Origin of the sequence: Pseudomonas sp. PNPG3 (assembly GCF_023093815.1) — a bacterium.
GTDB classification, from domain to species: Bacteria; Pseudomonadota; Gammaproteobacteria; order Pseudomonadales; family Pseudomonadaceae; genus Aquipseudomonas; species Aquipseudomonas asiatica.
Genome location: NZ_JALLKV010000007.1, coordinates 57,198 through 112,970 on the forward strand (window position 1 = coordinate 57,198; position 55,773 = coordinate 112,970).

Sequence of the window (55,773 nt, forward strand, 5' to 3'; positions counted from 1 at the left end):
GCGCAAAGCTGAAGGTCACCGCAATACCTGTGGGAGCGGGTTCACCCGCGAAGAAGACCACACGGTGCCTGGCACCGGCTTCGCCGGTGTTCGCGGCTAAAGCCGCTCCCACAGGGATTGCGCAAAGCTGAAGGTCACCGCAATACCTGTGGGAGCGGGTTCACCCGCGAAGAAGACCACACGGTGCCTGGCACCGGCTTCGCCGGTGTTCGCGGCTAAAGCCGCTCCCACAGGGATTGCGCAAAGCTGAAGGTCACCGCAATACCTGTGGGAGCGGGTTCACCCGCGAAGAAGACCACACGGTGCCTGGCACCGGCTTCGCCGGTGTTCGCGGCTAAAGCCGCTCCCACAGGGATTGCGCAAAGCTGAAGGTCACCGCAATACCTGTGGGAGCGGGTTCACCCGCGAAGAAAGCCACACGGTACATGGCACCGGCTTCGCCGGTGTTCGCGGGCACGCCCGCTCCCACAGGTTCCGTGCCAGCTTTTCAATGCAGTGCAGGCTCGAAAGCTGCGCCAGCACATGCGTTCGCTGTTTCAGGATCCCATTCTGCGTCATACTCGGCAGACCTATTGCCCGGTTCTCGCCATGCGTTCACTGCTCCCCGTCACCCTGGTCCTGCTGCTCGCCGCCTGCGGCGATGGCGAATCGCTGCTCCCGCCGGACGCACGCCTGCCTGACGGTGGGCGGTACCGGGGGCAGGTGGTCGATGGCCTGTTGCAAGGCGAGGGCCGGATCGACTACCCCAACGGCAGCTGGTACGCCGGTACCTTCAAGGACGGCCAATGGCACGGCCAGGGCGAATGGCACGGCCGCAACGGCGAGGTGTATCGCGGCCAGTTCGCCGCAGGGCTGTTCCAGGGGCTGGGCGAGCTGACCACCCCGGGCAGCCACTATGCCGGCACCTTCAGCCACGGCCGCCGCGACGGCGAAGGCACCCTCAAGCAAGCCGACCAGACCTACCGCGGCCAGTTCAAGGACGACCTGTACGAAGGTGCCGGCGAGCTGGAACTGGCCGACGGCAGCCGCTACCAGGGCCTGTTCGCCAAGGGCAAGCCCAACGGCGCCGGGGTGCGCAGCGATGCCAGCGGCAACCAGTTCAGCGGCCACTTCATCAATGGCCAGCTGGAGGGCAGCGGCACCTACGACAGCGTTGACGGCGAGCAGTACATCGGCGAGTTCAAGGACAACCGCCTGGAAGGCCGTGGCCGCTACGAAAATGCCGATGGTGATGTGTGGATCGGCGAATTCAAGGACGGCTCGCTGGTTGGCGAAGGCGAACTGCTGGGCAGCGATGGCAGCCACTACAAAGGCACCTTCGCCGACTGGCGCCTGTCGGGCCAGGGCAGCCTGCAGCTGGCCGACGGCAGCAAGTATATCGGTGGCTTTCTCAACGATGCCTACCACGGCCAGGGCCGGCTGATCCTGGCCAACGGCAAGGTCGAAAGTGGCACCTGGAGCAACGGCGTGCGCGTACGGGACCAGAACGGCAAGCTGCTGCCCGACCCTCTGGACCTGGCGCTGCTCAACCAGGGCCGTTTGCTGGATGAAGCGCTGGCCCGGGTACCGCGCTCGGCGCCACCAGTTCAGCTATACAGCCTGGTGGTGGCCGGCGATGGCCAGCAGAGCGTGTTCATGCGCGAAGCCGACTATGTCAGCAACATGCTCAAGGTGCGTTTTGGCGCCAGTGGCCAGGTGACCCTGATCAACCACCGCGACCACATGACCACCCGAGCCATGGCCACACGCGAAAACCTGACCCGCGCCGCCCGCACCCTGGCCGAGCGCAGCGGCCCCGAAGACCTGGTGTTCATCTATCTCACCAGTCATGGCAGCCAGGACCATCAGCTGGTACTCGACCAACCGCGCCTGCAGCTGGCCGATCTGTCTGCCGACGAGCTGGCGAGCGCGCTGGCACCGCTGAAGAACCGCGACAAGGTGATTGTCATATCCGCCTGCTATTCAGGGGGCTACATCACGCCGCTCAAAGATGAGCGCACGCTGATCATGACCGCCGCCCGTGCCGACCGCGTGTCTTTCGGTTGCTCGGAAGAAGCCGATTTCACCTATTTCGGCGATGCCCTGTTCGCTGAAGCGCTGAACCAGACCGACGACCTGAAACAGGCGTTTGAACTGGCGCGCGCCAGCGTTGCCGAAAGAGAACAAAGGGAAGGTTTCGAGGCCTCCGAACCGCAGCTGTGGGCGCCGCCGAAGGTGCTTGAGCACTGGCAGCACCTGCGCCGGCAACAGGCCGAAGAAGCATTGCGTAACGCCGCACAGGCCAACGCGGGGGAACAGGCGCAAACGCCCGGCAGCCACTAAGCTTGTGTGTAACAAGGGAGAGACATCATGTATTTGACGCCTCAGCATGTCCTGCTTGCCGGTGCCACGGGTCTGACAGGTGAACACCTGCTTGACCGTCTGCTCAACGAGCCCACCATCACTCGCGTACTGGCGCCTACCCGCCGGCCATTGGCCGAGCACCCGCACCTGGAAAACCCGGTAGGCGACCCGGCTGTGTTCCTTCCACAACTGGGTGGGCGGGTCGATATCGCCTATTGCTGCCTGGGCACCACGCTGAAGCAGGCCGGTTCCGAATCGGCCTTCCGCGCGGTGGACCTGGACATGGTGGTGGCTTTCAGCAAGCGTGCCCGGGAGTTGGGCGCGCGGCATCTGCTGGTGGTCAGTGCATTGGGCGCCGACCCGAAATCGTCGATTTTCTACAACCGGGTCAAGGGTGAGATGGAGGAGGCACTCAAGGCTCAGGATTGGCCGCAGCTGACCATCGTGCGGCCGTCGTTGCTGCTGGGTGAGCGGGTCGAGCCGCGGCTCGGCGAACAGTTGGCTTCGCCGTTTGCCAGGCTGATACCCGGGAAGTATCGGGGGATCGAGGCTTGTACCTTGGCCCGGGCGCTGTGGCGGCTGGCGCTGGAGGAAGAGGACGGGGTGCGGATTGTGGAGTCGGATGAGTTGCGCAGGTTGGGCAAGAAGTAGGCTTTACCTGGCAGGGCCTCTTCGCGGGTAAACCCGCTCCCACAGGATTTGCACCGATTTCAGACCTGGTGCAGTACCTGTGGGAGCGGGTTTACCCGCGAAAGGGCCCTTACAGGCCACCAGTGGCCTGGAAGCCTACACCGGCCGCTGTCAGCAACGACAACGGCAGCAACAAGGTATCCAGCAACATGCTCCCCGGCAGGTCCAGCCCCGGATACGCTGGCGCCTCAGCCCCGTAACGATCCCGCGGGCAGCACCCGCCATTGATCACATACAAGTCCAGCCGGGTACCGGCATACACCACCGGTGCTCCGGGCTTGTTGGCATCCAGCGTGCGCACCGTGGCGCAGCCACCAAGCAGCACCAGCGCCATCAAACCCGCTAGCGCTCGCTTCAATCATCCACCCCGAAGTGGTGCTCGCCCCAGCGCGGCAACATGTCCTGAGGAATGTTCAGCAGGTTGAGAATGCGCGCCACCACGAAGTCGACCAGGTCGTCGATGGTCTGCGGCTGGTGATAAAAGCCCGGCGCCGCCGGCAGGATCACCGCGCCCATCTGCGACAGCTTGAGCATGTTCTCCAGGTGGATGGTGGAGAACGGCGCCTCGCGCGGCACCAGGATCAGCTGGCGACGCTCCTTGAGGGTAACGTCGGCAGCACGTTCGATCAGGTTGTTGCAGGCACCGGTGGCAATCGCCGACAGCGTGCCAGTGGAACAGGGCACCACTACCATTGCCGCCGGGGCGCCGGAGCCCGAGGCCACCGGCGACATCCAGTCTTCCTTGCCATACACGCGGATCTGCCCGTCGGCAGCGCCGGTATATTCGGTGAGGAAAGCCTGCATCGCCTGTGGCTTGGCCGGCAGCACCACGTCCGTCTCGGTGGCCATCACCAGTTGCGCGGCCTTGGAGATCAGGAAGTGCACCTCGCGGTCCTCACGCACCAGGCAGTCGAGCAGGCGCAGGCCATACTGGGCACCAGAGGCGCCCGTCATGGCCAGGGTGATGCGTTCCGGCCCGCTCACTTCAGTGCCTCGGCCAGCTTGCCGTGCAGGCCGCCGAAGCCGCCGTTGCTCATGATCACTACATGGGTACCCGCGCGGGCCTGCCCCTTGACCCGCTCGATGATCGCTTCGAGGCTGTCGGCCACCACGCTGGGCACTTTGCATTGCGCGGCGGTGGCAGCCAGGTCCCAGCCAAGGTTGGCCGGGGCGTACCAGATCACCTGGTCGGCGTCGTTGACGCTTTCCGGCAGGCCGTCACGGTGGGCACCGAGCTTCATCGAGTTGGAGCGCGGCTCGATCACGGCGATCACCGGGGCTTCGCCAACGCGCTTGCGCAGGCCGTCCAGGGTGGTGGCGATGGCGGTCGGGTGGTGGGCGAAGTCATCGTAGATGGTCACGCCCTGCACTTCGGCAACCTTCTCCATACGCCGCTTGACGCTCTTGAAGGCGCTCAGGCCTTCGATGCCCATGGCGGGCACCACGCCTACATGGCGCGCCGCTGCCAGGGTAGCCAGGGCGTTGGCGACGTTGTGCTGGCCAGTCAGCGCCCAGTCCACCACGCCCTGCGCTTCGCCGTCGAACAGCACTTCGAAGCGCGAGCCGTCGGGGCTGAGCAGACGGGCTTGCCACTGGCCACCTTCGCCGGTGGTCTGCACCGGGGTCCAGCAACCCATGCCGATCACTCGCTCCAGCGCCTGCTCGGTGGTGGGGTGGATGACCAGGCCTTCGCTGGGAATGGTGCGCACCAGGTGGTGGAACTGCCGCTCGATCGAGGCCAGGTCGGGGAAGATGTCCGCATGGTCGAACTCGAGGTTGTTGAGGATCGCCGTGCGCGGGTGGTAGTGGACGAACTTCGAGCGCTTGTCGAAGAAGGCACTGTCGTACTCGTCGGCTTCGACCACGAAGAACGGCGTATCGCCCAGGCGCGCCGACACCGAGAAGTTCTGCGGCACACCGCCAATCAGGAAGCCCGGGCTCATGCCAGCGTGTTCCAGCACCCAGGCCAGCATGCTGCTGGTAGTGGTCTTGCCGTGGGTACCGGCAACGGCCAGCACCCAGCGGCCCTGCAACACGTGGTCGGCCAGCCACTGCGGGCCGGAAACATAGGGCAGGCCCTTGTTCAGCACGTACTCCACCGCCGGGTTGCCACGCGACATGGCGTTGCCGATGACCACCAAGTCTGGCGCCGGGTCCAGCTGGGCCGGGTCATAGCCTTGGGTCAGCTCGATGCCCTGGGCTTCAAGCTGGGTGCTCATCGGGGGATAGACGTTGGCGTCCGAGCCGGTGACGCGGTGGCCAAGTTCCTTGGCCAGCACCGCCAGCGAGCCCATGAAAGTGCCGCAAATACCGAGAATGTGAATATGCATGGTCGACCTCGCAAAACATCGAGGCAGGGTAGCCCAGGGCGCGACAAATCGCACCAGATGTTTCGCTCAGTCGGCTCTGGTGATGCCGTGTTTGCGCAGTTTTCGATACAAGGTATTGCGGCTGATGCCCAAGTGCTCGGCGACACGGGTGAGGTGCCAGTGTTTTGCATCTAGCGTCTCCAACAATGCTTGCCGCTCCGCATCCTGTAGGAGCGGCCTTGTGTCGCGATCGGGCTGCGACGCAGCCCCTGCAGATTGGTCGGCGCTGCTGAGACCCTGGGGCCGCTCTGCGGCCCTTTCGCGACACAAGGCCGCTCCTACAGGGACGGTGCTGTTGCGGAGAATGGTGGGCAGATCCGGGAACGCGATGCGGGAGTCTTCGCAAAGTGCCACCAGGGTACGCAGCACGTTGCGCATCTGCCGCACGTTGCCCGGCCAGGCGAAGTCGAGCAGTGCCTGCCGCGCCCTGGGCTCGATATCGATCGGTTCTCCCTGCGCCTCCTGACGCAGCAGAAAGTCCAGCAACTGCGCCTTGTCACTGCGCTCGCGCACCGCAGGCAATGCCACTTCCAGACCATTCAGCCGGTAATACAGGTCCTCGCGGAAACTGCCCTGCTCCACCCGTTCCAGCAAGTCACGGTGAGTAGCGCTGACAATGCGCACGTCGACCGCCTGCGGCTCACCACCGATCGGCACCACCTGGCGCTCCTCCAGCACGCGCAGCAGGCGGGTTTGCAGGGCCAGTGGCATGTCGCCAATCTCGTCCAGCAGCAAGGTGCCGCCATCGGCCTGCAGCAGCTTGCCGCGCATGCCTTCCTTGCGTGCACCAGTAAAGCTGCCGCCGCGATAGCCGAACAGTTCGCTCTCGATCAGGCTTTCCGGGATCGAGGCGCAGTTGATGGCGACGAACGGCTTGCCGCGCCGCTCGCTGGCCTGGTGCACGGCCTGGGCGAAGGCCTCCTTGCCGCAGCCGGTCTCGCCGCGCAGCAACAGCGGCACATCGCGCTCGAACACCCGCACGCTGCGGCGGAAGTCGTTTTGCAAGGCGGGGTCGAGCAGGCAGATAAGCGGCTCCACTTCCCGCGTGGGCCGCGGCTGGGCGGCTGGTACCGACCACACCGGTGCGCGCGCCTGGCCACGCAGGCTGGCGAACACTTGGCGCCCGTCCAGGGTATGCAGCGGCCACGCCGTGCTGCTGCCAGGCGTGGCGCGGCTGAACAGTTCGTCGTGGCTGCAAGCGAAGAAGCGTTCCAGCGGTTTGCCCAGCACGCCACCACGCACCGTGCCCAGCAGGTTCAGCGCGCTCTGGTTGGCGGCGCAGATGCGCCCGTCACCGTCGAACGCCAGCAGGCCTTCGCTGAACAGGCCGACCGACTCGGCCTGCAGGTGAAAACGCAGCAGCCATTGCTGTTCGAAATGGCGCAGGAAGTAGCAGCTTTCGATCATCTTCGCCGACAGGTTGACCAAAGCCATGGTGTGGAACTGGCTCTGCCGGGAAACGTCGGGCCGCGCCGAAGACACATCCAGCACTGCCAGCAACTCGCCATGCGGGTCGAACACCGGGCTGGCCGAGCAGGTCAGGCCGGTGTGGCGACCGCGGAAGTGCTCGTTCTGGTGAATGGTCAGCGCCTGGCGCTCGACCAGGCAGGTGCCGATGCCGTTGGTGCCCTCGCGCGCCTCGCTCCAGTCAGCGCCCAGCCACAGCCCGGCACGCTCGAAGCTGCGCCGCTCGGTCGGCGCGCTGACGCAATTGAGGATCACCCCACGGGCATCGGTCAGCAGCACCGCATGGCCGGCCCCGGAAAGCTGCTGGTGCAGGCTGTTCATTTCATGGTCGGCAATCTGCAGCACCTGGCGCAGGCGCTCGCGGCTTTCCAGCAAGCGCCCATGCTCGAGCACCACCGGGGCCTCGATCACCGACGGGTCGAGGTGGTAGTCCTCCAGGCAGCGTAGCCAGGAGCGGGCGATGGACGGGTCACTGCCACCCTCCCCGGCCCCACCATGGGCGACGGTATGGACTTGCTGGGCATGGCGACTGAAATGATTGCTCTGCATTGTTGTAGTTCTCCGCAGATAGAGAGTCCCGCCAGCATCCTCCACCCGGGAAGGCTTTGCAATGCACCCTCCGGTTACGTGTCGCAAATGGCACAAAGTGTCACCCCCGCGCGTACCGGCGCTGGCACAGAGATCGTGGGCCCGGCCCAAAGGACCGAGCCAAGTCATTGATTTACCTGGCGCTCGAAACGCTGGCCCAACCTTTGCTCTACGCTTTCCAACTCCCTAACAAACACAATAGCCAGGAGACACACCATGCGTTACGCACATCCCGGTACCGAAGGCGCGAAGGTTTCCTTCAAGAGCCGCTACGGCAACTACATCGGTGGTGAGTTCGTTCCTCCGGTAAAGGGGCAGTACTTCGAAAATACCTCCCCGGTGAATGGCAAGCTGATCGCTGAATTCCCTCGCTCCACTGCCGAAGACATCGACAAAGCCCTGGATGCCGCCCACGCTGCAGCCGACGCCTGGGGCCGCACTTCAGTGCAGGACCGCTCCAACGTTCTGCTGAAGATCGCCGACCGTATCGAGCAGAACCTCGAACTGCTGGCCATTACCGAAACCTGGGACAACGGCAAGCCGATCCGCGAAACCCTCAATGCCGACATTCCGCTGGCGGTCGACCACTTCCGCTACTTCGCTGGCTGCATCCGCGCCCAGGAAGGCGGCGCCGCGGAAATCAACGAAGGTACCGTGGCCTACCACATCCATGAGCCACTGGGCGTGGTCGGGCAGATCATCCCGTGGAACTTCCCGATCCTGATGGCCGCCTGGAAGCTCGCCCCGGCCCTGGCCGCCGGCAACTGCGTGGTGCTCAAGCCGGCCGAACAGACCCCGCTGGGCATCACCGTGCTGCTGGAAGTGATCGGTGACCTGCTGCCAAAAGGCGTGCTCAACGTGGTGCAAGGCTATGGCCGCGAAGCCGGTGAAGCACTGGCCACCAGCAAGCGCATCGCCAAGATCGCCTTCACCGGCTCGACCCCGGTTGGCTCGCACATCATGAAATGCGCCGCCGAGAACATCATCCCGTCCACCGTCGAACTGGGCGGCAAGTCGCCGAACGTGTATTTCGAAGACATCATGCAAGCCGAGCCAAGCTTCATCGAGAAGGCGGCCGAAGGCATGGTGCTGGCGTTCTTCAACCAGGGCGAGGTATGCACCTGCCCGTCACGGGCACTGGTACAGGAGTCGATCTACCCGCAGTTCATGGAAGTGGTGATGAAGAAGGTGCTGCAGATCAAGCGCGGCGACCCGCTGGACACCGACACCATGGTCGGAGCGCAGGCCTCGCAACAGCAGTTCGAGAAGATCCTGTCGTATCTGGACATCGCCCAGAAGGAAGGCGCCGAGTTGCTGACCGGCGGCAAGGTCGAAAAACTGGAAGGCTCGCTGGCCACCGGTTACTACATCCAGCCGACCCTGCTCAAGGGCAACAACAAGATGCGCGTGTTCCAGGAAGAAATCTTCGGCCCGGTGGTCAGCGTCACCACCTTCAAGGACGAAGCCGAAGCCCTGGCGATCGCCAACGACACCGAGTTCGGCCTGGGTGCCGGCGTGTGGACCCGCGACATCAACCGTGCCTACCGCATGGGCCGTGGGATCAAGGCTGGCCGCGTGTGGACCAACTGCTACCACCTGTACCCGGCGCATGCCGCGTTCGGTGGCTACAAGAAGTCGGGGGTCGGGCGTGAGACGCACAAGATGATGCTCGACCACTATCAGCAGACCAAGAACCTGCTGGTGAGCTACGACATCAATCCGTTGGGCTTCTTCTAAACCGCGTCGCCTTCTTCGCGGGTAAACCCGCTCCCACAGGTACTGCGCTTGCTTAAGGCGCTGTACACCCCCTGTAGGAGCGGGTTCACCCGCGAAGAGGCCAGGCCTGCATATACAAAACCCAGAGCGGTAACCGTGCACCAACGCTCTGGCTCGCTTCCTGCAGTACCCATCACCATCGGCCCGGAACCCGTCCGGCCACCAAGAAAAACAACAGGTGAATCTATGCCAAGCGATCATTCCGCCGGCTCGCCGGCAGGCTCTTCCGTCGACTTCGAAAAAGTCGGCTCGGACTATTTCCAGCAACGTGAACTGAAAAAAGGTGCCGCCGGCTGGGTCCTGCTGGTCGGCCTGGGCGTGGCCTACGTCATCTCCGGCGACTATGCCGGCTGGAACTTCGGCCTGGCCCAGGGCGGCTGGGGCGGCATGTTCCTCGCCACCCTGCTGATGGCCACCATGTACCTGTGCATGTGCTTCTCGCTGGCCGAACTGTCGTCGATGATCCCCACCGCAGGCGGCGGCTACGGCTTTGCCCGCAGCGCATTCGGCCCCTGGGGCGGCTTCCTCACCGGCACGGCGATCCTCATCGAGTACGCTATCGCCCCCGCCGCCATCGCGGTGTTCATCGGCGCCTACTGCCAGTCACTGTTCGGCATCGGCGGCTGGATGATCTACCTGGCGTTCTACATCGTGTTCATCGGCATCCACATCTTTGGCGTGGGTGAGGCGTTGAAGCTGATGTTCATCATCACCGCCATCGCAGCCATCGCTCTGGCCGTGTTCCTAGTGAGCATGGTGCCCCATTTTGATGCAGCCAACCTGTTCGACATCGCCAAAACGGACGCTGTGGGCGCCAGCAGCTTCCTGCCGTTCGGCTATGTCGGCGTGTGGGCGGCCATCCCCTATGCCATCTGGTTCTTCCTTGCCGTAGAGGGCGTGCCGCTGGCTGCCGAAGAAACCAAGAACCCCAAGCGTGACCTGCCACGCGGCCTGATCGGCGCCATGCTGGTGTTGCTGGCCTTCGCCCTGCTGATCCTGGTGGTCGGCCCCGGCGGCGCAGGCTCCGAAGCACTGAAAGCGTCCGGCAACCCGCTGGTAGAAGCCTTGTCCAAGGCCTACGGCGGTAGCACCTGGATGGGCGGTTTCGTCAACCTGGTCGGCCTGGCCGGGCTGATCGCCAGCTTCTTCTCGATCATCTACGCCTACTCCCGGCAGATCTTCGCCCTGTCCCGCGCCGGTTATCTGCCGCGCAAGCTGTCGGAAACCAACAAGAGCAAGGCCCCGGTACTGGCCTTGATCATCCCCGGGATCATCGGCTTTGCCCTGTCGCTGACCGGCCAGGGTGACCTGCTGATCCTGGTGGCGGTGTTCGGCGCTACCCTGTCGTACGTGCTGATGATGGCCGCGCACATCACCCTGCGCATCCGTCGACCGAAGATGGAGCGCCCATACCGCACCCCTGGTGGCATCTTCACCTCGGGCCTGGCACTGGTACTGGCGTGCATCGCTGTGGTCGCCGGTTTCCTGGTAGACCCACGGGTGGTGATTGGCGCCGCAGTGATCTATGCGGTATTAATTGCCTACTTTGCTTTCTACAGCCGCCACCACCTGGTCGCGGGTACACCGGAAGAGGAATTCGCCGCGATCCAGAAAGCCGAAGAGGCCCTGCACTGATCGCCGCCACCCGCCGCGGGGCAACCCGCGGCTCTGGAGACTCTGTATGGCAAGTTTCGTACACACGGTCGGCCACCTGGTCTACCGCTTCGACAGCCTCAAGGAAGTGATGGCCAAGGCCAGCCCCGCCCGCTCGGGGGACTACCTGGCGGGCGTGGCGGCCAGCAATGATGGCGAACGGGTCGCCGCGCAGATGGCCCTGGCCAATATCCCGCTGACGCATTTCCTCAACGAAGCGCTGATCCCTTACGAAGATGATGAAGTCACGCGCCTGATCATCGACACTCACGACGCCCAGGCCTTCGCCCCGGTCAGCCACCTGACCGTGGGTGGCCTGCGCGACTGGCTGCTGAGCGAAGAGGCCAACGAGGACAGCCTGCGCAGCCTGGCACCCGGGCTGACGCCGGAAATGGCCGCAGCGGTGTCGAAGATCATGCGCGTGCAGGACCTGGTGCTGGTGGCACAGAAGATCCGCGTGGTCACCCGGTTCCGTGGCACCATGGGCCTGCGCGGGCGCCTGTCGACCCGGCTGCAGCCCAACCACCCGACCGACGAGCCAGCCGGCATCGCCGCCAGCATTCTCGACGGCCTGCTGTACGGCAACGGCGACGCCATGATCGGCATCAACCCGGCCACCGACAGCATCGCCTCGATCTGCGCCCTGCTGGAGATGCTCGACGCCATCATCCAGCGCTACGACATCCCCACCCAGGCCTGCGTGCTGACCCACGTCACCACCTCGATCGAGGCGATCAACCGTGGCGTGCCACTGGACCTGGTGTTCCAATCCATCGCCGGCACCGAGGCGGCCAACGCCGGGTTCGGCATCAACCTGAACGTGCTGCAGGAAGGCTACGAAGCGGGCCTTTCGCTGAAACGCGGCACCCTCGGGCAGAACCTGATGTACTTCGAAACCGGACAGGGCAGCGCGCTGTCGGCCAACGCCCACCACGGCGTCGACCAGCAGACCTGTGAGACCCGCGCCTATGCCGTGGCCCGCCACTTCAAACCGTTCCTGGTCAACACCGTGGTCGGTTTCATCGGCCCCGAATACCTGTACAACGGCAAGCAGATCATCCGCGCCGGCCTCGAAGACCACTTCTGCGGCAAGCTGCTGGGAGTGCCGATGGGTTGCGACATCTGCTACACCAACCACGCCGAAGCCGACCAGGACGACATGGACACCCTGCTGACCCTGCTGGGCGTGGCCGGGATCAACTTCATCATGGGTATCCCAGGCTCCGACGACATCATGCTCAACTACCAGACCACCTCGTTCCACGACGCGCTGTACGCGCGCCAGACCCTGGGCCTTAAGCCTGGGCCGGAATTCGAGGCATGGCTGGCCCGCACCGGCATCTTCACCCAGGCCGATGGCCGGGTGCGCTTCGGTGACAACCTGCCGCCGGCCTTCCGCCAGGCCTTGGCACAGCTTGCATAGGGATGACCATGGACCACCGCACGCCTACCCCCGAAAACCCCTGGCTGGCCCTGCGCAACCTGACCCCGGCGCGCATTGCCCTGGGCCGGACCGGCACCAGCCTGCCGACCGGTGCGCAGCTGGACTTCCAGTTTGCCCACGCCCAGGCCCGCGACGCCGTGCACCTGGCCTTCGACCATGCCGGCCTGGCTACCCAGCTGAGTGACCGCGGGCGCGAAAGCCTGGTGCTGCACAGCGCCGCCAGCGACCGCAACCAGTACCTGCAACGCCCGGACCTGGGCCGACGGCTGAACGAAGATTCGGTTGCCGCGCTGCGCCAGCATGCCCAGGCCAACCCCGGCGGGGTCGACCTGGCCATCGTCGTCGCTGACGGCCTCTCGGCACTGGCCGTGCACCGCCACACCCTGCCGTTCCTGGCGCGCTTCGAGGAACAGGCCGCCGCCGACGGCTGGACCAGCGCCCCGGTGGTGCTGGTGCAGCAGGGCCGCGTGGCAGTGGCCGACGAGGTCGGTGAACTGCTGGGCGCACGGATGACCGTGATGCTGATCGGCGAACGCCCGGGGCTCAGCTCGCCCGACAGCCTTGGCCTGTACTTCACCTATGCGCCAAAGGTCGGCCTGACCGATGCCTACCGCAACTGCATTTCCAACATCCGCCTGGAAGGCCTGAGTTATGGCATGGCGGCGCACCGCTTGCTGTACTTGATGCGCGAAGCCTGCCGGCGCCAGCTTTCCGGGGTGAATCTGAAGGACGAGGCCGAGGTCCATAGCCTGGAGAGCGAAAACAGCACCGGCCAGAAAGGTAACTTCCTGCTCGGCAAAGGATAAAAAACATGTCACGGAAGGCGGATTGCACTTGCGCCAAGCATTGGGCAGCATGCCTTTGAAAGCTGCTGGCAATCCGCTGTTTCCCCTAATGGACTCTGAGGGCCGCACATGCGCATCATCAAGGCAACCCTGGAACACCTCGATCTGCTTACGCCGATGTTCGTCAAATACCGCGAGTTCTATGGGCAGCTACCCTACCCCGACAGTTCGCGCAGCTTCCTGGAAAAGCGCCTGAAGCGGGATGAGTCGGTGATCTACCTGGCGCTACCCGATGATGATGACGGCAAGCTGCTGGGCTTCTGCCAGCTGTACCCGAGCTACTCGTCGCTGTCGCTGAAGCGGGTATGGATTCTCAACGATATCTACGTGGCCGAGGACTCGCGGCGCATGCTGGTGGCCGACCACCTGATGCGCGAGGCGAAGAAAATGGCCAAGGAAACCAACGCCGTGCGCATGCGGGTGTCGACCAGTGCGGACAATGAGGTAGCGCACAAGACTTACGAATCCATCGGGTTTCGTGAGGATAACGAGTTCAAGAGCTATATCCTGCCGATCAGCCAGGATTGACCTGCACCGGCCTTTTCGCGGGTAAACCCGCTCCCACAGGCATAGCGGCACATCTGAAGTCGGTGCTGTACCTGTGGGAGCGGGTTTACCCGCGAAGAGGCCGGTACAGGAGTACCCCTGCCGTAACCCCCCGCTACAAACTCCCCGGGCATGATCCTGACTTAGCCGTATAATGGCCCACCTGTCGTGTGTGAAAATTTACCCATCCGCAGGTAACCGAGCCTACGCCCAAGAACACAGGTGCTGTACATGGATTTCAACCCGCTGGACCTTATCCTGCATCTCGATGCCTACCTCGATCTGCTGGTCACCAACTACGGTCCCTGGATCTACGCCATCCTCTTCACCGTGATCTTCTGTGAAACCGGGCTGGTGGTCATGCCCTTCCTGCCTGGCGATTCGCTGCTGTTCATTGCCGGCGCCGTGGCCGCCGGTGGCGGCATGGACCCGTTGCTGCTGGCCGGCCTGCTGATGGCCGCCGCGATCCTCGGCGACAGCACCAACTATGTGATCGGCCGCACGACGGGCGAGCGGTTGTTCAACAACCCCAACTCGAAGATCTTCCGTCGCGACTACCTGCAGCGTACCCACGACTTCTATGAACGCCACGGCGGCAAGACCGTGACCATGGCGCGCTTCCTGCCCATCCTGCGCACCTTTGCGCCGTTCGTCGCCGGCATCGCCCACATGCACTACCCGCGCTTCCTCGGTTTCAGCGTCGCCGGTTCGCTACTGTGGGTCGGCGGCCTGGTGACACTGGGCTACTTCTTCGGCAACGTGCCATTCATCAAACAGCACCTGTCGCTGATGGTGGTGGGCATCATCATCCTGTCGCTGGTACCGATGATCCTCGGCCTGCTGCGTGGCCGTCTGGGCCGCACGGCCAAAGCGCACTGAAACTTGCCGATGTGGTCGTTCAGCGCCTGGCGGCGCAAGCGCACCCTGGCGCGCTATCCCATCACCCCCCAGCAATGGCAGGCCGTGCGCGAGCGCCTGCCAATGCTGGACGGCATCACTGACGAAGAGGATCGCTGGCTGCGTGAAGCCTGCATCCTGTTCCTGCTCGACAAGCACCTCACCTGCCTGCCCGGCGTCGAGCCGGATGACGAGCAGCGCCTGTTGCTGGCGGCCCAGGCGCAATTGCCGCTGCTGCACCTGGGCGAGCTGAACTGGTACCAGGGTTTCCACGAAATCATCCTCTACCCAGACGATTTCAAGAGCCCCCAGCGCCACCGCGATGCCAGTGGCGTGGAGCACGTGTGGGACGGTGAGCACAGCGGCGAAGCCTGGCAGCAGGGCCCGATCATCCTCGCCTGGAGCGGCGTGCTGGCCAGTGGTGGCTGGGAGGCCTACAACCTGGTCATCCATGAACTGGCGCACAAGCTCGACATGCTCAATGGTGATGCCAACGGCCTGCCGCCGCTGCACAGCGGCATGCCCGTGGATGAATGGGCAACCGCCATGCAACAGGCCTATGACGACCTCAACCGCCAGCTGGACGCCAACCCCGACGCCGAAACCGCCATCGATCCATATGCCGCAGAGAACCCCGCAGAGTTCTTTGCCGTAACCAGCGAGTACTTCTTTAGTGCTCCCGACCTGCTGCAACAGGCTTATCCACAGGTCTACCGCCAGTTGTCGCTGTTCTACCGCCAAGACCCGCTGGCGCGCCTGTGCCGGCTGCAGGCCGAACACCCGGAATACCGCGAAAGCCACGCCTGACGGGGCCGCACATCAGGCCAGGCGTGGCATGCCCATGCAGAATGTGCCTATAATCGCCGCCACTTTTTTGGTCAAACACGGGGGCACTGCCCAATGAGCTACAGCAAGATTCCGGCGGGCAAAGACCTGCCGAACGACATCTACGTCGCCATCGAGATCCCGGCCAACCACGCGCCGATCAAATACGAGATCGACAAGGACAGCGATACCCTGTTCGTCGACCGTTTCATGGCTACCCCGATGTTCTACCCAGCCAACTACGGCTTCATCCCGAACACCCTGGCCGATGACGGTGATCCGTTGGACGTGCTGGTCGTTACCCCTTACCCGGTAGCCCCAGGTTCGGTTATCCGCGCCCGTCCGGTCGGCGTGCTGAACATGACCGACGACGGCGGCGGCGACGCCAAGGTCATCGCTGTTCCTCACGACAAGCTGTCGCAGCTGTATGTCGACGTGAAGGAATACACCGACCTGCCAGCCCTGCTGATCCAGCAGATCGAGCACTTCTTTGCCAACTACAAAGATCTCGAGAAGGGCAAGTGGGTCAAGATCGAAGGCTGGGAAGGCGCTGACGCCGCCCGCGCCGCGATCACCAAATCGGTTGCTGCCTACAAGGGCTGATGCCGGTTGCATGAAGAACCCCGCCTCGGCGGGGTTTTTTTATGCCTGATGGATGGCTGGTCGCCCTGGCACTGGATGACCTGCCTGCGCAGCACTTTTGTGGGAACAACTGTCTTGCTCAAATTCTAGATGCCGGCGCGATCCCTGTGGGAGCGGGCGTGCCCGCGAACACCGGCGCAGCCGGTGCCAGCCACCGCGTTGGCCTCTTCGCGGGCACGCCCGCTCCCACAGGAACCGCGCACTTGCCTGGGAGAGTAAAAAATCCTACGCAGTCCTACTCCAACGCCCTACAAACAGGCGCTTTTCACACAAGCCCCATCAACATCCGGTTCATATCCTTGCTGGCATCCCGCCGCTACACTCGCCGCCATGAACACATCCGGTGACAGACTCAAAGCCCTCCTCCACGAATGTGGCCTGACCTCTTCCGATTTCGCCGCCCAGCGCAGCGTCACGCCCCAGCACGTCAACAACTGGCTCAAGCGCGGCGTGCCCCTGGCCCGGCTGGACGAAATGGCGGACCTGTTCTGCGTGCATCGTCGCTGGTTGCGCACGGGCGAAGGCCCCAAACACCACAACCCGATCCTGCGCACCTGCCCACCGGGGCCGGCGCCCGCCAACCCGCCCACGCCGCTATCGGCGCAAGGCGGCCGTATATTGAAGGTGCCCTTTTACGAGTTGCACAACGGCCTGCTGTCGCCCGTGGCCGGCAAACACCTGTGCCTGCCCGCAAAAGCCCTGAAGGGGTTGGGAGTGCATGCCGACGACGCCATCTGCCTGGCCATGCCCGCCAGCAACATGACCCCGCTGATTCCGCTGCAAGCTACCCTGGCCATCGACCTGGGCATGACCCAGGTGGTCGAGGGCGAAACCTATGCCCTGCTGCACAACGGCGTGCTCAGGGTTAACAACCTCAGCCTCGGCCAGCACGGCACGCTGTACCTGCACAGCCATGATCGGCGCAACTATGCGGTCGAACGCTACACCGCCGCCCAGCGCCAGACACAAGGCCTGAAGATCCTGGGCTGGGTGTTCCACTGGTCGCATTTCCGCCAGCAACGGCCCGACTGAAACAAACCTGTGCCATTTTTTGCTGGGCATCCTGCGCGCGCCCTTGTATGCTACGCCCCACATTCAGCCCCGACCGGCGCAAGCCGCGGTCCAGAGGGCTCGGCGATATCCCACACGGGCATCTGCCATCTCTTTCAGGCCCTTGATGGCCACACAGTTAAGGCGATTGCGGCTTACCATAAATTAGTCGGAAGCGTCCCCGAGAAGCCGGCCACAAGCCGGCTTTTTAATGCCCGAGTAAAAGCCACTCCCACCCTTTGCAGACTGTTGCAGGCTTCCCGGACACTGGCGTTGCAGCCAGACCATAGGGTTCGCCAGTACATCCAGTCAGAAGCTGACAAAAAAGTAATCTGAAGCTCAGCCAGATGACAGCGCAGGTCCGCTAGCGTGAATGATGATTGTGGGCCTCTCGTCCCACGGGCTGGGCATTCAACCGCTGAATGCCAGCGACTTCACGACTGACTGGACGCAACGGCATGCAAAGCAAAACCACCAGACGCTCCTTCGTCAAAGGCCTTGCCGCTACCGGACTGCTTGGCGGGCTTGGCATGTGGCGCGCGCCGGTCTGGGCCGTGACCAGCCCGGGCCAACCGAGTGTGCTGAGCGGCACCGACTTCGATCTCTACATCGGTGAGCTGCCGGTCAACATTACCGGCGCTGCGCGCACAGCGATGGCCATCAACGGCTCCATTCCCGGGCCCATCCTGCGCTGGCGCGAAGGCGATACCGTCACGCTGCGTGTGCGCAACCGCTTGCAGCAGGACACCTCCATCCATTGGCACGGCATCATCCTGCCGGCGAACATGGACGGCGTGCCGGGCCTGAGCTTCCATGGCATCGCCCCCGACGGCATGTATGAGTACAAGTTCAAGGTCCAGCAGAACGGCACCTACTGGTACCACAGCCACTCCGGTTTCCAGGAGCAGGTCGGGGTGTATGGCGCCCTGGTCATCGACGCGAAAGAGCCTGAGCCGTTCACCTATGACCGGGACTACGTGGTCATGCTCAGCGACTGGACGGATGAAGACCCTGCACGGGTGCTGTCCAAGCTCAAGAAGCAGTCCGACTACTACAACTACCACAAGCGCACGGTGGGCGATTTCGTCAACGATGTGAGCGAAATGGGCTGGTCCGCCGCGGTAGCCGACCGCAAGATGTGGGCCGAGATGAAAATGAGCCCCACCGATCTCGCTGACGTGAGCGGCTACACCTACACCTACCTGATGAACGGCCAGGCCCCCGACGGTAACTGGACGGGCGTGTTCAAGCCGGGCGAGAAAATCCGCCTGCGCTTCATCAACGGCTCGGCCATGACGTATTTCGATGTGCGAATTCCCGGCCTGAAGATGACGGTTGTCGCGGCGGATGGGCAGCATGTCAAACCCGTTGCGGTCGACGAGTTCCGCATTGCCGTTGCCGAAACCTACGATGTCATCGTCGAACCCGAAAGCGAGCAGGCTTACACCATTTTCGCCCAATCCATGGACCGTACCGGGTATTCCAGGGGCACCCTGGCGGTTCGCGAGGGCTTGCAGGCCCCTGTTCCCGCTGTCGATCCACGGCCGACCATTTCCATGAGCGATATGGGCATGGACCATGGCGGTATGGGCGGCATGGATCACGGCAGCATGGCCGGCATGGACGACGGTGACATGGCTGGCATGGACCACGGCAGCATGGACCATGGCAGCATGGCCGGCATGGACCATGGCGAAATGGCTGGTACCAGCGCGCCCATGCAGAGCCACCCAGAGTCCGAGACCAACAACCCCCTGGTCGACATGCAAACGATGACCCCGACGCCAAAACTGGGCGATCCGGGCATCGGCCTGCGTGACAACGGCCGCCGTGTGCTGACCTATGCCGACCTGCGCAGCACCTTCCCGGACCCGGACGGCCGCGCGCCTGGTCGCACAATCGAGTTGCACCTAACCGGCCACATGGAAAAGTTCGCCTGGTCCTTCGACGGCATCAAGTTTTCCGATGCCGAGCCACTGCGCCTCAAGTATGGCGAGCGCCTGCGCATCACCCTGGTCAACGACACCATGATGACTCACCCCATCCACCTGCATGGCATGTGGAGCGACCTGGAGGATGAGAACGGCAACTTCATGGTGCGCAAACACACGATCGACATGCCGCCTGGCTCAAAACGAAGCTATCGCGTCACGGCAGATGCCTTGGGGCGCTGGGCCTATCACTGTCACCTGCTGTTCCACATGGAAATGGGCATGTTCCGCGAAGTCCGCGTGGACGAATGAACTGGAGATCCGAGATGAGCAAACCAATGAAACGAAGCGCGTTTTTCCTCTCTGCTGCGATAGCCGGCCTGTTTGCAGTTTATGCCCCGGCATCCTGGTCCGACGGCAACGATCAGCAGTCTGCCGATGCCAAGGAAGCCAGGAGTGCCCAAGGCATGGACCATGGTGCGATGAAGGGCATGGACCATGGCGCCATGAAAGGGATGGATCACAGCTCGATGAAAGGTATGAACCATGACGCCATGAAGGGTATGGACCATGGTTCGATGCAGGGCATGGACCACGGCAAGATGATGGAATCCCATGGCAGTAACAAAGCCAAGGCAGGGAAAGATGCTCAATAGCCTGGCACGACCATCGCTGCTGGCACTGACCGTTACGCTGGGGGCGCTGGGCGCTGCGCCCAGCTTCGCCGCTGAAGAAATGGACCATTCGATGATGGACCACGGCGAGATGGATCATGGCAGCATGCAGGGCATGGACCATGGCGCGATGAATCATGGAGCTATGAATCATGAGGCTATGGACCATTCGACAATGAACCAAGGCTCGGCGGATACACCGACAACAAGCCGTACCCCGATCCCGGTCCTGACCGACGCCGACCGCCAGGCAGCCTTCCCCCCATTGGGTGGGCATCAGATGCACGACAGTGCTATCAACAGCTTCTTCCTGCTGGATCAGCTCGAGTACCAAGATGCGAATGAAGGCAGCACGCTGGCCTGGGATGCTTCTGGCTGGGTAGGCGGCGATATCAACCGGCTGTGGATCCGCTCCGAAGGTGAACGCACCAACGGTGTCACCGAGGATGCCGAATTGCAGCTGCTGTACGGCCGCGCGATCAACCCATGGTGGGATTTGGTTGCCGGGGTGCGCCAGGACTTCAAGCCTGAATCTCCCCAGACCTGGGCGGCGTTCGGTATCCAGGGCATGGCGCTCTACGACTTCGAAGCCGAAGCCACCGCGTTCATTGGCGAGAACGGCCAGACTGCCGCTCGCCTGGAAGGCGACTACGACATTCTGCTGACCAACCGCCTGATCCTGCAGCCGACCGCTGAAGCCAATTTCTATGGCAAGAACGACCCTGGGCGCGGTGTGGGTTCCGGCCTGGCAAATACCGAAGTCGGGCTGCGCCTGCGCTATGAAATTGTCCGCCAGTTCGCCCCCTACATCGGCATCACCTGGAGCCGCTCCTACGGCAAAACCGCCGATTTCGTCCGCGACGACGGTGGTGATGTGGATGAAGCGCGTTTCGTGGCCGGTATCCGCATGTGGTTTTGAGAACCAGACATGAAAAGAACAATAACAACGCTTGTTGCAGCAGGCGCAGTGGCCAGCGTGGCCGTGCTGGGTGCTGCGTACTCCGGCCTGGTCAATGTGGGAGCCGATGATCCCCATTTCCCCGCCGTGCATGCCTTTCTGGCCATGGCACGCGACCGCTCGATCGCAGTACGGGCCAGGGACATCGAGGTGCCAGACCTGAAAGATGAAGCGCTGATTCGTACCGGCGCCGGTAACTACAATGCCATGTGCATCGGTTGCCACCTTGCCCCTGGCGTCGAGAAGACCGAGCTCAGCCAGGCTCTGTATCCATCACCCCCCAACCTGACCATAAGCGGGATCGGTAGCGACCCCGCTGCGGCGTTCTGGATCATCAAGCACGGCATCAAGGCCTCCGGCATGCCGGCCTGGGGCAAGAGCATGGGCGATGAATACATCTGGGGCATCGTCGCCTTCCTGGATCAGCTACCCCAGTTGAACGCCCAGCAGTACAAAACGATGGTCGCGGCCAGTGGCGGCCACCAGCATGGTGGTGGCGAAAGTGAAATGCACAACCATGAAGGCCAGCACCGCGGCAACGTGCCTGGCCACCATGGTGAGCAGGCCTCGGGCGCAAGCCAGCATGATGAGGGGCATTCAAAGGCCCATACTCATCGCGATGGCAAGCAGCACATGCATAAAGACTGAAGGCAGCTCGGCACTGCCTTCAGTTGCCACGCAGGGTACGCAGCACGCGATCCGCCAATGCCAGGCAACTGGTCAAACCCGGTGACTCGATGCCAAACAGGTTCACCAACCCCGGCACACCATGCTCGGCGGGCGTACTGATGACGAAGTCTGCCGCCGGGTCCTGCGGGCCGCTGATCTTCGGGCGGATGCCGCTGTAGGCCGGTTGCAGGCTGGCGTCTGGCAGGTTGGGCCAATAGCGCCGTACTGCAGCGTAGAAGCTGTCGCCGCGTCGGGGGTCTACCGGGTAGTCGATATTTTCCACCCACTCCACATCCGGGCCGAAGCGCGCCTGGCCGCCCAGGTCGAGGGTCATGTGCACGCCCAGGCCGGCGTGCTCCGGTGCGGGGTACACCAGGTGCCGAAATGGCGCGCGACCGCTCAGGCTGAAATAGCTGCCTTTGCATAGATAGGCCTTGGGCACATGGGCCGGATCGAGGCCGGTGATGTGCCCAGCGACTTCAACTGCCGATAACCCGGCGCAGTTGACCAGCCGCTGGCAGGTCAGGCTCATCGGCTCGGCACCGCCCATGTCCAGGCTGAAACCGGCCTCGATCACCCGCGCGGCAAGCAGTGGGGTATGCAGTACCAAGGTGGCGCCTGCGGCCTCGGCGTCACCCAGCAGGGCGAGCATCAAACCGTGGGAGTCGATGATGCCGGTGGACGGCGACCACAGCGCGGCGACACATGACAGCGCCGGCTCCAACTCACGCGCCTGGTCGGCGTCGAGCCATTGCAGGTCATCGACACCATTGCGCCGGCCCTGCTCCAGCAGGCGCTGCAAGCCTTCGACCTGGGCCGCATCGGTGGCGACGATCAGTTTGCCGAGGCGTTGGTATTCAACGCCCCGACTGTCGCAATAGGCATACAGGCGTTGCTTGCCCTCGACACACAACTGCGCCTTCAGGCTGCCGTCGGGGTAATACAGGCCGGCGTGGATCACCTCGGAGTTGCGCGAGCTGACCCCGACGCCAATGCCCTCGCCCGCCTCCACCACCAGCACTTCATGGCCAGCCTGGGCCAAGGCGCGCGCCACCGCCAGGCCGACCACGCCGGCCCCGACCACCACACACTCGATATCAACGCTCACCTGCACCTCGCTTGTCGAAAGGCTTGACTGGCCTGTATCACCTCAGGCGCCACTCTAATCAAGCAGGCCAACAGGTGTATACCGACAGGCGTTGAAACTGCCACGGCGAACGCTCATCACTGTCCCATGCCCAGCTCGGCATCATCCATCAGGCCGGTGATGGTCAGTTCTCGGACATAGCCCATCAACTCTCAGGACTGCTCGCGGGCGTCTCTGCACAGAATGCCGGGCTCGATGCGAAACAGTGGGTGGGTGCCATGTTCGCCTTGGTAGAACGTGGTCTTGCCGACAGTGAATTGGGTGTCTTCTGTGGTCATTTTTGAATCCCCTGAGAATTCTCGACTGCCTGGACGGGCCCTTTCGCGGGTAAACCCGCTCCTACATGGACCACCGATCGTTGTAGGAGCGGGTTTACCCGCGAAAAGGCCGACCCAGACAACACATCACTCAAGCCTCAGTGCAAAGTCCGAGGCTGAGCGGGCAGCAGCATGGCCTGATGCACAACGGTCGCCGCGCACAGCGCGTAGTCCGTGGCCCGGATCAGGGTGTCTTCAAGGGAATGAATATCGTGGGGTGGATCGGGGACAATCTTAAGCATGGTGAGGTTCTCAGTTGATTGGCTAGAACCGCCACTCATTACTTGCAGTGTGATGGGTGGCGGCCACGTACAGGTCTGCAAGACCGGCAGAGAACGAAACCGGCAGGTTCGAAAACCTCCCGTACGCAGCCACCCTCAAGCGCGCGCAATGGCATGCCATTGGGGCGCCAGGAAGCTATTTCAGAAATGGCCTACGCGCAACGGAAAAAATCTGATTATCAGAAGTCATACCGCGGCTCGAATGAAGGGATATCTCGGTAAACCCGTCAGCCCTTCACACACACCACCTGCCGCAAGGTGTGCACCACCTCCACCAAGTCCTGCTGCGCGCGCATCACCGCATCGATGTCCTTGTAGGCCATGGGGATCTCGTCGATCACCTCCTTGTCCTTGCGGCATTCCACATGCGCCGTGGCCCGCCGCTGGTCTTCCACGGTGAAGCGGCTCTTGGCCTTGGTCCGGCTCATCACCCGGCCGGCACCATGGCTGCAGGAACAGAACGATTCCTCGTTGCCCAGCCCTCGCACGATGAAGCTCTTGGCCCCCATCGAGCCGGGAATGATGCCCAACTGCCCTTTCTGCGCCGACACCGCCCCCTTGCGCGTCACCAGCACCTCTCGGCCAAAATGCTGCTCGCGCTGCACATAGTTATGGTGGCAGTTCACCGCTTCCAGGCTGGCCTCGAACGGTTTGCCGAGCGCCTTGCGAGCCGCACCGACCACCGCCAGCATCATCAGCTCGCGGTTCTGCCTGGCGTAGTCCTGCGCCCACTCCACCGCTTCAACGTAGTCGGCGAAATGGCGGCTGCCTTCCTCGAAATACGCCAGGTCCTTGTCCGGCAAATTGGCCAGGTGCTGGCGCATGTCGGCCTGGGCCAGTTCGATGAACAGGTTGCCGATGGCATTGCCCACGCCCCGGGAGCCGCTGTGCAGCATGAACCAGACGCGGTCGGCCTCGTCCAGGCACACCTCGATGAAGTGGTTGCCGCCGCCCAGCGTCCCCAGGTGATGGCGGTTATTGGTCTTCTCCAGGCGCGGGTACTTGTCGGTGATGGCCTTGAAGCGCCCGGCCAACGGCCCCCAGGCCTTGTCCGCCTTGGCCGGCACATCGGCCCAGGCGCCCTGGTCACGTTTGCCGAAGGTCTTGCCATGCGGCACGGCGTGCTCGATGGCATTGCGCAGGCCATGCAGGTTGTCCGGCAAGTCACGGGCGTGCAGCGACGTGCGCGCGGCGATCATTCCGCAGCCGATATCCACACCCACCGCGGCGGGAATGATCGCGCCAACCGTGGGGATCACACTGCCGATGGTCGAGCCTTTGCCCAGATGCACGTCCGGCATCACAGCCAGGTGCTTGAAGATGAACGGCATCCTGGCCGTGTTGAGCAGTTGCTTGCGGGCGTCGTCTTCCACCGGTACGCCGTCGGTCCACAACTTGACCGGCTTGCCGCCGGCGACCTGGAGAATGTCCATGGGGTTGTTCCTCGAATGCATAGCCGAATGATACCGCCAAAGGTCGTAGAGCCGTGGGTTGCCAGCGAGATGGCAATGTGCTGTATGCTTGGCGGGTCTTCAGGGCGGGGTGAAAGTCCCCACCGGCGGTAAATCGAAAGATGAGCCCGCGAGCGCCCCGGCCATGTCGGGGGTCAGCAGATCTGGTGAGACTCCAGAGCCGACGGTCATAGTCCGGATGAAAGAAGGCGTCAGGCAGGGGCCATCCGGGCGTCCCTGCGCGCGCATTTTGTTCGCCCCGAGACGTTCATCGATCATTCACGAGGAGCGTTTCATGTCCACCAAGCACCACCCGCAATTCCCCAATGTCAGCGCCGCCATCGCCGCCTTCCGGGCCGGGCGCCCTGTGCTGCTGCTCGACGACGACGACCGCGAGGACGAAGCGGACATCATCGCCGCCGCCGAGAACATCTCGCTGCAGACCATGGCCATGATGATTCGCGATTGCAGCGGCATCGTCTGCCTGTGCCTGGACGAGGCCACCGTCGACGAACTGCAACTGGCACCCATGGTGCAGAACAACCAGGCACGCCATGGCACCGGCTTCACCGTCACCATCGAGGCGGCGGAAGGCATCACCACCGGGGTGTCCGCCCAGGACCGCATCACCACCATTGGCGCGGCATTGCGCTCTACTGCGGACCAGCGCCATATCGTCAGCCCGGGGCATGTATTCCCGCTGCGCGCCCGCAATGGTGGGGTGCTGACCCGCCGTGGCCACACCGAAGGCTCGGTGGACCTGGCACGCCTGGCCGGGTTGCGCCCGGCGGCAGTGCTGTGCGAACTGATGAACCCCGATGGCACGATGGCCCGTGGCGAGCAGGTGGCGGTGTATGCGCGGCAATACAATCTGCCGGTGCTGACCATCGAGGAACTGGCGCGGTACCGTGAGGCCATGCTGGAGCTGGAAGCAGAGCCAGCCTGATCCACCGCACGGGGCCGCTTTGCGGCCCATTCGCGGGTAAACCCGCTCCCACAGGGACCGCGCAGACTCGGAACCGGTGCAGTACCTGTGGGAGCGGGTTTACCCGCGAAGAGGCCGGCAAGTGCAACCTCAGGCTGCCGGAAGTTTGCTCCCCCCGCCCCGCTCTGCTAGTGTCGCGCCGTTCTGAATGCCACCGAGACAGTCGCCATGGCCCGCAAAAAAGCCTCCCTCGATTTCGAGCAATCCCTCGCAGACCTGCAAGCACTGGTCGAGCGCCTGGAGAACGGCGAGTTGTCGCTGGAAGAGTCGCTGGCCGCCTTCGAGCAAGGCATCGCCCTGACCCGCGATTGCCAGGGTGCCCTGGCCCAGGCCGAACAGAAGGTGCAGATCCTGCTGGAACGCGATGGCGAACTGGCGGCCCAGCCCTTCGACGCGGAGCCGGAAGCATGATCGGCACCTACCAGGCCAGCTGCCAGGCGCGAGTCGATGCCGCCCTCGAACCGTTGTTCGTCGCCCCGACCAAGGAACTCGAACGCCTTTACGCCGCCATGCGCTACAGCGTGATGAACGGTGGCAAACGCGTTCGTCCGCTGCTGGCTTACGCGGCCTGCGAAGCATTGGGCGCCCCGGCCGAACAGGCCAACGGCGCAGCCTGTGCGGTGGAACTGATCCACGCGTACTCGCTGGTGCATGACGACCTGCCGGCCATGGATGACGACGACCTGCGCCGCGGCCAGCCGACCACCCACAAAGCCTTCGATGAAGCCTGCGCGATCCTCGCCGGCGACGGTTTGCAGAGTCTGGCCTTCAGCGCCTTGCTCGACCCGCGTCTGAGCCCGCAGGATGACAACATTCGCCTGGCCATGGTCCAGGCCCTGGCCAAGGCTGCCGGCCCGGCAGGCATGGTCGGTGGCCAGGCCATCGACCTGGGCTCGGTTGGCCTGAAGCTGGACCAGCAGGCGCTGGAGTTCATGCACCGGCACAAGACCGGCGCGCTGATCGAAGCCAGCGTGCGCCTCGGCGCCCTGGCCAGCGCCCGCGCCGAACAGGCGCAACTGGATGCCTTGCAGACCTATGCACAGGCGATCGGCCTGGCGTTCCAGGTGCAGGACGACATCCTTGACGTGGAAAGCGACACTGCGACCCTGGGCAAACGCCAGGGGGCCGATATCGCCCGTGACAAGCCGACCTACCCGGCGCTGCTGGGCCTGGAAGCGGCCAAGGCCTATGCGATCGAACTGCGCGACCAGGCGCTGGTCGCACTGCAAGGGTTTGGCGAAAAGGCCGAACCGCTGCGGGCGTTGGCGCGTTACATCGTCGAACGCCGCAACTGATTTGACTGGGGCCGCTGTGCGGCCCTTCGCGGGCAAGCCCGCTCCTACAGGACAGCGCTGCACCTGTGGGAGCGGGCTTGCCCGCGAAGGGCTGCACAGCAGCCCCATGCGACACCCGTCTGAATGGGCAGTATTTCCTACAATGGGGTAAACTGCCGCGTCTTCACACACCTATAACGACTCGCCTGATGCCCACGACGTTTCAAGAGATCCCCCGCGAACGCCCGGTCACGCCGTTGCTCGACCGCGCTGACACGCCTGCCGGCCTGCGCCGGCTGGCCGAAGCCGACCTGGAGACCCTGGCCGACGAACTGCGCCAGGAACTGCTCTACACCGTGGGTCAGACCGGTGGGCATTTTGGTGCCGGCCTGGGCGTCATCGAGCTGACCATCGCCCTGCACTATGTCTTCGACACCCCCGACGACCGGCTGGTGTGGGACGTGGGGCACCAGGCCTACCCGCACAAGATCCTCACCGGGCGCCGTAACCGCATGCTCAGCCTGCGCCAGAAGGGCGGCATCGCCGCCTTCCCGCGCCGCAGCGAGAGCGAGTACGACACCTTCGGCGTCGGCCACTCCAGCACCTCGATCAGCGCCGCACTGGGCATGGCCATTGCCGCCCGCCTGCAGAACAGCGACCGCAAGTCGATCGCGGTGATCGGTGACGGCGCGCTGACCGCCGGCATGGCCTTCGAGGCGTTGAACCACGCCCAGGAAGTCAACGCCGACATGCTGGTGATCCTCAACGACAACGACATGTCGATTTCGCGCAATGTCGGCGGCCTGTCCAACTACCTGGCCAAGATCCTCTCCAGCCGCACCTACGCGAGCATGCGCGAAGGCAGCAAGAAAGTGCTGTCGCGCCTGCCAGGCGCCTGGGAAATCGCCCGCCGCACCGAGGAGTACGCCAAGGGCATGCTGGTGCCGGGCACGCTGTTCGAAGAACTGGGCTGGAACTACATCGGCCCGATCGACGGCCACGACCTGCCGACCATGATCGCCACCCTGCGGAATATGCGTGACCTCAAGGGCCCGCAGTTCCTGCACGTGGTGACCAAGAAGGGCAAGGGCTTCGCCCCGGCCGAGATCGACCCTATCGGCTACCACGCCATCACCAAGCTGGAGCCGGCCGACAAACCCGCCGCACCGAAGAAAGCCAGCGGCCCAAAATACTCCGCGGTGTTCGGCCAGTGGCTGTGCGACATGGCTGCCGCCGACAACCGCCTGGTGGGCATCACCCCGGCGATGAAGGAAGGCTCCGACCTGGTCGAGTTCAGCGAACGCTACCCGGAGCGTTACTTCGACGTGGCGATTGCCGAGCAACATGCCGTGACCCTGGCGGCCGGCATGGCCTGCGAGGGCAGCAAGCCGGTGGTGGCGATCTACTCCACCTTCCTGCAGCGCGCCTACGACCAGCTGATTCACGACGTGGCGGTACAGAATCTTGACGTGCTGTTCGCCATCGACCGCGCCGGCCTGGTCGGCGAAGACGGCCCGACCCACGCGGGCAGCTACGACCTGTCGTACCTGCGCTGCATCCCGGGCATGCTGGTGATGACCCCAAGCGACGAAAACGAACTGCGCAAGATGCTCAGCACCGGCCACCTGTACAACGGCCCGGCGGCTGTGCGCTACCCGCGTGGCACCGGCCCGAACGCGCCGATCAGCGGTGACCTGGAGCCGCTGGAAATCGGCAAGGGCGTGGTCCGTCGCCAGGGCGAGAAAGTCGCTTTGCTGGTGTTCGGCGTGCAACTGGCCGAGGCCATGCAGGTGGCCGAGCAGATCAACGCTACCGTTGTGGACATGCGTTTCGTCAAACCGCTGGACGAGGCGCTGGTGCTGGAGCTGGCTGCAAGCCATGAGCTGCTGGTAACCATCGAAGAAAACGCCATCATGGGCGGTGCCGGTGCGGCTGTGGGTGAGTTCCTGGCCAGCCAGGCGATCGTGAAACCGCTGCTGCACCTTGGGTTGCCGGACATCTATGTCGAGCATGCCAAGCCGGCGCAGATGCTGGCTGAGTGCGGGCTGGATGCGGCTGGGATCGAGGCTTCGGTGACGGCTCGGATGGCCAGGCTCGGGTTGTAATCCCTTGGGGGCCGCTTTGCGGCCCTTTCGCGACACAAGGCCGCTCCCACAAAGGTCGTGCAAGCCACCAAGCCTTGCGCAGTCCCTGTGGGAGCGGCCTTGCGTCGCGATCGAGGGCGCAGCCCTCGCAAAAGCTTACTTGGACGCCGGCGCGTTAGCCTCGAGCAACGCACACAAACGCGCCGTAGCTTCGATCATCTGCCCACTAGGCCGCTCCAGGCCCTTGTCTGGCACCACCAGTAAACGATCATCGGCAACTGCACGCAGTTGTGGCCAGGCCTTCCAACCCGCCAGCTGCGCCTGATCACCCGCCAGAATGACCTGCGGGTTGCGCAGCAGCACAGACTCCACATTTACCTGCGGCGCCGCCTGGGTGAGATCGGCGAAGACATTACGCGCGCCGCAAACGGCCAGGGCATCGCTGACCACCTGCCGGCCACCGAGCGTATACAGCGGTCGGTCCCAGACCTGGTAGAACACCTGCAAGGGCTCGTCCCGTCGATACTGCTGGCGCAGCTGCCGCAGTCGGTCACGCAGGGCCTGGGCATACCGATGGCCCTGTTCGGCACGGCCGATTCGTTCGGCGATGGCTTCGATCTGCTCGATCAGCTGGTCGATATCATGGGGTTCTGCGCTGTACGTTGCGATACCCAGGCGCTTGAGCTGGTCGCGTTGGGCCGGCGGCACGCTGCCCGGCCACAGCAGCAACAGGTCGGGGCGCAGGCTGAGCAGGCGTTCGAGGTCCAGTTGCCCCTGGCGCCCCACCGAGGGCAACTCGCGCAGCGCCGCCGGCCGTTCGCCACCGTCGAGCACACCGACCAGCAGGTCATCGGCCTGCAGTTCGAGCATGATCTCGCTCATCGACGGGGCCAGGCTGACCACTCGCAGGGGTTCGGCGGCCAGTGTGGAGCAGACGAGCAGCGCCAACAGGCCGGGCAGCAGGCGCATCAGCCGAGCTGGCGTGGAATGCGATAGAGGTACAGAACCACTGCGGTGGACAACGCCAGCAGGATCTGCGGCACCGCCTCGAGGCCGACCAGCACCGACAAGGCGGCGACCCAGGCCGGCAAGCAGGCATACAGCATGGCCAGGCGCCGCACCCGCGCCAGTTCGATCCAGGCGGCGGGCTCTTCTCCAGTGCCGAGCACCTTGGAAGTGGCGATAAGGGCGCGCTTGTAGGCACCGAAGCGCGGCAGGCTGAGGAACATGGTCGCCGCGCCGGCAATGAACAGTGGCATGGCCAGCACCGAGGCAAGCGCATCACCGCCACCGAAGGCCCAGGCCATCACTGGCAGCGGCACCAGGCCCACCGCCAGGTATTGCCACCAGGCCAGCGCCAGGCGCCGCTTGACCTCGGCGCGGGTCACGCCTGAGGCACCTCGCCCTGGTGCTCGTTACCCAGCATGTGGCCCAGCTTGCCGGCCTTGGTTGCCAGGTAGTAGCGGTTGTGCGGGTTGTGCCCGGTGTGCAGCGGTACGCGCTCGGCGACGACGATGTTCATGTCGGTCAGGGCTTTGACCTTGCGCGGGTTGTTGGTCATCAGGCGCAGCGACTTCACGCCCAGGTGCTCCAGCATCGGCAGGCACATGGCGTAGTCGCGCTGGTCGGCGGCGAAGCCCAGGCGCTCGTTGGCCTCGACGGTATCGGCGCCACCGTCCTGCAGCTCGTAGGCGCGAATCTTGTTCAGCAGGCCGATGCCACGGCCTTCCTGGCGCAGGTACAGCAGCACGCCACGGCCTTCACGGGCGATGGCCTGCAGCGCGGCTTCCAGCTGCGAGCCGCAGTCGCAGCGCTGGCTGAACAGGGCATCGCCGGTCAGGCACTCGGAGTGCAGGCGCCCCAGCACCGGCTGGCCGTCCGCGATGTCACCCAGGCTGAGCACCACGTGCTCACGGCCAGTGGCTTCGTCGAGGAAGCCATGCATGGTGAAGGTCGCGAAGGGAGTCGGGAGTTTAGAGGCGGCAACAAAGACGACGGGCACGTTGTGCTCCTGGAATAAGTTTAAATTTCTCGTGGGCCGATTGTATCAGCAGGTTGGGGGATGTGGGCTGGCTGAATACCGTGGGGTAAGATCGAAAAGTTCGATGCTTATTAGGCCATCGATCAACCCTGCCCCCTACGCGGGCTTCTGTGGGAGCGGGTTTACCCGCGAAGAAGGTAACGCGGTGCCTGGCACCGGCTTCGCCGGTGTTCGCGGGTAAACCCGCTCCCACAGGGACCGCACAGGCCTTGGTGCTCTGCGTCTCAATGCGGTTTGCTATCCGGGCTGAACGGATACGGCTGCTGCCAGTGCTCGAAGATCGGCTTCAGCTCGCCACTGCGCACCAGCTCGGCCATGCGCTTGTCGAACAGGTCGCGCAGGGCCTTGGCCTGGTCGTTGCGGGCAAAGGCCAGGTACAGCGGCAGCTCGGCCACATGGGTGCGGCGGAAGCGCTCGGGTTGGGAGGTCTGGCCGAGCACGTAGTCGACCTCGGTCAGCGCATCGATGTAGTAGTCCACGCGGTCATGCTCGAGCATCGGCAAAATGCCTTCGCGGCGCTGGACTTCGCGAAAGTCATGCACATTGGGCAGGTAGCTGCCGAAATCGTAGCCACGCACCCAGGCCAGGCGGTACTGGCCTATGGTCTCCTGGGTAGGCACAGGCTTGCTGACCAGCCCCAGGGCGTAGATGTGGTCCATGTCGAAGTGCCAGCGCGGGTACAGGTTGTCGTCGTTCTCGTCCTTGTACGAGCCTACCCAGGCGTCAGCCTCGCCACGCTTGACCAGCCCGATCGCACGGCTGTAAGGCGCGCTCTGGGTCACCACCCTGACCCCGGCCGGCTCGAACACCTTGCGCAGCACGTCCCAGGCTACCCCGGTACCGTCGGCGTTGGTGTAGTCGAGCCACTCTTCGCTGACCAGGTGGATCTGTTTCGGCACACCCTCGGCAGCCGCCGCCCACGGGGCAAGGCTCAGCAGCATTGCCAGCAGCACGGTCCTCATGGCCATTCACACGCTCCCTGTATCAGGCAACCGCCCAAACCAGAACCTGCATCCCCAGCCAGGCAAACACGCCAGCCAGGATATCGTCGAGCATGATGCCAACACCCCCATGCACATGGCGGTCGACCCAGCGGATCGGCCACGGCTTGAGAATGTCGAAGAAGCGGAACATCAGGAACCCCGCCAGCAGCCACTGCCAGCCTTCCGGCACCAGCCAGAGGGTTATCCACATGCCGACGATCTCGTCCCAGACAATGCCTTCATGGTCGTGCACGCGCAAGTCATTGGCGACCTTACCGCATAGCCAGAAGCCGAACAGCATGCTCACGCCCAGCAACAGCCAGTAGCCCCAGTCGGGCAGCATCTGCCACAGCGGGATGAACGGTATGGCCACCAGCGAGCCCCAGGTGCCCGGCGCCTTTGGCAAGGTGCCAGAACCAAAACCGAAGGCGATGAAGTGCCACGGGTTGCGCCAGACCGAAGGCGGAACAAACTCCGCAGGCACCTGGTTGGGGTGATCGGTCACGGTGTCTCCCTAAAATGTTGATAGCCGCGTTGCCGCGGGGTGATGTCCTGGCCCTGCCGGTCGCGCAGGCTCACACCCTGCCCTTCGAGCACCCGCCCGATGACGTGGAATGCCGCCAGGCCTTGTGCCTGCAGGGATGAAAGCTCGGCTGGCGGCAAGGTGAACGCCAGCACATAGTCGTCGCCACCGGTCAGCGCCGCCTGCACGGCCGCCTCGGCACCGAGGAACCCCTGCAGAGCGGCTGACACCGGTACCTGCTCCAGGTTCACCTCGAGCGCCACACGGGAGGCCTTGGCGATATGCCCGCAGTCGGCCAGCAAGCCGTCGGAAATATCCAGCGCCGAGGTGGCACGCCCGCGCAGCAGTTGGCCCAGGGCGAACTGTGGCGATGGCGACCAGTAATGGTCGAGCAACGGTTGCGCCAGCGCGGCATCCGCCTGGCGCTGGCCCAGCACCAGCGGCAAGGCACCCGCCGCATTGCCCAGCTCACCGCCCACGCACAGCAAGTCGCCCGGACGAGCCCCGCCACGGCGCAACGCCTGCCCCGCCGGAACCCGGCCGAACACGGTCATGGTGATACTCAGGGGGCCGCGAGTGGTGTCGCCACCGATAAGGCTTAGCTGGCAATGGCCGGCCATGCGGTTGAGGCCGCTGGCGTAGGCTTGCAGCCAGTCGGCGCTGACCTCGGGCAAGGTCAGGGCAAGGGTGAAGCCGATGGGGGTGGCGCCCATGGCAGCCAGGTCGCTGGCCGCCACGGCCAGCGAGCGCTGGCCGAGCAACCAAGGGTCGCACAGAGCCGGAAAATGCACCCCGGCAACCAGGGTGTCGGTGGACACCGCCAGTTGCTCGCCGGCAGGAAGGCCCAGCAAGGCGCAGTCGTCACCGATGCCAAGGGCCACGCCTTCACCGCCTTGCGCACAGGGCGCGGCGGCGAAGTAATGGCTGATCAGCTCGAACTCACCCATGGTCTGCAAGCGCCAGGATCAGCGCTTGTTCGCCTTGACTTCTGCTTCGCGCAGGTTCGGGGCCAGCTTGTCCAGCACACCGTTGACGAACTTGTGGCCGTCGGTGGCACCGAAGACCTTGGCCAGCTCGACACCTTCGTTGATCACCACGCGGTACGGTACGTCGACGCGCTTGATGAACTCCCAGGTAGACAGACGCAGCACGGCCAGCTCGACCGGGTCGAGCTCTTCCAGTGCCAGGTCCAGGCATGGCTTCAGGGCGCTGTCGATTTCGCTCTTGATCGCCGGGACCCCATGCAGGATCTCGCGGAAATAAGCGCCGTCGACATCGGAGAAATCGTTATCGACCCGGAACTGCGCTTCGATCTCGTTCAGCGAATGCTGCGCCATGTGCCACTGGTACAGTGCCTGGGTCGCGAGCTTGCGGGCTTCGCGGCGCTTGGCACTCTTCGATGGCTTGCCGGCATCCGCAGGTTTTGGATCGCGCGGGTTGAAACGATCGCTTTCGTCGCTAATCACTTGGCCTCCAACTGCGCCAGCAGGCTGACCATTTCCAGAGCGGACAGGGCAGCTTCAGCACCTTTGTTGCCGGCCTTGGTGCCGGAACGCTCGATGGCCTGCTCGATGGAGTCGACGGTCAGTACGCCGAAGGCCACCGGAACACCGAACTCCATGGACACCTGGGCCAGGCCCTTGGTGCATTCGCCCGCCACGTATTCGAAGTGCGGGGTACCACCACGGATCACGGCGCCCAGGGCGATGATCGCGTCGTAGGCGCCTTGCTGGGCGACCTTCTGTGCCACCAGCGGGATTTCGAATGCACCCGGGGCACGGATGATGGTGATGTCGCTTTCGCTGACACCGTGGCGTACCAGGGCATCAACGGCACCGCTTACCAGGCTTTCGACGACGAAGCTGTTGAAGCGGCCAACCACCAAAGCATAGCGACCTTTGGGGGCGATGAAGGTACCTTCGATGGTCTTCAGGGTCATTCCGATATTCTCATCTTCAAGAGCGAGGCCGCATGCTGGCGGCCTCGACAGGGGTATGGACTCGAGCTGGAGGGCGTCACTGCCGCCTCAAGTCACTCGGAGGGCACGTATTCTACAACTTCCAGATCGAATCCGGATATCGCGTTGAACTTCATCGGCGAACTCATAAGGCGCATCTTGCGCACACCGAGGTCGCGCAGGATCTGCGAACCTGCACCCACGGTGCTGTAGGTGGTCGGTGCCTTGACTGGTGCATCGCCAGCGCTTTCGCGGATGTGCGCCAGCAACACGTCGCCGTCCAGCGGGTGCCCCAGCAGCAATACCACGCCGCTGCCGGCCTCGGCCACGGCAGCCATGGCGGCGCGCAGGCTCCAGCGGCCCGGTTGCTTGACCAGCAGCAGGTCGCGCAGCGGGTCCATGTTGTGTACGCGGACCAGGGTCGGCTCTTCGGCGCAGATCTTGCCCAGGGTCAAGGCCATGTGCACGTCGCCTTCCACCGCGTCGCGGTAGGTGACCAGGTTGAACTCACCCAGCTCGCTCTCGACCGGTTGCTCGGAGACGCGCTGCACGGTGCGCTCGTGGATCATGCGGTAGTGGATCAGGTCGGCGATGGTGCCGATCTTCAGGCCGTGCTCGGCGGCAAACACTTCCAGCTCGGCGCGGCGCGACATGGTGCCGTCGTCGTTCATCACTTCGCAGATCACGCCGCTCGGCTCGAAACCGGCCATGCGCGCCAGGTCGCACGCGGCCTCGGTGTGGCCGGCACGGGCCAGAGTACCGCCAGGCTGGGCCATCAGCGGGAAGATGTGGCCAGGGCTGACGATATCTTCGGCCTTGGCGTCCTTGGCGGCCGCCGCCTGCACGGTGCGTGCGCGGTCAGCGGCGGAGATGCCGGTGGTGACACCTTCGGCGGCTTCGATCGACACGGTGAACTTGGTGCCGAAGCCCGAGCCGTTGCGCGGCGCCATCAGCGGCAGCTTCAGCGTTTCGCAACGCTCGCGGGTCATCGGCATACAGATCAGGCCACGGGCGTGCTTGGCCATGAAATTGATATGCTCGGGCAGGCAGCACTCGGCTGCCATGATGATGTCGCCTTCGTTTTCGCGATCTTCGTCATCCATGAGGATGACCATTTTGCCCTGGCGGATGTCTTCGACCAGTTCTTCGATGCTGTTGAGCGCCACGCGGCACCCCCTTCTCAATCAGGATTTCAAGAAGCCGTTGGCGGCCAGGAAGCTTTCGGTAATGCCACTGCCCTTGCTCGGTTCGGCGGCCTTGTCACCCAGCAGCAGACGCTCCAGGTAACGGGCCAGCAGGTCGACCTCAAGGTTTACCCGACGCCCTGCACGGTAGTCGGCCATGATGGTTTCGGACAGGGTGTGCGGGACAATGGTCAGCTCGAACTCGGCGCCATTGACCTCGTTGACCGTCAGGCTGGTGCCGTCGACGGTGATCGAACCCTTGTGGGCGATGTACTTGGCCAGCTCCTTCGGTGCACGCACGCGGAACTGGATGGCGCGGGCGTTATCGCTGCGCGAGATGATTTCGCCGACCCCGTCGACGTGGCCGCTGACCAGGTGCCCGCCCAGCCGGGTAGTGGGAGTCAGGGCTTTTTCCAGGTTGACCTTGCTGCCGCTCTTGAGGTCGATGAAGGCGGTGCGCTTGAGGGTTTCGACGCTGACGTCGGCCCAGAAGCCGTCGCCCGGCAGTTCGACGGCGGTCAGGCACACGCCGTTGACGGCGATGCTGTCGCCGAGCTTGACGTCACCCAGGTCGAGCTTGCCGGTTTCGACGTATACGCGCACGTCGCCACCCTTGGGGGTCAGGCTGCGGATGGTGCCGATGGATTCGATGATGCCGGTGAACATGGGGTCTTCCTCAAAAACGTTTTGCGCAGGGCAAGCCAGGCATTATACGCGGGGTGCCGGCAGGGGGATGGCCGTGACCCGCCAGTCATCGCCCACTGCGCGCATTTCAGTAATTTTCAGCCGCGGCGCTTCGCTCATCTTGTCCAGTGGCCAGTCCAACAGCGGACGAGCCTGGGAACCAAGGAAAGTGCCGGCGACGAACAGTTGGTACTCGTCGATCAGGCCTTGCCGGGCGAAGGCGCCGACCAGGCCGGCACCGGCTTCCAGCAGGACTTCGTTGATGCTGCGGGCCGCCAGGGCCTGCAGCAACGCCGACAGGTCTACCTGGCCATTGTCACCCGGCAAGCTGAGCAGTTCGTGGCCGGCAGCGGCATAGCGCGGGTCATCTGCGACAGCGGTCACCACCAGCGCCGGGCCAGCCTGGAAGAACGGCGCATCCAGCGGCAGGCGCAGGTGGCCATCGATCAGCACGCGCAGCGGTGTGCGGCTGAGAGCCAGGGCAGTGGTTTCGGCATCCAGGCCCAGCTCGGCGCCGCGCACGGTCATCCGCGCGTTGTCGGCCAACACGCTGGTGGCGCTGGTCAGTACCACGCTGGAGCGGGCGCGCAGGCGCTGCACCGCCGAACGGGCGGCCGGGCCGGTGATCCACTGGCTTTCGCCACTGGCCATGGCGGTGCGGCCATCCAGGCTCATGGCCAGCTTGGCGCGAACGAACGGCAGGCCATGTTCCATGCGTTTGAGGAAACCGGGGTTGAGTGCGCGGGCCTCGGCCTCGAGCACGCCGCTGGCCACTTCGATACCGGCCTCGGCCAGGCGCCGCAGGCCCTGCCCCGCCACTTGCGGGTTGGGGTCCTGCATGGCGGCTACCACCCGTGCCACGCCTGCCTTGACCAGCGCTTCGGCGCACGGCGGCGTGCGGCCGTGATGGCTGCACGGCTCGAGGGTGACATAGGCACAGGCGCCACGGGCACGCTCACCGGCCTGGCGCAGCGCATGCACTTCGGCATGCGGCTCGCCGGCGCGTACATGCCAGCCTTCGCCGACCACCTCGCCATCGCGCACGATCACGCAGCCTACGCGCGGGTTCGGGTGGGTGGTGTACAGGCCCTTGCGCGCCAGCTCCAGCGCGCGGGCCATGTAGTGGGCGTCGAGGATGGCAGCTTGGCTGGGCATGATCACTCTTTAGCCGGCTCGCGAGCCAGGCGGTCGATTTCTTCGCGGAACTCGTCGAGGTCCTGGAAGCGCCGGTAAACCGAGGCAAAACGGATATAGGCCACTTCGTCGAGCTTGCGCAGCTCGGCCATGACCATTTCACCCACCACCAGCGATTTGACTTCACGCTCGCCGGTGGCACGCAGGCGGCTCTTGATATGCGCCAGCGCAGCTTCCAGACGCTCGACGCTGACCGGGCGCTTTTCCAGTGCCCGCTGCATGCCGGCGCGCAGTTTTTCTTCGTCGAAGGGTTGGCGCGTGCCGTCCTGCTTGATCAGCCGGGGCAGCACCAGCTCGGCGGTTTCGAAAGTGGTGAAACGCTCGCCGCAGGCGACGCATTCGCGGCGGCGGCGCACCTGCTCGCCCTCGGCGACGAGGCGAGAGTCGATGACCTTGGTGTCGTTGGCACCGCAAAAGGGACAGTGCATGGTGGCAGGCAACAAAAAAAGGGAGGGCCATGGTAGCGCATCCCACTGGCAAGACAAGCCAAAGGGGTTAACATCCATGGGAAATCTGCCCGTGAAGGACTACCCCATGCACTACCGAGCGCTCGTCGTGCTGTGCTGCGCCGCCCTGCTCGCCGCCTGCGGCAGCGACAGGCCGAAGCCCGACACCCCTCCGGCACCCACGCCAGCCCGCACGGCCAAGCCGGCCGCAGTACTGGGCCCGCTGCCGGCCTACCAGCGCGAGCTAAGCGGCACCTTGCTGGAAATCCCCGCCGGTGCCGACGTGGAGCTGGCCTTGCTGGTCATCGACGAACGCGACCGCCCACAACGCTTGCTGGCCAGCAGCAACCTGACTGGCACCGGCCAGGCCCTGCCCTACCAACTGCGCTTCAACCCCGAGGCCTTCCCCGCCGGTGCCCGGGTCGAGCTGCGCGGCCGCGCCAGCAGCTCTGGCCAGCTGATCATGCACCTGCCGCCGGTGCGCATTACCCAGGCCCAGACCCAGGCCATCGGCCCGCTGCGTTTCGAGAAGGCGCCGTAAGTGGCGCCAGTCTCCCTACAACAGCCCCTGCAACAGGCCCTGCAACAGGCCCTCAGCAGCCTGATCGGCGAAGCGCGTCTTGTCGTCAGCGAGCTGCCCGGCTGCGACCTCAAGCTGTGGCTGATCGACGACCAGAACATGGACCGCGCCTTCAGCAGCGAAGAGACCCGGCGCATTCTTGAAGAACCGCCCTACTGGAGCTTCTGCTGGGCCAGCGGCCTGGCCATGGCCCGTTACCTGGCCGAGCACCCGGAATGGGTAGCCGGCAAGCGCGTGCTGGACTTTGGCGCCGGCTCCGGTATCGCCGGTATTGCCGCCGCCCGCGCCGGTGCGCTGGAAGTGGTGGCCTGCGACCTCGACCCGCTGGCACTCGATGCCTGCCGCGCAAATGCCGCGCTGAACGGGGTGGAACTGGGTTACAGCAGCAATTTCTTCGCCGAGGACGATCGCTTCGATCTGATCCTGGTTGCCGACGTGCTGTACGACCGCGCCAACCTGCCGCTGCTGGATGCCTTCCTCGGCCGCGGGCGCCAGGCGCTGGTGGCCGACTCGCGTGTACGCGACTTCAGCCACCCGTTGTATCAACAACTGGGCGTGCTGGAAGCGCTCACCCTGCCAGACCTGGCCGAGCCGCACGAATTCCGCCGGGTCAGCCTGTACCACGCCAGCCGCGACACCTTATAGTGGTGTTATCCACGAGTTTGCGAGAGTCGCGATGACCCAAGACACGCCATACATTTTCGACGCTACCGATGCCACCTTCCAGCAACTGGTTATCGAGAACTCCTTCCACAAACCGGTGCTGGTGGATTTCTGGGCCGAGTGGTGCGCGCCGTGCAAGGCACTGATGCCACTGCTGGCGAAGATCACCGAGGGTTACCAGGGCGAGTTGCTGCTGGCCAAGATCAACTGTGACGTGGAGCAACAGGTAGTTGCCCAGTTCGGCATCCGCAGCCTGCCGACCGTGGTGCTGTTCAAGGACGGCCAGCCGGTGGACGGTTTTGCCGGTGCGCAGCCGGAATCGGCGATCCGCGCGATGCTCGAGCCGCACGTGCAACTGCCTGCCGCGCCTACCGCCTCGCCGCTGGAGCAGGCCAAGGGACTTTTTGCCGAAAGCCGTTTTGCCGAGGCCGAAGCACTGTTGCAGGCACTGCTGGGTGAGGACAACAGCAATGCCGAGGCACTGATTCTGTATGCCCGTTGCCTGGCCGAGCGCGGGGAGCTGGGTGAAGCCCAGGTGGTGCTGGATGCGGTCAAGACTGACGAGCACAAAGCTGCACTGGCCGGCGCCAAGGCACAACTGACCTTCCTGCGCCAGGCCGCCAGTCTGCCGGAAGTGGCTGACCTGAAAAGCCGCCTGGCGCAGAACCCGCAGGATGATGAAGCGGCTTATCAGCTGAGCGTGCAGCAGCTGGCGCGCCAGCAATATGAAGCGGCGCTGGAAGGGTTGCTGAAGCTGTTCCAGCGTAACCGTGGTTATGAGAACGGGCTGCCGCAGAAGGCGTTGCTGCAGGTGTTCGAGCTGCTGGGCGGTGATCACCCGCTGGTCGGCGTGTATCGTCGCAAGTTATCGGCGGCGATGTTCTGACCCTAGGCCTATTGCGAGGGCTTTGCCCTCGTTCGCGGGCATGCCCGCGAACGAGGCCAGCACAGGCAATACAGATTTATCCCACCCAGTGATACACCGGCGCGTCCACGCCACTTTCCACCTTGACTTCACGGCTATGCCGCAAGCGCACCAGCAGCCGTTTACCCGCCGCCGTACTCCCAGCCAGCCCTTCCAGCCGATCCAGCAATTCCGGCCCGCTCATCTGCCCTGCCAGGCGCAACACCTCACGTGCCGCAGTCCATTGCCCGTCATCCTGACGAGTTGTCGCCACGGTTTCCGCTGTTGCGGTCTGTGCCACCGCAGGCAATTCGATCCGCCGCCCCAGTTGCGCCCACTCTTCAGGCGCCAGCTCGATGGTCAGATCCACAGGCCAGTCACCAATCTGTCCACGAATTCTCATGCTGCATTCCCTGAACCCAAGTCAATGCCACCATCCTACCCCAACATGAAACCTGCGCCACGCAGGCTGGCAGCACACGGAAAAGTTGTTATAACATAACCCGATCTTCCCGCCCGCTCCGGAGTCGTCCATGCGTCGCCTGTTGCTCGCCTTGCCCTTCGCCCTGCTGCCCCTGGCCGTGGCCCAAGCCCACGATGATGACCATGATCACGACCACGGCACCCTCGGCGCCCACGAGCATGGCGTGGCCAAGCTCAATGCCGTGCTCGATGGCAACACCCTGGAGCTGGAGCTGGACAGCCCGGCAATGAACCTGGTCGGCTTCGAACACGCCGCCAACAGCGACGCCGACAAGGCCAAGGTCGCGGCGGTGCGCCAGCAGCTGGAGCAGCCACTGAAGCTGTTCGGCCTGCCCGCCGCTGCCGGTTGCAAGGAAGACCAGCAGGAACTGGAAAGCCCGCTGTTCGGTGATGCCCCGAAAGCCGACGACGATGGTGATGACCACGAGCACAGCCACCAGCACAGCGACATCGGCGCCCATTACCAGCTGACTTGCGCCGACCCCGACAAACTGGCGCAGGTGGACCTCGCTCCGCTGTTCAAGGCGTTCCCGGCTACCCAGAAAATCACCGTTCAACTGATCGGCCCCAATGGCCAGAAAGGCGCGGAAGCCACGCCAGCCAAGGCTGCGGTCGCGTTCTGAATGCGCCAGCCGTTGATCGAACTGCATGACCTGGTGTTTGCCTGGCCCGGCCAGCCGGCGCTGCTGGATATTCCGGCATTCCGCCTGGAGGCTGGCGAAGCCCTGTTTCTCAAGGGCCCCAGTGGCAGTGGCAAGACCACATTGCTGGGCCTGCTGGGCGGGGTGAACGTACCAGGCCAGGGCCGCATCCAGTTGCTCGGCCAGGACCTCGGGCGCCTGGGCCAAGGCGCCCGTGACCGCTTCCGGGTCGACCACACCGGTTATATCTTCCAGCAGTTCAACCTGCTGCCGTTCCTCTCGGTACGCGAAAATGTCGAGCTGCCCTGCCGCTTCTCGCGCAGCCGCAAGGCCCGCGCCGAGCAACGCCATGGCAGTGTCGACCAGGCAGCCAGCACCTTGCTGGCCCACCTGGGCCTGGACGACCCCGCCCTGCTCGCCCGCCGCGCCGACAGCCTGTCGATCGGCCAGCAGCAACGGGTCGCTGCCGCCCGCGCACTGATCGGCCAACCCGAACTGGTGATCGCCGACGAACCGACCTCGGCGCTGGATGCCGACACCCGCGAAGCGTTCATCCGCCTGCTGTTCGATGAATGCCGCGCCGCCGGTGCCAGCCTGCTGTTCGTCAGCCACGACCAGAGCCTGGCGCCGCTGTTCGACCGCCACCTGTCGCTGGCCGAACTCAACCGCGCCGCCAAGTCCCGGGAGGCCTGATGTACCTGCTCCGCCTTGCCTTGGCCAGCCTGGCCAACCGCCGCTTCACCGCATTCCTCACCGCCTTCGCCATCGCCCTGTCGGTGTGCCTGCTGCTGGCCGTGGAGCGGGTCCGTACCGAGGCCCGGGCCAGCTTCGCCAGCACCATAAGCGGTACCGACCTGATCGTCGGCGCCCGCTCCGGCTCGGTGAACCTGCTGTTGTACTCGGTGTTCCGCATCGGCAACGCCACCAACAACATCCGTTGGGACAGCTATGAGCACTACGCCAAGGACCCGCGGGTGGAATGGGCCATCCCTATCTCGCTGGGCGACTCGCACCGTGGTTATCGAGTGATGGGCACTACCGGTGATTACTTCAGCCATTACCAGTACGGCCGCCGCCAGCACCTGGAATTGAGCCATGGCCGCGCGTTTGCCGATGATCCGTTCGAGGTGGTGCTGGGTGCCGAAGTGGCCGAGGCATTGCACTACAAGCTGGGCGACAAGCTGGTGCTTGCCCACGGCGTGGCCGCGATCAGCCTGGTCAAGCACGACGACAAGCCGTTCACCGTAGTCGGAGTGCTCAAGCGCACCGGCACACCGGTCGACCGCACGCTGCATATCAGCCTGGGCGGCATGGAAGCCATCCACATCGACTGGCACAACGGTGTGCCGGCCCGTGGCGCCGGGCGTATCAGCGCCGAGCAGGCACGGACCATGGACCTGCAGCCTGCCGCCATCACTGCGTTCATGCTCGGCCTGAACAGCAAGATCGCGACATTCAGCCTGCAGCGGGAGATCAATGAATACCGCAGCGAGCCGTTGCTGGCGATCCTGCCCGGGGTAGCCCTGCAGGAGCTGTGGAGCCTGATGGGCACCGCGGAGCAGGCGTTGTTCGTGGTGTCGCTGTTCGTGGTGCTGACCGGCCTGATCGGCATGCTTACGGCGATTCTCACCAGCCTCAATGAACGCCGCAGGGAGATGGCGATATTGCGCTCGGTTGGTGCCAGGCCGTGGCATATCGCAGGGCTGCTGGTGCTGGAGGCACTGTCGCTGGCGGCGGTAGGGATCGCTGCAGGGCTTGGCTTGCTGTATGCGGGAATCGCCCTGGCACAAGGGTATGTGCAGGCCAACTATGGTTTGTACTTGCCGCTGGCCATGCCGAGTGCTCATGAATGGACGTTGCTGGCTATCATCCTGGGAGCTGCGCTGTTGATGGGCAGCGTACCGGCGTGGCGGGCCTATCGGCAGTCGCTGGCCGACGGCTTGTCCATTCACCTCTGAGGGCGTGCAATGATCCAATACCTCACTGCCTTCTTCGCGGGTGAACCCGCTCCCACAAGGTCCACCACAAGCTTCAAAGCCTATGCAGGACCTGTGGGAGCGGGTTCACCCGCGAAGAGGCCAGTACAGGCAGTACAACTACTACTGGTCATGCTGCTTTCGCTGGCATCGCCCACCTGGGCCTCGGAACCCCGCGAACTTGACTGGCCCGCCCTCATCCCCGAAGGCGCCCCGGTCATCCCGCCCCAACTCGCGCCGTTGCACGACATGTCGCAGCTCAGCAACGCCCTGTCCGCCGAATCCGCCCCGCCGGCGCGCCAGCAGGCCCCCGATGCACCAGTGGTAAAAAGCCTCGACGGCCAGCAGATCAAACTGCCCGGCTACATCGTACCGCTGGAGGTGAGCGAAGAAGGCCGCACCACCGAATTCCTGCTGGTCCCCTACTACGGCGCGTGCATCCACGTGCCACCGCCACCGTCGAACCAGATTGTGCACATCTTCAGTGAAATGGGCGTTCGCATTGAAGACCTCTACCAGCCCTACTGGATCGAGGGAAAGCTTCAGGTTAGAGCCTCCAGCAGCGAACTGGCCGATGCCGGCTACCAGATGGAAGCCGAGAAAATATACGCTTATGAGCTGAGATGAGAACTATTTCGAATTTGTGGCGATGCTTCGTTGAGCTGGGTCAAACTTTCCGTTCAGACGCATCCGTACCATTGGACTACTCGATTACTCACGTCCTCTGGGAGCTTCCATGAACAAGTCCTTGCTCAGCGCCGCCCTCGCGGTCCTGGCGCTCGCTACCCCTGTTGCCAACGCCCACCAGGCAGGCGATGTCATCGTCCGTGCCGGCGCGATCACCACCGCGCCCAACGAGAGCAGCGGCGACCTGAAATTCGACGGCAACAAAGTCTCGGGCACCAAGGCAACCCTGGACAGCGACACCCAGCTGGGCCTGACCTTCGCCTATATGCTCACCGACCATGTCGGCCTGGAGCTGCTGGCGGCCACCCCGTTCAAGCATACCGTTGGCGTCAAGGGCCTGGGCGGCGGCCTGGACGGCAAGCTGGCCGACATCAAGCAGCTGCCACCGACCCTGTCGCTGCAGTACTACCCGATGGAACCGACCTCCAAGTTCCAGCCGTACGCCGGTGTCGGCATCAACTACACCCTGTTCTTCGATGAAGACCTCAGCAGCGCCCGCAAGCAGCAAGGCTTCAGCAACCTGAAGCTGCAGGACTCGGTCGGTTTCGCCGGCCAGCTGGGCATGGACTACATGATCACCGACAACCTGCTGGTCAACGCCGCGGTCTGGTACGTCGACATCGACACCAAGGCCAGCGTCGACGGCCCGTCCGCACTGGGCTATAGCAAGACCAAAGTCGACGTCGATGTCGACCCATGGGTGTACATGGTCGGCCTTGGCTACAAGTTCTGACCTGAACACTGCAGGGCGGCTTCGGCCGCCCTCGCGCGTTGCAGCCATAACCAGTACCCCAGCGCGACCGCGCTGATGCCCATCCCGAGCCCACACACCGCTGCCCAACCCCAATGGGCATACACCCAGCTCGCCAGCACTGCCCCCACTCCACTGCCAAGCGAATAGCAGCACATGTAGGCGCCGATCAAACGGCTGGCCATTGCGCCACGCCCAGCCAGCAGCAGGCTCTGGTTGGTGACATGCACCGCCTGCACGGCAAAGTCCAGCATCAGCACACCCAACCCGAAGGCCATCAGTGAATGCCCGACGAAGGCCGTGGGCAGCCATGACAGCACCAGCAGAATCAGCGCTACCCCAGTGGTGCGCTCCCCCAGCCCCTGATCGGCCAGGCGACCGGCGCGCGCTGCCGCCAATGTGCCGGCAACACCCGCCAGGCCAAATAGACCGATCGCGGTATGGCTCAGCTCCAGTGGCTCGGCACTCAGGGGCATGACCATGGCACTCCAGAGCACGCTGAACGCAGCGAAGATCAACACGCCGAACAACCCGCGCTGGCGCAGCAGCCGGTCGTGCCGGTACAGCCTGAACTGGGCGACGATCAGCGCCCGGTAGCCAGACCGCAGCGACACCGGTTGCCCCACGGGCAGGCTGCGCCACAGCACCAGGGCCAGCAGCATCAACAACCCTGCGGTAAACAGGTACACGCTGCGCCAGCCAGCCAGGTCGGCAAGCCCGCCCGAGACCAGCCGCGCCAGCAGAATGCCCAGCACTATGCCGCTGGTGACGGTGCCCACGGCCTGCCCTTGCTGGCCGGGGGCGGCAAGGCTCGCAGCATGCGCCACCATTACTTGCACCATGACCGCCATCAGCCCGGTGATAACCAGGGCCAGCAGAAATAGCGCCCAGTTGGGCGCCATGCCTACCCCAACCAGCGCCAGGGCCGAGAACAGCAACTGCCCGAGCAGCAGGCGCTTGCGGTCGATCAGGTCACCCAGCGGCACGATCAGCAACAACCCTAGGGCGTAGCCCGCCTGGGTCGCGCCAACTACCCAACCGATCTGCTGCTGCGCCACGCCAAGGTCAGCGGCCATCGACTCGAGCAGAGGCTGGGCGAAATACACTGTCGCCACAGCCATGGCGCTGGTAATGGCCAGCAGCAGGGTTATCCAGCGCGTCAGTGCAGGGTTCATCGGGCTGGTCTCGTCAATCTGGTTTCGAATTGAAACCATATGCTGGCTATTTAGCAAATGTGGTTTTAATCTGCAACCAGATGATCACGAAAGGCCCCGTCCATGCTCGATGAAAACAATGCGCAATGCCCCGTAGCCCGGGCGCTTGAGGTACTGGGAGACCGCTGGGCGCTGATGATCCTGCGCGACGCATTCGATGGGCTGCGGCGCTTCAGTGAATTCCAGAAGAACCTGGGGCTGGCGAAGAACATCCTCGCCTCACGGCTGAAGTGGCTGGTGGAGAGTGGGCTGCTGACGCTGCAGCCGGCGTCGGATGGCAGTGCCTACAAGGAGTATGTGCTGACCGAGAAAGGGCGATCGGTGTTCCCGGTGGTGGTTGGCTTGAGGCAGTGGGGGGAGCGGTTTCTGTTCGAGGCGGGCGAGGTGCGTTCGGAGTTGGTGGATAGTGATACGGGGCAGGCGCTGGAAACACTGCAGGTGCGGGCCCGGGATGGGCGGGTGCTGGCGGCAGGGGATTGCCTGCGAAAAGTGGTGCGGCATGAGTGATTCTGGGGCTGCTGCGCAGCCCATCGCGACACAAGGCCGCTCCTACAGCGATCGCGCCAGGCCGAGGTTGCGCGGTAGCTGTAGGAGCGGCCTTGTGTCGCGATAGGGGCGCAAAGCGCCACCAAGAATTTCAGCCCTTACCCAGAAGCCGCGACAAGCCCTCGACCATCGGCGTCGCCTGCGGAAACTCGAACCGCGCCAACAAGCGCTGGTTATCCGCCCGCGAATGGCGAATGTCACCCGAACGTGCCGCCACATAGCTGACCGCCGGCAAGCTACCCACCACCTTCTCAAGCGCTGCCAGCAACTGGTTGAGCGAAGTGGCCTGGTTGAGGCCGATATTCACCGCGCCCTCCTCGACCTGCGGCTGCTCCAGCGCCTGCACCATCACCTGCACCAGGTCGCCCACGTAAAGGAAGTCCCGGGTCTGCTCACCATCACCGAACACGGTAATCGGCAAACCCTGCACAGCACGTTGGGAGAAGATGCTGATCACCCCGGAATACGGCGATGACGGGTCCTGGCGCGGCCCGAAGATATTGAAGAAGCGGAACACCACCGGCTCCAGGCCATGCTGACGACGGTAGAAGTCCAGGTACTGCTCACTGGCCAGCTTGTCCACGGCATACGGGGTCAGCGGCGCCTTGGGGGTGTCTTCGGCAATCGACTCGCCTTCACCATTGTTGCCATACACCGCCGCACTGGAGGCGAACAGCACCCGGCGCAGCCCATGCACGCGCATGGCTTCGCACACGTTGAGGGTACCGATGAAATTGCTCTGGTGGGTCCGCACCGGGTCCTCGACCGAGGCCTGCACCGAGGCCACCGCTGCCAGGTGCACCACGGCACTGCAGCCAGCCGTAACCTGCGTAACCAGCTCGGCATCGGCGACATCGCCTTCAACCAGTTCCAGCCGAGGGTGGTCAACCTGCAGGTTGCCCCGCTGGCCAGTGGAGAAATCGTCGAGAATGCGTACGGCGTAGCCTTTCTCCAACAACGCATCGCACAGGTGGGAGCCAATAAAGCCGGCACCGCCGGTGATCAGGATGGGGGCGTCAGCCATGGCGGTAGAACCGGTCCAGTAGAGGCGGCAAGCCGGCGCGCCAGGCGCGCGGCTTGATGCCGAAGGTATGAAGGATTTTCTTGCAGGCCAGTACCGCGTGCTGCGGCTCTTCGCTGGCATCCGGCCGTGCGGCATGTGCCTGCGGCGTCGGCGCCTGCACGGCCAGCTGCCGGTACTGGCCTGCCTCGGCGAGGATCGCCTGGCCCAGCGCCAGCGGCGTGGTCGCCTCGTTGCCGGCGTAATGGTAGGTGCCCCACAGCGGCGCACTGCAATCGAGTTGTTTGAGCACCGACAGGATCACCCGGGCGGCGTCGTCGACTGGCGTAGGGTTGCCACGCCGGTCATCGGCCAGCAGCAGCTCCTGGGGTTGCTCGGCGCGGGTCAGGAAGCGGCCCAACGCCCCGTCGATGCTTTCGTCGAGCAGCCAACCAAAGCGCAACAGCACGTGTTGCGGGCAAGCCGCGCGAACGCTCTGCTCGATGCGCCACAGGGCCTGGCCACGCAGGCCCAGCGGTACCGGCTCGTCCTTTTCGCTGTAGGCCGTGGCCCGAGAACCATCGAACACCCGGTAGCTGGATGGCTGAACCAGGGTGATCTGGTGGTGCTGGCACAGCTCTGCCAACCGCTCCACAGCCCGCTCCTGCTGGGCCAGGCGCTGCTCACTGACCGACTCGGCCTGGAACCAGTCGAAGTAATAGGCCAGGTTGACCAGTGCATCGGGACGATGATCGTCGAGCAGCTGGGTGAGGCTGGCCGGCGTCCAGCCGTTCTCGGGCGGGCGCGGAGCCAGGAATGCGATGTCCTCCTCGGCCCCAAGACGAATCAGCGCTTGCCCGAGGGCATTGCCACCACCCAACAGCATTAGGCGCATACGCATAGAGTCAGCAGATCCGGAGAGGTTGATTGAAGGAAAGGGGTCATTTTGCGGTTTCCGGGCGGGGAAGTCCAACACCGGACCCGTTCGATGCCACAGGCGGTACTGAATTCAAAGTTCCACCGTTCAATACCGCAACACGCAGAAATCTCCTACGACATACCAGGAACGAGCTGACTTCCGCGCAACAGCACAACCGCATTGAATAGTTGACTCCCCCACTTGCCAGCCGGGGAGCTTCACAAAAACAAGTACAAGGAACGTTCAATGCCTCACTCGGAAGCTGCATACCTGGATTTCAGCCCGGAGCAAAGCAAAGCCATAGCCTTTGCAAGCCAGACAATTGCTGACCTGGGTGGCCCAGAGGCCAAAGGAGTAGCACTTCAGGCTCGTATATTCGCCGATCAATTCGAGCAAGCCTTGAGCGTGGAACAGCGTGGGTTGCTACAACGCTTCAGTGAAGGCCAGCTATCTGCCTTGATGTACAGGCATATGCCTTGTGCCGACGAGCCAATACCAGAATATCTGCCCCACATTTCCGCCCTGGCGCAAAACCCACGCTGCCAATACCTTGCCTCACGCAATCAACTACTGCTGGAGCTCGTGCGCCACCGCAGTTTCGCCTTCGATATAGATAACGAGGGTAAGCAGGTTCGCCTGGTAGGCAACTTCAAGGGCGGTGGCCGCATTCCGCGACTCGACGAAGATCCCTGCCTGAAAGTTGAAACCAGCTCGCATGCGGGCTTGCGCTTGGGGCCGCACACTGAAGCGCCCTACAACTGCTCGACAATTTCCAGCAACGCTCACTCCCCTGCTCCCTCTGCACTGATTCTGACTGCGCGCTGGAACCCCGCCAATGAACCTACGCATGTCTTCCCGCTCCGGGGAATCATTGAACGCTTGGGTAGCATGGGCACACTTGCACTGACTTCAGCGTCTTTCGACTTCACCCGCAGTGACTGCTTCGGTCACGGACAAGGCAATGCAGGCAAAGCAGTTTCAATACTGCAATTCGAGCCAAATGGTGGTTTCTCTGTTCGTTACAATTGCTATCGCTTCAGTCTGAATGAACGCGCCTGCAGCGCTGCTGCGCGCGCTTTCGACTCCTTTCAAAAAATACTGGATACCACACAACCGTTGGCGTTTGTCCTGCAGCCTGACACCGCACTGCTGATCAACAACAGCCGAGCCTTGCACGGCCGCGACATGGTTCAGGACAACCGGCGCCTGCTTATCCGTCAATTCGGATATTCCCCCTTCGCCGAACCGCTGGTGCTCGCTGAAGACCCGCTGCTGGTGCGTGGCTGATCATAGGAAAACACGCAATGATCGAATTAGATTTAACGCTTGTTCTGACCCTAGCACTGGTGGCACTGATGGCCGGCTTTTTCGATGCTATCGCCGGTGGCGGGGGCCTGATCACGCTCCCGGTGTTGTTCATTGCCGGTATCGAACCCTTGGCGGCAATTGCCACCAACAAGTTCCAGGCGGCTTCGGCTACGGTTTCGGCTACGTGCGCCTTCGCCCGCAAAGGCATGATCGACTGGAGACAAGGCAGTCCAATGGCTGTCATGTCGTTTATCGGAGGGGCGTTGGGTGCCTTGTCGATAACTTACGTGCCCAAAAGCGTTCTGCAGGCGTGCGTTCCACCTCTGCTGATCCTGATAGCCGCCTACTTTGCCTTCAGTCCAAAGCCGAATGAACAAGCGCGCAAGGCAAAGATATCGACCAGCCTGTTCTGCATTACGGTTGCACCAATCATTGGCTTTTATGACGGGATCTTCGGCCCTGGCGTCGGCTCGTTCTTCATGCTGGCCTGCGTGATCCTCTTGGGCCAGCACTTGATACAAGCCGTGTGCACAAGCAAGCTTTTGAACGCAGCCTGTAACCTGGGCGCGTTGTCAGTCTTTTCACTGAGCGGGGCGATCATCTGGCCGCTGGCACTGGCAATGGCATTCGCTGCTTTTGTGGGGGCTCAACTGGGCGCACGCTGCGCAGTACACTTTGGCCCCCGTCTGATCAAGCCGTTGCTGGTATGTGTTTGCTGCATCATGGCAATCAAGTTGCTGCTCGACCCAGGCAACCCTGTTGGCGAGTGGTTACATCAACTTGTTCTCTGAAAAAAGCATCACTCGATTTCGAACAGACTGTTACGCAACGGCCCCACGCTAAGGCGCTCACGCACATCGTCATCTATGCGTGGATCATCCGGCTGGTACAGTTTTACCTGCCGGTAGACATTAATGCGATTGATCTCCTCTCCCAGGTAGTCCCACACAACCCGAGTGCAGGCCGGGTTGCGCCGGTCTCCGCTGGATACGCCGGCCTTCAGGCCGTTGAGGCGGGTAATGCGGCTTTTGAAACTGGGGATGAGGATAGTCTGGCTCATCTCGTTGAACGTCAGCGACTCGTAATCGACCAGGAACATCCGGTCCTGCAGCTGGAACGCCGCTCCCAGATAGCGACAACGCACCCCGGCATGGGGGTTGGTGGCGCTGGAACGCTCCTGGCGTTCCTGGCGTTCGAAAAGGAACTGCCCGCGCTCCTCCCACAGGTGCACCAATGACACCAGGACCGTACCCGGAACCGACATGCAGTTGGAATATTCCAGGTAGTAACCGCAATAGCGCGACAGGTTCCCCGCATGGGCGTGCAACGGGCGGAACAGATCACTGATCGGGTCGCCAGGCTGCTCGGCCGGGGTCGACACGCGGGCACCGATCAGGCGGCTGAACTGCTCGGGTGGCAAATGCAATTCGTAATCTTCTACCCCGAAGAAATCGCCGATGCGCTTGAGGTTGTAGGCCGTCGGGCGGCTTTGCCCACTCAGGTACTTGTTGAACTGCGCGCGGTTGATCGACAGCTGGCGGCAAACTTCGGAGATAGAGCGGTAGTGGCTGCAGGCCAGTTTGAGGTTGGTAGCGAAATGATCGCTCATGACTCGGGACTCAGGTGACGCGAATGGCGCAATTGTAGCATCAAGTTGCACCAAATCAGAGCAACCCGCGAAATTGTAACCGCTCTTGTCATAGCCAACCATGCGCCCCACGAATAGCGGTGCGCCTGCCGTCCGCTGATCTTCCACACGAACAATAAGAATCGAGGTCATTTTCCAATGCTCGAAGTACTCAACGATTTCCTCTCGGGGAAACTTCTCATTGTGCTGATCGTAGGGCTGGGTAGCTACTTCACTATCCGCTCCCGGTTCGTCCAGTTCCGCCACTTCGGCCACATGTTCGGTGTGTTCAAGGAATCGCTGCGTGGCCAGGCAGGCCAGCTGAGCTCCTTCCAGGCCCTGATGCTGAGCCTGGCTGGCCGCGTTGGTGCCGGTAACATCGCCGGTGTCGGCATTGCCGTGACCCTGGGTGGCCCAGGTGCCGTGTTCTGGATGTGGGTCACCGCACTGGTGGGTATGTCCAGCAGCTTCTTCGAATGCACCCTGGCCCAGGTCTACAAGCGCGCCGATGGCGACGGCCTGTACCGTGGTGGCCCGGCGTACTACATCCAGCACGGCCTGAAGCTGAAAAGCATGGCCATCGTGTTCTCGGTCCTGCTGCTGGTCACTTACGGCTTCGCCTTCATCGGCCTGCAGTCGTACACCGTGACTCACTCGCTGCAGAACGCCTTCGCCTTCGACCCCAAGCACACCGGCATCGTCCTCGCCGTGCTGCTGGCCATCACCTTCATCGGCGGCATCAAGCGCATCGCCGCGGTGTCGGACCTGCTGGTACCGGTCAAGACCCTGGCGTACATCGGCGTGACCCTGTACGTGATCGGCACCCAGATCGAGCACGTGCCAGCCATGCTGGAAACCATCTTCAAGAGTGCCTTCGGCCTCGACCCGGCGTTCGGCGGCCTGCTCGGCAGCGCCATCGTCATGGGCGTGAAGCGTGGTGTGTTCGCCAACGAAGCGGGCCTGGGCAGTGCGCCAAACGTCGCAGCCGTGGCCGCCGTGAAACACCCGGGTGCGCAGGGCGTTGTCCAGGCATTCAGCGTGTTCCTCGACACCTTCGTGATCTGCACCTGCACCGCGCTGCTGATCCTGTTGTCGGGCTTCTACACCCCGGGCTTCGAAGGTGACGGCATCGTCCTGACCCAGAACTCGCTGGCCGCCGTGGTTGGTGACTGGGGCCGCGTGTTCGTCAGCGTGGCACTGTCGCTGTTCGTGTTCACCTGCATCCTCTACAACTACTACCTGGGCGAGAACAGCCTGCAATTCCTCAGCCGCAATCGTGTGGTACTGATGGTATTCCGTGGCCTGGTACTGGCGCTGGTTGTATGGGGCTCGTTGCAGGACCTGTCGACTGTGTTCGCCTTTGCCGATATCACCATGACCTGCCTGGCCTTCGTCAACCTGGTAGCCCTGGCCCTGCTGTTCAAGGTCGGCCTGCGGGTGATGCGCGACTACGATGACCAGCGCAAGGCGGGCGTCGACCAACCGGTGTTCGACTCGGCCAAGTTTGCCGACCTGGACCTGGATCGCAATGCCTGGCCTGCCAATCCGCAGGCGGAAACAGCCACTGACAAAGCAGTCGGCGAAGTCCAGACTCAACGCTGATATTCTCCCCTGCCAGCCGCCCCGTCCGTGGGCGGCTTACCTTCTTCCGCTCACCGCTACGGATACTTCCCATGCGAGCAGTAAAGAATCTCCTCGTGCTCTATACCGGGGGCACCATCGGCATGCTCGAAACCCCCGAAGGCCTGGCGCCGGCCGGTGGCTTCGAAGCACGCATGCGCGAACACTTTGCCCAGTTGGCCGACGCCCCCCAGGTGCAATGGACCTTGCAGGAACTGAACCCGCTGCTCGACAGCGCCAACATGCAACAGCACAACTGGCTGGCGATGCGCGATGCAATCGTCGCAGCGGTAGAGGTGGCTGGCCATGATGGCGTGCTCGTGCTGCATGGCACCGACAGCCTGGCCTACAGCGCCGCGGCGTTGTCGTTCCTGCTGCTGGGCCTGCCGGTGCCAGTGCTGCTGACCGGCTCGATGCTGCCTGCGGGTAGCGCGGACAGCGACGCCTGGGGCAACTTGTGCGGCGCACTGCGCCAGTTCGAACAAGGGCTGGAAGATGGCGTGCAGCTGTACTTCCATGGGCAGCTGCTGCATGGCTGCCGGGCGTCGAAGCTGCGCAGCGAGGCGTTCGATGCCTTTGCCGCGCTGCCGCGTCATCGTGACAGTGAGCGCGCAACGGCGATCCCTGCCGAGCTTGGCTACAAGCACCCGCGCCAGCCAGTCAACCTGGCGGTAGTGCCGGTGTTCCCGGGCCTGCAGGCCGGGCATTTGCAGGCACTGCTGGGCAGCGGCGTGCAGGGTTTGCTGCTGGAATGCTACGGCAGCGGAACCGGGCCGTCGGATGACCAGGCGTTGCTGGATGTGCTGAGCACGGCACGCCAGCGGGGTGTGATGCTGGCAGCTATCAGCCAGTGCCCTGAGGGGTCGGTGGTGTTCGATACCTATGCGGCGGGTAACCGCTTGCGCGGGGCCGGGCTGGTCAGTGGCGGGGGCATGACCCGGGAGGCGGCGCTGGCCAAGATGGTTGCGTTGCTGGGGGCCGGGCTGGATGTCGAAACGGCAGAGCGGTGGTTTGCCCTGGATCTGTGTGGCGAGCGGGCCTGACTGTTACCTGCTCTGGCCTCTTCGCGGGTAAACCCGCTCCTACAGGGGCGTCACAGTTCCAGAGACTTGTACGGTACCTGTGGGAGCGGGTTCACCCGCGAATAGGCCCTGACAGGCAAAAGAAAATGGCGGAAGGCAGCGGGAGTCGAACCTGCCCGGGAACGGCTGCCGTCCCCAACCGGGTTTGAAGCCCGGCCGCGCCACCGGGCGCGATTGCCTTCCTTGAACTCAGTGCCTGGCCTGCTGCTGGGCCAGGGCGCTGTCGGCGCGAATGTGACGCTGATCGGCCACCCTCCGGGTCAGGCCGATGCGGTCGAAGTACTCCAGAATCTGCACACTGCGCTTGCGACCGATGCCCAACATATCGCGAAACGCGGCAACCTGCACTATCGGCGTTTCACTGGCCTGCCCCAGCAGCAGCTCTGCCATGCGCTGTAGCGTCGCCTCGGGGTAGAACAGGTCGCGCACCACCTGGTGCACCAGGCCCAACCGGGCCAGCTTGCGCAGCAACAGGCGCACATCGGCTTCGGCACAATTTTCCTCGCTCGCCAGCGTCCGGACCCAGGGCGGATCGTATTGCCCCGCCAGCAACTTCGGTTGCAGACTCGCCCATAATGCACTGTCGGCTTCGCTCAACTGCACCTTGTGATCGGGCAGGTGCAGCCAAGGCCCGCTGCTGGCAATGGCGCCGTCTTCGAGCAACTCATCCAGCAGGCTGACAAAAGCGGGCCGCTCCAGCGGCAAGGCAGCAAAGCGGCGCAGGCGGTCGCGGTCCGGGCCGAGCTGGTCGGGCTCCTGTTCATGGAACCGCGCCAGCTGCTCCAGCACCTGGCGCTTGAGCGACTGCCACCGGGCACTGGCAAACAGCAGTTGGCCCTGCCGCGTGGCCACCACCAGCACATCTTCCGGCAACTGCCAGGTTTCGCGCAGGCGATTGAACTGCCGTTCCAGACGTTGCGGGTCGATACCCCCGGGTGCGCTGGCAAGCAGTGCCGGCAAGGCCTGCTCCAGGTCCTCGGCATCACGCAGCACCTGCAATTGGCGCAGGCGCTCATCACTGCGACGCTGACGGCTTGGCGCGAACGGATCGAGTACCTTGCCGCCCCCCAGTGTGCGCTGGGCACGCTGATCGCGCAGCACCAAGCGGTCGCCGTGCACCGCCTGCAGCGGCGCGTTGAGCAGCAACTGGGCGAACATGCGCTGGCCTGCCACCAAGGTTTCACCCTCGAGCAAGGCTACCCGGGCCGTTACATCCTGGGTGCCCAGGTGCACGTGCACAGCGCTGAAATGCTCGAAGGTACGGGTCTCGCCCGGCAACAGGTTCAGCTCGATATCCACCCGCACGCTAGGCGCATGCAGCCACTCGGGCACCAGCCAGTCCCCCCGGCGCACCTGCTCCACCGCCAGGCGTTCGGCAGCAATGTTCAGTGCCACCCGCTGGCCCGCTTCGGCCACCAGTGCGGCCTGGTTCTGCGCATGCAGGCCACGCACCCGCACCGGTTTGCCGGCCTTGCCCAGTAACAAGGTGTCACCGGCACTGACCCGCCCGGCCAGCGCCGTGCCCGTGACCACCACACCCGCACCGGTAACGGCAAAGGCGCGGTCGACGGCCAGGCGGAAACCGCCGCGCACGCTGCGCTGGCACACGCGCTGTTGCGCGGCCAGCAAGGCCTGGCGCAAGGCATCGATACCTTCACCGGTCACACTGGACAACGGAAACTGCCGCGCACCGGCATATGGGCCCGGCGCCAGAAGTTCGCTGACCTGTGCCTGCACTTCGGCCAGGCGGGCCGGCTCTACACGGTCGCATTTGCTGATCGCCACCAGGGCTTGTGGGATGCCCAGCAACTCGATGATCGCCAGGTGCTCACGGGTTTGAGGCATTACCCCGTC

Annotated in this window: 57 protein-coding genes, 1 tRNA gene and 1 riboswitch (1 of these 59 cut by a window edge); of the genes, 32 read left to right on the forward strand and 26 right to left on the reverse strand. The window is 63.8% G+C overall.

What is annotated here, in order from left to right; all coding sequences use genetic code 11:
* Window positions 1-588 precede the first annotated feature (588 nt).
* Together MJ643_RS07190 and MJ643_RS07195 are read left to right on the forward strand one after the other, a co-directional pair.
* Window positions 589-2,322 (forward strand): C13 family peptidase, encoded by a 1,734-nt coding sequence (locus MJ643_RS07190; RefSeq protein WP_024086191.1) that lies wholly within the window; start codon window positions 589-591, stop codon window positions 2,320-2,322.
* A gap of 27 nt (window positions 2,323-2,349) precedes the next feature.
* Window positions 2,350-2,994: an oxidoreductase gene (locus tag MJ643_RS07195; RefSeq protein WP_013970700.1), complete on the forward strand. Its 645-nt coding sequence runs from the start codon at window positions 2,350-2,352 to the stop codon at window positions 2,992-2,994.
* 109 nt (window positions 2,995-3,103) lie between these two features.
* Here MJ643_RS07195 and MJ643_RS07200 read toward each other — a convergent pair whose 3' ends face one another.
* The 4 genes from MJ643_RS07200 to MJ643_RS07215 all read right to left on the reverse strand — a co-directional run bounded on the left by MJ643_RS07200 (window position 3,104) and on the right by MJ643_RS07215 (window position 7,418).
* Window positions 3,104-3,391 (reverse strand): YceK/YidQ family lipoprotein, encoded by a 288-nt coding sequence (locus tag MJ643_RS07200; RefSeq protein ID WP_013970699.1) that lies wholly within the window; start codon window positions 3,389-3,391, stop codon window positions 3,104-3,106.
* Window positions 3,388-4,017, reverse strand: coding sequence for a flavin prenyltransferase UbiX (ubiX, locus tag MJ643_RS07205; protein WP_013970698.1), 630 nt, complete (start codon window positions 4,015-4,017; stop codon window positions 3,388-3,390). Before ubiX ends, MJ643_RS07200 begins: the two co-directional genes overlap by 4 nt.
* Window positions 4,014-5,363 carry a UDP-N-acetylmuramate:L-alanyl-gamma-D-glutamyl-meso-diaminopimelate ligase gene (mpl, locus tag MJ643_RS07210; protein ID WP_024086190.1) on the reverse strand — a complete coding sequence of 450 codons (1,350 nt, stop codon included), beginning with the start codon at window positions 5,361-5,363 and terminating at the stop codon, window positions 4,014-4,016. The genes ubiX and mpl overlap by 4 nt, the downstream gene beginning before the upstream one ends.
* A gap of 66 nt (window positions 5,364-5,429) precedes the next feature.
* Window positions 5,430-7,418, reverse strand: coding sequence for a sigma-54-dependent Fis family transcriptional regulator (locus MJ643_RS07215; protein WP_208209287.1), 1,989 nt, complete (start codon window positions 7,416-7,418; stop codon window positions 5,430-5,432).
* Between the two features lie 255 nt (window positions 7,419-7,673).
* On the opposite strand from MJ643_RS07215, the gene MJ643_RS07220 reads away from it, so the two are divergent.
* From MJ643_RS07220 to MJ643_RS07280, 13 genes are all read left to right on the forward strand, one after another.
* Window positions 7,674-9,194, forward strand: coding sequence for an aldehyde dehydrogenase family protein (locus MJ643_RS07220; protein ID WP_003257045.1), 1,521 nt, complete (start codon window positions 7,674-7,676; stop codon window positions 9,192-9,194).
* A 225-nt stretch (window positions 9,195-9,419) separates the two neighbouring features.
* Complete coding sequence (gene eat / locus MJ643_RS07225; protein WP_013970695.1) at window positions 9,420-10,868, forward strand: ethanolamine permease; 1,449 nt, start codon at window positions 9,420-9,422, stop codon at window positions 10,866-10,868.
* Window positions 10,869-10,914: 46 nt separating this feature from the next.
* Window positions 10,915-12,309: an ethanolamine ammonia-lyase subunit EutB gene (locus MJ643_RS07230; RefSeq protein WP_013970694.1), complete on the forward strand. Its 1,395-nt coding sequence runs from the start codon at window positions 10,915-10,917 to the stop codon at window positions 12,307-12,309.
* Window positions 12,310-12,317: 8 nt separating this feature from the next.
* On the forward strand, window positions 12,318-13,136 hold the full coding sequence (gene eutC / locus MJ643_RS07235; RefSeq protein ID WP_015268799.1) for an ethanolamine ammonia-lyase subunit EutC: 819 nt from the start codon (window positions 12,318-12,320) through the stop codon (window positions 13,134-13,136).
* Window positions 13,137-13,244: 108 nt separating this feature from the next.
* Window positions 13,245-13,703: a GNAT family N-acetyltransferase gene (locus MJ643_RS07240; RefSeq protein WP_003257044.1), complete on the forward strand. Its 459-nt coding sequence runs from the start codon at window positions 13,245-13,247 to the stop codon at window positions 13,701-13,703.
* 249 nt (window positions 13,704-13,952) lie between these two features.
* On the forward strand, window positions 13,953-14,600 hold the full coding sequence (locus MJ643_RS07245; RefSeq protein ID WP_015268798.1) for a DedA family protein: 648 nt from the start codon (window positions 13,953-13,955) through the stop codon (window positions 14,598-14,600).
* Window positions 14,601-14,609: 9 nt separating this feature from the next.
* A complete protein-coding gene (locus tag MJ643_RS07250; RefSeq protein ID WP_013970691.1) occupies window positions 14,610-15,425 on the forward strand; it encodes a M90 family metallopeptidase in 816 nt (271 codons plus the stop codon).
* Window positions 15,426-15,518: 93 nt separating this feature from the next.
* The gene (gene ppa / locus MJ643_RS07255; RefSeq protein ID WP_003255365.1) at window positions 15,519-16,046 is read left to right on the forward strand and encodes an inorganic diphosphatase; all 528 of its coding nucleotides are present in this window, start codon (window positions 15,519-15,521) and stop codon (window positions 16,044-16,046) included.
* A gap of 369 nt (window positions 16,047-16,415) precedes the next feature.
* Window positions 16,416-17,117, forward strand: coding sequence for a helix-turn-helix transcriptional regulator (locus MJ643_RS07260; RefSeq protein ID WP_013970690.1), 702 nt, complete (start codon window positions 16,416-16,418; stop codon window positions 17,115-17,117).
* Window positions 17,118-17,593: 476 nt separating this feature from the next.
* On the forward strand, window positions 17,594-19,378 hold the full coding sequence (locus MJ643_RS07265) for a copper resistance system multicopper oxidase (protein ID WP_013970689.1): 1,785 nt from the start codon (window positions 17,594-17,596) through the stop codon (window positions 19,376-19,378).
* Window positions 19,379-19,392: 14 nt separating this feature from the next.
* Entirely contained in the window at window positions 19,393-19,722 is a 330-nt protein-coding gene (locus tag MJ643_RS07270; protein ID WP_013970688.1) for a hypothetical protein, read from the forward strand.
* Window positions 19,712-20,659, forward strand: coding sequence for a copper resistance protein B (locus tag MJ643_RS07275; protein WP_023661459.1), 948 nt, complete (start codon window positions 19,712-19,714; stop codon window positions 20,657-20,659). The genes MJ643_RS07270 and MJ643_RS07275 overlap by 11 nt, the downstream gene beginning before the upstream one ends.
* 9 nt (window positions 20,660-20,668) lie before the next feature.
* Entirely contained in the window at window positions 20,669-21,346 is a 678-nt protein-coding gene (locus MJ643_RS07280) for a c-type cytochrome (RefSeq protein ID WP_023661458.1), read from the forward strand.
* Window positions 21,347-21,365: 19 nt separating this feature from the next.
* Here MJ643_RS07280 and MJ643_RS07285 read toward each other — a convergent pair whose 3' ends face one another.
* The 3 genes from MJ643_RS07285 to MJ643_RS07290 form a co-directional block, all read right to left on the reverse strand.
* Window positions 21,366-22,475 (reverse strand): NAD(P)/FAD-dependent oxidoreductase, encoded by a 1,110-nt coding sequence (locus tag MJ643_RS07285; protein WP_031324558.1) that lies wholly within the window; start codon window positions 22,473-22,475, stop codon window positions 21,366-21,368.
* 191 nt (window positions 22,476-22,666) lie between these two features.
* Window positions 22,667-22,792: a hypothetical protein gene (locus tag MJ643_RS31445; protein ID WP_013970684.1), complete on the reverse strand. Its 126-nt coding sequence runs from the start codon at window positions 22,790-22,792 to the stop codon at window positions 22,667-22,669.
* 547 nt (window positions 22,793-23,339) lie between these two features.
* The gene (locus MJ643_RS07290) at window positions 23,340-24,545 is read right to left on the reverse strand and encodes an RtcB family protein (protein ID WP_023661454.1); all 1,206 of its coding nucleotides are present in this window, start codon (window positions 24,543-24,545) and stop codon (window positions 23,340-23,342) included.
* A gap of 91 nt (window positions 24,546-24,636) precedes the next feature.
* A riboswitch (FMN riboswitch) is annotated at window positions 24,637-24,778 on the forward strand.
* An 80-nt stretch (window positions 24,779-24,858) separates the two neighbouring features.
* Here MJ643_RS07290 and ribB point away from each other — a divergent pair.
* The 4 genes from ribB to dxs all read left to right on the forward strand — a co-directional run bounded on the left by ribB (window position 24,859) and on the right by dxs (window position 28,927).
* On the forward strand, window positions 24,859-25,509 hold the full coding sequence (ribB, locus tag MJ643_RS07295; protein WP_013970682.1) for a 3,4-dihydroxy-2-butanone-4-phosphate synthase: 651 nt from the start codon (window positions 24,859-24,861) through the stop codon (window positions 25,507-25,509).
* A gap of 207 nt (window positions 25,510-25,716) precedes the next feature.
* Window positions 25,717-25,959, forward strand: a complete 243-nt coding sequence (locus tag MJ643_RS07300; protein WP_003255380.1) for an exodeoxyribonuclease VII small subunit — start codon at window positions 25,717-25,719, stop codon at window positions 25,957-25,959.
* Window positions 25,956-26,843 carry a (2E,6E)-farnesyl diphosphate synthase gene (ispA, locus tag MJ643_RS07305; RefSeq protein WP_013970681.1) on the forward strand — a complete coding sequence of 296 codons (888 nt, stop codon included), beginning with the start codon at window positions 25,956-25,958 and terminating at the stop codon, window positions 26,841-26,843. The genes MJ643_RS07300 and ispA overlap by 4 nt, the downstream gene beginning before the upstream one ends.
* 188 nt (window positions 26,844-27,031) lie before the next feature.
* Window positions 27,032-28,927 (forward strand): 1-deoxy-D-xylulose-5-phosphate synthase, encoded by a 1,896-nt coding sequence (gene dxs, locus MJ643_RS07310; protein WP_013970680.1) that lies wholly within the window; start codon window positions 27,032-27,034, stop codon window positions 28,925-28,927.
* Window positions 28,928-29,062: 135 nt separating this feature from the next.
* Here dxs and MJ643_RS07315 read toward each other — a convergent pair whose 3' ends face one another.
* From MJ643_RS07315 to nrdR, 12 genes are all read right to left on the reverse strand, one after another.
* Window positions 29,063-29,875, reverse strand: coding sequence for a cobalamin-binding protein (locus MJ643_RS07315; protein WP_013970679.1), 813 nt, complete (start codon window positions 29,873-29,875; stop codon window positions 29,063-29,065).
* Complete coding sequence (locus MJ643_RS07320) at window positions 29,875-30,294, reverse strand: hypothetical protein (RefSeq protein ID WP_013970678.1); 420 nt, start codon at window positions 30,292-30,294, stop codon at window positions 29,875-29,877. The genes MJ643_RS07315 and MJ643_RS07320 overlap by 1 nt, the downstream gene beginning before the upstream one ends.
* Complete coding sequence (ribA, locus tag MJ643_RS07325; protein WP_003260612.1) at window positions 30,291-30,908, reverse strand: GTP cyclohydrolase II; 618 nt, start codon at window positions 30,906-30,908, stop codon at window positions 30,291-30,293. Before ribA ends, MJ643_RS07320 begins: the two co-directional genes overlap by 4 nt.
* Window positions 30,909-31,171: 263 nt before the next feature.
* Window positions 31,172-31,915, reverse strand: coding sequence for a transporter substrate-binding domain-containing protein (locus MJ643_RS07330; RefSeq protein ID WP_247726716.1), 744 nt, complete (start codon window positions 31,913-31,915; stop codon window positions 31,172-31,174).
* 16 nt (window positions 31,916-31,931) lie between these two features.
* A complete protein-coding gene (locus MJ643_RS07335) occupies window positions 31,932-32,435 on the reverse strand; it encodes a phosphatidylglycerophosphatase A (protein ID WP_004376077.1) in 504 nt (167 codons plus the stop codon).
* Window positions 32,432-33,400 carry a thiamine-phosphate kinase gene (gene thiL, locus MJ643_RS07340; protein ID WP_038408608.1) on the reverse strand — a complete coding sequence of 323 codons (969 nt, stop codon included), beginning with the start codon at window positions 33,398-33,400 and terminating at the stop codon, window positions 32,432-32,434. The genes MJ643_RS07335 and thiL overlap by 4 nt, the downstream gene beginning before the upstream one ends.
* Before the next feature lie 18 nt (window positions 33,401-33,418).
* Window positions 33,419-33,919 (reverse strand): transcription antitermination factor NusB, encoded by a 501-nt coding sequence (nusB, locus tag MJ643_RS07345; protein WP_013970674.1) that lies wholly within the window; start codon window positions 33,917-33,919, stop codon window positions 33,419-33,421.
* Window positions 33,916-34,392, reverse strand: coding sequence for a 6,7-dimethyl-8-ribityllumazine synthase (gene ribE / locus MJ643_RS07350; RefSeq protein ID WP_003255395.1), 477 nt, complete (start codon window positions 34,390-34,392; stop codon window positions 33,916-33,918). The genes nusB and ribE overlap by 4 nt, the downstream gene beginning before the upstream one ends.
* A gap of 92 nt (window positions 34,393-34,484) precedes the next feature.
* Entirely contained in the window at window positions 34,485-35,576 is a 1,092-nt protein-coding gene (gene ribBA / locus MJ643_RS07355; protein ID WP_003259341.1) for a bifunctional 3,4-dihydroxy-2-butanone-4-phosphate synthase/GTP cyclohydrolase II, read from the reverse strand.
* Between the two features lie 18 nt (window positions 35,577-35,594).
* Window positions 35,595-36,260, reverse strand: a complete 666-nt coding sequence (locus MJ643_RS07360) for a riboflavin synthase (RefSeq protein ID WP_003255399.1) — start codon at window positions 36,258-36,260, stop codon at window positions 35,595-35,597.
* A gap of 42 nt (window positions 36,261-36,302) precedes the next feature.
* Window positions 36,303-37,433: a bifunctional diaminohydroxyphosphoribosylaminopyrimidine deaminase/5-amino-6-(5-phosphoribosylamino)uracil reductase RibD gene (gene ribD, locus MJ643_RS07365; protein ID WP_024086182.1), complete on the reverse strand. Its 1,131-nt coding sequence runs from the start codon at window positions 37,431-37,433 to the stop codon at window positions 36,303-36,305.
* A gap of 2 nt (window positions 37,434-37,435) precedes the next feature.
* Window positions 37,436-37,900 (reverse strand): transcriptional regulator NrdR, encoded by a 465-nt coding sequence (nrdR, locus tag MJ643_RS07370; protein WP_003255402.1) that lies wholly within the window; start codon window positions 37,898-37,900, stop codon window positions 37,436-37,438.
* Window positions 37,901-38,006: 106 nt separating this feature from the next.
* On the opposite strand from nrdR, the gene MJ643_RS07375 reads away from it, so the two are divergent.
* Genes MJ643_RS07375 through trxA form a run of 3 tightly spaced genes read left to right on the forward strand, consistent with a single transcriptional unit; the run spans window position 38,007 to window position 40,047 of the window.
* Window positions 38,007-38,459, forward strand: a complete 453-nt coding sequence (locus MJ643_RS07375) for a YbaY family lipoprotein (RefSeq protein WP_024086181.1) — start codon at window positions 38,007-38,009, stop codon at window positions 38,457-38,459.
* A 27-nt stretch (window positions 38,460-38,486) separates the two neighbouring features.
* Window positions 38,487-39,143 carry a 50S ribosomal protein L11 methyltransferase gene (locus tag MJ643_RS07380; RefSeq protein WP_038410335.1) on the forward strand — a complete coding sequence of 219 codons (657 nt, stop codon included), beginning with the start codon at window positions 38,487-38,489 and terminating at the stop codon, window positions 39,141-39,143.
* 31 nt (window positions 39,144-39,174) lie between these two features.
* Window positions 39,175-40,047, forward strand: a complete 873-nt coding sequence (gene trxA, locus MJ643_RS07385) for a thioredoxin (RefSeq protein WP_013970670.1) — start codon at window positions 39,175-39,177, stop codon at window positions 40,045-40,047.
* Window positions 40,048-40,123: 76 nt separating this feature from the next.
* On the opposite strand, the gene MJ643_RS07390 is transcribed toward trxA, so the two are convergent.
* A complete protein-coding gene (locus MJ643_RS07390; RefSeq protein WP_023663079.1) occupies window positions 40,124-40,468 on the reverse strand; it encodes a hypothetical protein in 345 nt (114 codons plus the stop codon).
* A gap of 130 nt (window positions 40,469-40,598) precedes the next feature.
* On the opposite strand from MJ643_RS07390, the gene MJ643_RS07395 reads away from it, so the two are divergent.
* From MJ643_RS07395 to MJ643_RS07415, 5 genes are all read left to right on the forward strand, one after another.
* Window positions 40,599-41,171 (forward strand): DUF2796 domain-containing protein, encoded by a 573-nt coding sequence (locus MJ643_RS07395; RefSeq protein WP_013970668.1) that lies wholly within the window; start codon window positions 40,599-40,601, stop codon window positions 41,169-41,171.
* Window positions 41,172-41,882, forward strand: a complete 711-nt coding sequence (locus MJ643_RS07400; protein WP_013970667.1) for an ABC transporter ATP-binding protein — start codon at window positions 41,172-41,174, stop codon at window positions 41,880-41,882.
* Window positions 41,882-43,147, forward strand: coding sequence for an ABC transporter permease (locus MJ643_RS07405; protein WP_013970666.1), 1,266 nt, complete (start codon window positions 41,882-41,884; stop codon window positions 43,145-43,147). Before MJ643_RS07400 ends, MJ643_RS07405 begins: the two co-directional genes overlap by 1 nt.
* 150 nt (window positions 43,148-43,297) lie before the next feature.
* Window positions 43,298-43,792, forward strand: coding sequence for a DUF3299 domain-containing protein (locus MJ643_RS07410; protein WP_038408606.1), 495 nt, complete (start codon window positions 43,298-43,300; stop codon window positions 43,790-43,792).
* Window positions 43,793-43,901: 109 nt separating this feature from the next.
* Complete coding sequence (locus tag MJ643_RS07415) at window positions 43,902-44,585, forward strand: OmpW family outer membrane protein (protein WP_208209285.1); 684 nt, start codon at window positions 43,902-43,904, stop codon at window positions 44,583-44,585.
* Here MJ643_RS07415 and MJ643_RS07420 read toward each other — a convergent pair.
* Window positions 44,573-45,778 (reverse strand): MFS transporter, encoded by a 1,206-nt coding sequence (locus MJ643_RS07420; protein ID WP_208209284.1) that lies wholly within the window; start codon window positions 45,776-45,778, stop codon window positions 44,573-44,575. The two genes, MJ643_RS07415 and MJ643_RS07420, sit on opposite strands and share 13 nt — an antisense overlap.
* A gap of 102 nt (window positions 45,779-45,880) precedes the next feature.
* Here MJ643_RS07420 and MJ643_RS07425 point away from each other — a divergent pair, with 102 nt between their 5' ends.
* Window positions 45,881-46,324 carry a helix-turn-helix domain-containing protein gene (locus tag MJ643_RS07425; RefSeq protein ID WP_013970662.1) on the forward strand — a complete coding sequence of 148 codons (444 nt, stop codon included), beginning with the start codon at window positions 45,881-45,883 and terminating at the stop codon, window positions 46,322-46,324.
* A 130-nt stretch (window positions 46,325-46,454) separates the two neighbouring features.
* On the opposite strand, the gene MJ643_RS07430 is transcribed toward MJ643_RS07425, so the two are convergent.
* Both MJ643_RS07430 and MJ643_RS07435 read right to left on the reverse strand, forming a co-directional pair.
* Window positions 46,455-47,387, reverse strand: a complete 933-nt coding sequence (locus tag MJ643_RS07430; RefSeq protein ID WP_023662675.1) for an NAD-dependent epimerase/dehydratase family protein — start codon at window positions 47,385-47,387, stop codon at window positions 46,455-46,457.
* Window positions 47,380-48,264, reverse strand: a complete 885-nt coding sequence (locus MJ643_RS07435; RefSeq protein WP_024086179.1) for a sugar nucleotide-binding protein — start codon at window positions 48,262-48,264, stop codon at window positions 47,380-47,382. The genes MJ643_RS07430 and MJ643_RS07435 overlap by 8 nt, the downstream gene beginning before the upstream one ends.
* Window positions 48,265-48,528: 264 nt before the next feature.
* Here MJ643_RS07435 and MJ643_RS07440 point away from each other — a divergent pair, with 264 nt between their 5' ends.
* Together MJ643_RS07440 and MJ643_RS07445 are read left to right on the forward strand one after the other, a co-directional pair.
* Window positions 48,529-49,569, forward strand: coding sequence for a hypothetical protein (locus MJ643_RS07440; protein ID WP_013970659.1), 1,041 nt, complete (start codon window positions 48,529-48,531; stop codon window positions 49,567-49,569).
* Window positions 49,570-49,586: 17 nt separating this feature from the next.
* Entirely contained in the window at window positions 49,587-50,381 is a 795-nt protein-coding gene (locus MJ643_RS07445; protein ID WP_013970658.1) for a TSUP family transporter, read from the forward strand.
* An 8-nt stretch (window positions 50,382-50,389) separates the two neighbouring features.
* Here the strand turns inward: MJ643_RS07445 and MJ643_RS07450 are convergent, their stop codons facing one another.
* Complete coding sequence (locus MJ643_RS07450) at window positions 50,390-51,199, reverse strand: helix-turn-helix transcriptional regulator (protein WP_024086176.1); 810 nt, start codon at window positions 51,197-51,199, stop codon at window positions 50,390-50,392.
* 177 nt (window positions 51,200-51,376) lie between these two features.
* Between MJ643_RS07450 and MJ643_RS07455 the strand changes: the two genes are divergently transcribed.
* Together MJ643_RS07455 and MJ643_RS07460 are read left to right on the forward strand one after the other, a co-directional pair.
* Window positions 51,377-52,819, forward strand: coding sequence for an alanine/glycine:cation symporter family protein (locus MJ643_RS07455; RefSeq protein ID WP_013970656.1), 1,443 nt, complete (start codon window positions 51,377-51,379; stop codon window positions 52,817-52,819).
* Between the two features lie 71 nt (window positions 52,820-52,890).
* A complete protein-coding gene (locus MJ643_RS07460) occupies window positions 52,891-53,880 on the forward strand; it encodes an asparaginase (protein WP_024086175.1) in 990 nt (329 codons plus the stop codon).
* A 126-nt stretch (window positions 53,881-54,006) separates the two neighbouring features.
* Here the strand turns inward: MJ643_RS07460 and MJ643_RS07465 are convergent.
* Together MJ643_RS07465 and selB are read right to left on the reverse strand one after the other, a co-directional pair.
* A tRNA-Sec gene (locus MJ643_RS07465) sits at window positions 54,007-54,102 on the reverse strand.
* Window positions 54,103-54,108: 6 nt separating this feature from the next.
* Window positions 54,109-55,773, reverse strand: the 3' portion of a protein-coding gene (gene selB, locus MJ643_RS07470; protein ID WP_013970654.1) for a selenocysteine-specific translation elongation factor. 258 nt of this gene lie beyond the right edge of the window; 1,665 of the gene's 1,923 nt are visible here — the last part of the coding sequence; its start codon lies beyond the right edge, outside the window; the stop codon is at window positions 54,109-54,111.

Coding starts and splice junctions, on each gene's coding strand:
- thiL (WP_038408608.1), bottom strand. CDS start 33,400: ATGGGTGAGTTCGAGCTGATCAGCCATTACTTCGCCGCCGCGCCCTGT.
- MJ643_RS07330 (WP_247726716.1), bottom strand. CDS start 31,915: ATGGCCATGAGGACCGTGCTGCTGGCAATGCTGCTGAGCCTTGCCCCG.
- MJ643_RS07405 (WP_013970666.1), top strand. CDS start 41,882: ATGTACCTGCTCCGCCTTGCCTTGGCCAGCCTGGCCAACCGCCGCTTC.
- MJ643_RS07410 (WP_038408606.1), top strand. CDS start 43,298: ATGCTGCTTTCGCTGGCATCGCCCACCTGGGCCTCGGAACCCCGCGAA.
- MJ643_RS07460 (WP_024086175.1), top strand. CDS start 52,891: ATGCGAGCAGTAAAGAATCTCCTCGTGCTCTATACCGGGGGCACCATC.
- ribE (WP_003255395.1), bottom strand. CDS start 34,392: ATGACCCTGAAGACCATCGAAGGTACCTTCATCGCCCCCAAAGGTCGC.
- MJ643_RS07425 (WP_013970662.1), top strand. CDS start 45,881: ATGCTCGATGAAAACAATGCGCAATGCCCCGTAGCCCGGGCGCTTGAG.
- MJ643_RS07220 (WP_003257045.1), top strand. CDS start 7,674: ATGCGTTACGCACATCCCGGTACCGAAGGCGCGAAGGTTTCCTTCAAG.
- MJ643_RS07420 (WP_208209284.1), bottom strand. CDS start 45,778: ATGAACCCTGCACTGACGCGCTGGATAACCCTGCTGCTGGCCATTACC.
- eat (WP_013970695.1), top strand. CDS start 9,420: ATGCCAAGCGATCATTCCGCCGGCTCGCCGGCAGGCTCTTCCGTCGAC.
- dxs (WP_013970680.1), top strand. CDS start 27,032: ATGCCCACGACGTTTCAAGAGATCCCCCGCGAACGCCCGGTCACGCCG.
- MJ643_RS07455 (WP_013970656.1), top strand. CDS start 51,377: ATGCTCGAAGTACTCAACGATTTCCTCTCGGGGAAACTTCTCATTGTG.
- ppa (WP_003255365.1), top strand. CDS start 15,519: ATGAGCTACAGCAAGATTCCGGCGGGCAAAGACCTGCCGAACGACATC.
- ribB (WP_013970682.1), top strand. CDS start 24,859: ATGTCCACCAAGCACCACCCGCAATTCCCCAATGTCAGCGCCGCCATC.
- nrdR (WP_003255402.1), bottom strand. CDS start 37,900: ATGCACTGTCCCTTTTGCGGTGCCAACGACACCAAGGTCATCGACTCT.
- trxA (WP_013970670.1), top strand. CDS start 39,175: ATGACCCAAGACACGCCATACATTTTCGACGCTACCGATGCCACCTTC.
- MJ643_RS07260 (WP_013970690.1), top strand. CDS start 16,416: ATGAACACATCCGGTGACAGACTCAAAGCCCTCCTCCACGAATGTGGC.
- MJ643_RS07240 (WP_003257044.1), top strand. CDS start 13,245: ATGCGCATCATCAAGGCAACCCTGGAACACCTCGATCTGCTTACGCCG.
- MJ643_RS07360 (WP_003255399.1), bottom strand. CDS start 36,260: ATGTTCACCGGCATCATCGAATCCATCGGCACCATCCGCAGCCTGACC.
- MJ643_RS07270 (WP_013970688.1), top strand. CDS start 19,393: ATGAGCAAACCAATGAAACGAAGCGCGTTTTTCCTCTCTGCTGCGATA.
- MJ643_RS07215 (WP_208209287.1), bottom strand. CDS start 7,418: ATGCAGAGCAATCATTTCAGTCGCCATGCCCAGCAAGTCCATACCGTC.
- MJ643_RS07230 (WP_013970694.1), top strand. CDS start 10,915: ATGGCAAGTTTCGTACACACGGTCGGCCACCTGGTCTACCGCTTCGAC.
- MJ643_RS07430 (WP_023662675.1), bottom strand. CDS start 47,387: ATGGCTGACGCCCCCATCCTGATCACCGGCGGTGCCGGCTTTATTGGC.
- MJ643_RS07375 (WP_024086181.1), top strand. CDS start 38,007: ATGCACTACCGAGCGCTCGTCGTGCTGTGCTGCGCCGCCCTGCTCGCC.
- MJ643_RS07195 (WP_013970700.1), top strand. CDS start 2,350: ATGTATTTGACGCCTCAGCATGTCCTGCTTGCCGGTGCCACGGGTCTG.
- MJ643_RS07395 (WP_013970668.1), top strand. CDS start 40,599: ATGCGTCGCCTGTTGCTCGCCTTGCCCTTCGCCCTGCTGCCCCTGGCC.
- MJ643_RS07290 (WP_023661454.1), bottom strand. CDS start 24,545: ATGGACATTCTCCAGGTCGCCGGCGGCAAGCCGGTCAAGTTGTGGACC.
- MJ643_RS07445 (WP_013970658.1), top strand. CDS start 49,587: ATGATCGAATTAGATTTAACGCTTGTTCTGACCCTAGCACTGGTGGCA.
- MJ643_RS07315 (WP_013970679.1), bottom strand. CDS start 29,875: ATGCGCCTGCTGCCCGGCCTGTTGGCGCTGCTCGTCTGCTCCACACTG.
- eutC (WP_015268799.1), top strand. CDS start 12,318: ATGGACCACCGCACGCCTACCCCCGAAAACCCCTGGCTGGCCCTGCGC.
- MJ643_RS07280 (WP_023661458.1), top strand. CDS start 20,669: ATGAAAAGAACAATAACAACGCTTGTTGCAGCAGGCGCAGTGGCCAGC.
- MJ643_RS07245 (WP_015268798.1), top strand. CDS start 13,953: ATGGATTTCAACCCGCTGGACCTTATCCTGCATCTCGATGCCTACCTC.
- MJ643_RS07265 (WP_013970689.1), top strand. CDS start 17,594: ATGCAAAGCAAAACCACCAGACGCTCCTTCGTCAAAGGCCTTGCCGCT.
- MJ643_RS07300 (WP_003255380.1), top strand. CDS start 25,717: ATGGCCCGCAAAAAAGCCTCCCTCGATTTCGAGCAATCCCTCGCAGAC.
- MJ643_RS07400 (WP_013970667.1), top strand. CDS start 41,172: ATGCGCCAGCCGTTGATCGAACTGCATGACCTGGTGTTTGCCTGGCCC.
- ribD (WP_024086182.1), bottom strand. CDS start 37,433: ATGCCCAGCCAAGCTGCCATCCTCGACGCCCACTACATGGCCCGCGCG.
- MJ643_RS07435 (WP_024086179.1), bottom strand. CDS start 48,264: ATGCGTATGCGCCTAATGCTGTTGGGTGGTGGCAATGCCCTCGGGCAA.
- ispA (WP_013970681.1), top strand. CDS start 25,956: ATGATCGGCACCTACCAGGCCAGCTGCCAGGCGCGAGTCGATGCCGCC.
- mpl (WP_024086190.1), bottom strand. CDS start 5,363: ATGCATATTCACATTCTCGGTATTTGCGGCACTTTCATGGGCTCGCTG.
- MJ643_RS07390 (WP_023663079.1), bottom strand. CDS start 40,468: ATGAGAATTCGTGGACAGATTGGTGACTGGCCTGTGGATCTGACCATC.
- MJ643_RS07250 (WP_013970691.1), top strand. CDS start 14,610: ATGTGGTCGTTCAGCGCCTGGCGGCGCAAGCGCACCCTGGCGCGCTAT.
- MJ643_RS31445 (WP_013970684.1), bottom strand. CDS start 22,792: ATGACCACAGAAGACACCCAATTCACTGTCGGCAAGACCACGTTCTAC.
- MJ643_RS07440 (WP_013970659.1), top strand. CDS start 48,529: ATGCCTCACTCGGAAGCTGCATACCTGGATTTCAGCCCGGAGCAAAGC.
- MJ643_RS07450 (WP_024086176.1), bottom strand. CDS start 51,199: ATGAGCGATCATTTCGCTACCAACCTCAAACTGGCCTGCAGCCACTAC.
- MJ643_RS07190 (WP_024086191.1), top strand. CDS start 589: ATGCGTTCACTGCTCCCCGTCACCCTGGTCCTGCTGCTCGCCGCCTGC.
- MJ643_RS07415 (WP_208209285.1), top strand. CDS start 43,902: ATGAACAAGTCCTTGCTCAGCGCCGCCCTCGCGGTCCTGGCGCTCGCT.
- MJ643_RS07275 (WP_023661459.1), top strand. CDS start 19,712: ATGCTCAATAGCCTGGCACGACCATCGCTGCTGGCACTGACCGTTACG.